Source organism: Methylobacterium hispanicum (assembly GCF_022179285.1).
GTDB classification, from domain to species: domain Bacteria; phylum Pseudomonadota; class Alphaproteobacteria; order Rhizobiales; family Beijerinckiaceae; genus Methylobacterium; species Methylobacterium hispanicum.
In genome coordinates, this window is sequence record NZ_BPQO01000042.1 from 1 (window position 1) to 45,411 (window position 45,411).

The 45,411-nt window shown below is 71.8% G+C and carries 40 protein-coding genes and 1 pseudogene; 34 read left to right on the forward strand and 7 right to left on the reverse strand.

Annotated elements, in window-relative coordinates; translation table 11 throughout:
* Positions 1-115: 115 nt before the first annotated feature.
* Positions 116-610, reverse strand: a complete 495-nt coding sequence (locus tag MFF56_RS29255; RefSeq protein WP_238231958.1) for a pilus assembly protein N-terminal domain-containing protein — start codon at positions 608-610, stop codon at positions 116-118.
* Positions 611-998: 388 nt separating this feature from the next.
* Between MFF56_RS29255 and MFF56_RS29260 the strand changes: the two genes are divergently transcribed.
* The 24 genes from MFF56_RS29260 to MFF56_RS29375 all read left to right on the forward strand — a co-directional run bounded on the left by MFF56_RS29260 (position 999) and on the right by MFF56_RS29375 (position 22,455).
* Positions 999-1,163 (forward strand): Flp family type IVb pilin, encoded by a 165-nt coding sequence (locus tag MFF56_RS29260; RefSeq protein WP_066921433.1) that lies wholly within the window; start codon positions 999-1,001, stop codon positions 1,161-1,163.
* 163 nt (positions 1,164-1,326) lie between these two features.
* On the forward strand, positions 1,327-1,833 hold the full coding sequence (locus tag MFF56_RS29265) for an A24 family peptidase (RefSeq protein ID WP_066921431.1): 507 nt from the start codon (positions 1,327-1,329) through the stop codon (positions 1,831-1,833).
* Between the two features lie 125 nt (positions 1,834-1,958).
* Positions 1,959-2,759, forward strand: a complete 801-nt coding sequence (gene cpaB / locus MFF56_RS29270; protein WP_238231960.1) for a Flp pilus assembly protein CpaB — start codon at positions 1,959-1,961, stop codon at positions 2,757-2,759.
* Between the two features lie 8 nt (positions 2,760-2,767).
* On the forward strand, positions 2,768-4,300 hold the full coding sequence (locus MFF56_RS29275; protein WP_373324229.1) for a type II and III secretion system protein family protein: 1,533 nt from the start codon (positions 2,768-2,770) through the stop codon (positions 4,298-4,300).
* Between the two features lie 69 nt (positions 4,301-4,369).
* Positions 4,370-5,107: a CpaD family pilus assembly protein gene (locus MFF56_RS29280; RefSeq protein ID WP_238231964.1), complete on the forward strand. Its 738-nt coding sequence runs from the start codon at positions 4,370-4,372 to the stop codon at positions 5,105-5,107.
* Between the two features lie 55 nt (positions 5,108-5,162).
* Positions 5,163-6,416, forward strand: a complete 1,254-nt coding sequence (locus MFF56_RS29285) for an AAA family ATPase (RefSeq protein ID WP_238231965.1) — start codon at positions 5,163-5,165, stop codon at positions 6,414-6,416.
* Between the two features lie 30 nt (positions 6,417-6,446).
* Positions 6,447-7,904 (forward strand): TadA family conjugal transfer-associated ATPase, encoded by a 1,458-nt coding sequence (locus tag MFF56_RS29290; RefSeq protein ID WP_238231967.1) that lies wholly within the window; start codon positions 6,447-6,449, stop codon positions 7,902-7,904.
* On the forward strand, positions 7,901-8,878 hold the full coding sequence (locus MFF56_RS29295) for a type II secretion system F family protein (protein WP_066924326.1): 978 nt from the start codon (positions 7,901-7,903) through the stop codon (positions 8,876-8,878). The genes MFF56_RS29290 and MFF56_RS29295 overlap by 4 nt, the downstream gene beginning before the upstream one ends.
* Before the next feature lie 23 nt (positions 8,879-8,901).
* Positions 8,902-9,870 carry a type II secretion system F family protein gene (locus tag MFF56_RS29300; protein ID WP_066924327.1) on the forward strand — a complete coding sequence of 323 codons (969 nt, stop codon included), beginning with the start codon at positions 8,902-8,904 and terminating at the stop codon, positions 9,868-9,870.
* A gap of 182 nt (positions 9,871-10,052) precedes the next feature.
* On the forward strand, positions 10,053-10,367 hold the full coding sequence (gene rplU / locus MFF56_RS29305) for a 50S ribosomal protein L21 (protein ID WP_066924329.1): 315 nt from the start codon (positions 10,053-10,055) through the stop codon (positions 10,365-10,367).
* An 88-nt stretch (positions 10,368-10,455) separates the two neighbouring features.
* Positions 10,456-10,722, forward strand: a complete 267-nt coding sequence (gene rpmA / locus MFF56_RS29310; RefSeq protein ID WP_066924330.1) for a 50S ribosomal protein L27 — start codon at positions 10,456-10,458, stop codon at positions 10,720-10,722.
* Positions 10,723-10,917: 195 nt separating this feature from the next.
* Positions 10,918-11,511, forward strand: a complete 594-nt coding sequence (locus MFF56_RS29315) for a GNAT family N-acetyltransferase (RefSeq protein WP_238231969.1) — start codon at positions 10,918-10,920, stop codon at positions 11,509-11,511.
* Between the two features lie 106 nt (positions 11,512-11,617).
* Positions 11,618-12,649 (forward strand): GTPase ObgE, encoded by a 1,032-nt coding sequence (gene obgE / locus MFF56_RS29320; RefSeq protein WP_066918555.1) that lies wholly within the window; start codon positions 11,618-11,620, stop codon positions 12,647-12,649.
* A gap of 40 nt (positions 12,650-12,689) precedes the next feature.
* Positions 12,690-12,809 (forward strand): type II toxin-antitoxin system VapC family toxin, encoded by a 120-nt coding sequence (locus MFF56_RS29325; protein ID WP_197430419.1) that lies wholly within the window; start codon positions 12,690-12,692, stop codon positions 12,807-12,809.
* Positions 12,806-13,939: a glutamate 5-kinase gene (proB, locus tag MFF56_RS29330; protein ID WP_066918553.1), complete on the forward strand. Its 1,134-nt coding sequence runs from the start codon at positions 12,806-12,808 to the stop codon at positions 13,937-13,939. Before MFF56_RS29325 ends, proB begins: the two co-directional genes overlap by 4 nt.
* A gap of 99 nt (positions 13,940-14,038) precedes the next feature.
* Positions 14,039-15,340: a glutamate-5-semialdehyde dehydrogenase gene (locus tag MFF56_RS29335; RefSeq protein ID WP_066918551.1), complete on the forward strand. Its 1,302-nt coding sequence runs from the start codon at positions 14,039-14,041 to the stop codon at positions 15,338-15,340.
* Positions 15,341-15,347: 7 nt separating this feature from the next.
* Entirely contained in the window at positions 15,348-16,001 is a 654-nt protein-coding gene (locus MFF56_RS29340; RefSeq protein ID WP_082772822.1) for a nicotinate-nucleotide adenylyltransferase, read from the forward strand.
* A 96-nt stretch (positions 16,002-16,097) separates the two neighbouring features.
* Positions 16,098-16,451, forward strand: coding sequence for a ribosome silencing factor (gene rsfS, locus MFF56_RS29345; protein WP_197430420.1), 354 nt, complete (start codon positions 16,098-16,100; stop codon positions 16,449-16,451).
* Between the two features lie 9 nt (positions 16,452-16,460).
* On the forward strand, positions 16,461-16,958 hold the full coding sequence (gene rlmH / locus MFF56_RS29350) for a 23S rRNA (pseudouridine(1915)-N(3))-methyltransferase RlmH (RefSeq protein WP_066918549.1): 498 nt from the start codon (positions 16,461-16,463) through the stop codon (positions 16,956-16,958).
* Positions 16,959-16,973: 15 nt separating this feature from the next.
* Complete coding sequence (locus MFF56_RS29355; RefSeq protein WP_066918547.1) at positions 16,974-18,314, forward strand: murein hydrolase activator EnvC family protein; 1,341 nt, start codon at positions 16,974-16,976, stop codon at positions 18,312-18,314.
* A complete protein-coding gene (locus tag MFF56_RS29360; protein ID WP_066918545.1) occupies positions 18,314-19,636 on the forward strand; it encodes a S41 family peptidase in 1,323 nt (440 codons plus the stop codon). The genes MFF56_RS29355 and MFF56_RS29360 overlap by 1 nt, the downstream gene beginning before the upstream one ends.
* A 314-nt stretch (positions 19,637-19,950) precedes the next feature.
* Positions 19,951-21,186, forward strand: a complete 1,236-nt coding sequence (locus tag MFF56_RS29365) for a divergent polysaccharide deacetylase family protein (RefSeq protein ID WP_066918543.1) — start codon at positions 19,951-19,953, stop codon at positions 21,184-21,186.
* 53 nt (positions 21,187-21,239) lie between these two features.
* Entirely contained in the window at positions 21,240-21,782 is a 543-nt protein-coding gene (locus MFF56_RS29370; protein ID WP_238231971.1) for an RNA pyrophosphohydrolase, read from the forward strand.
* Between the two features lie 28 nt (positions 21,783-21,810).
* Positions 21,811-22,455 (forward strand): DUF2939 domain-containing protein, encoded by a 645-nt coding sequence (locus tag MFF56_RS29375; RefSeq protein ID WP_066928034.1) that lies wholly within the window; start codon positions 21,811-21,813, stop codon positions 22,453-22,455.
* A gap of 19 nt (positions 22,456-22,474) precedes the next feature.
* Here the strand turns inward: MFF56_RS29375 and MFF56_RS29380 are convergent, their stop codons facing one another.
* Both MFF56_RS29380 and MFF56_RS29385 read right to left on the reverse strand, forming a co-directional pair.
* A complete protein-coding gene (locus MFF56_RS29380) occupies positions 22,475-22,849 on the reverse strand; it encodes a photosystem reaction center subunit H (RefSeq protein WP_066928032.1) in 375 nt (124 codons plus the stop codon).
* Positions 22,850-22,871: 22 nt separating this feature from the next.
* Positions 22,872-23,309: a response regulator gene (locus MFF56_RS29385; RefSeq protein WP_066928030.1), complete on the reverse strand. Its 438-nt coding sequence runs from the start codon at positions 23,307-23,309 to the stop codon at positions 22,872-22,874.
* 207 nt (positions 23,310-23,516) lie between these two features.
* Between MFF56_RS29385 and MFF56_RS29390 the strand changes: the two genes are divergently transcribed.
* The 4 genes from MFF56_RS29390 (at position 23,517) to MFF56_RS29405 (ending at position 27,354) form a co-directional block, all read left to right on the forward strand.
* Entirely contained in the window at positions 23,517-24,176 is a 660-nt protein-coding gene (locus tag MFF56_RS29390; RefSeq protein WP_066928028.1) for a YoaK family protein, read from the forward strand.
* An 11-nt stretch (positions 24,177-24,187) separates the two neighbouring features.
* Positions 24,188-25,192 (forward strand): WD40 repeat domain-containing protein, encoded by a 1,005-nt coding sequence (locus MFF56_RS29395; protein WP_066928026.1) that lies wholly within the window; start codon positions 24,188-24,190, stop codon positions 25,190-25,192.
* 246 nt (positions 25,193-25,438) lie between these two features.
* Positions 25,439-25,963, forward strand: a complete 525-nt coding sequence (locus MFF56_RS29400) for a DUF2937 family protein (protein WP_238231973.1) — start codon at positions 25,439-25,441, stop codon at positions 25,961-25,963.
* A gap of 152 nt (positions 25,964-26,115) precedes the next feature.
* Entirely contained in the window at positions 26,116-27,354 is a 1,239-nt protein-coding gene (locus MFF56_RS29405) for a peptide ABC transporter permease (RefSeq protein WP_066921011.1), read from the forward strand.
* Here MFF56_RS29405 and MFF56_RS29410 read toward each other — a convergent pair.
* Genes MFF56_RS29410 through argB form a run of 3 tightly spaced genes read right to left on the reverse strand, consistent with a single transcriptional unit; the run spans position 27,351 to position 29,456 of the window.
* Positions 27,351-27,779: a metallopeptidase family protein gene (locus MFF56_RS29410; RefSeq protein WP_066921013.1), complete on the reverse strand. Its 429-nt coding sequence runs from the start codon at positions 27,777-27,779 to the stop codon at positions 27,351-27,353. The genes MFF56_RS29405 and MFF56_RS29410 overlap by 4 nt on opposite strands.
* The gene (locus MFF56_RS29415; protein WP_066921015.1) at positions 27,776-28,507 is read right to left on the reverse strand and encodes a pyrimidine 5'-nucleotidase; all 732 of its coding nucleotides are present in this window, start codon (positions 28,505-28,507) and stop codon (positions 27,776-27,778) included. Before MFF56_RS29415 ends, MFF56_RS29410 begins: the two co-directional genes overlap by 4 nt.
* Positions 28,508-28,562: 55 nt before the next feature.
* The gene (argB, locus tag MFF56_RS29420; protein ID WP_066921017.1) at positions 28,563-29,456 is read right to left on the reverse strand and encodes an acetylglutamate kinase; all 894 of its coding nucleotides are present in this window, start codon (positions 29,454-29,456) and stop codon (positions 28,563-28,565) included.
* A 263-nt stretch (positions 29,457-29,719) separates the two neighbouring features.
* Here argB and MFF56_RS29425 point away from each other — a divergent pair, with 263 nt between their 5' ends.
* From MFF56_RS29425 to MFF56_RS29450, 6 genes are all read left to right on the forward strand, one after another.
* Positions 29,720-31,039 carry a UDP-glucose dehydrogenase family protein gene (locus tag MFF56_RS29425; protein ID WP_066921019.1) on the forward strand — a complete coding sequence of 440 codons (1,320 nt, stop codon included), beginning with the start codon at positions 29,720-29,722 and terminating at the stop codon, positions 31,037-31,039.
* Between the two features lie 459 nt (positions 31,040-31,498).
* Positions 31,499-38,929 (forward strand): type I polyketide synthase, encoded by a 7,431-nt coding sequence (locus MFF56_RS29430; protein WP_197430526.1) that lies wholly within the window; start codon positions 31,499-31,501, stop codon positions 38,927-38,929.
* Positions 38,926-40,290, forward strand: a complete 1,365-nt coding sequence (locus tag MFF56_RS29435) for an aminotransferase class I/II-fold pyridoxal phosphate-dependent enzyme (protein WP_066921023.1) — start codon at positions 38,926-38,928, stop codon at positions 40,288-40,290. Before MFF56_RS29430 ends, MFF56_RS29435 begins: the two co-directional genes overlap by 4 nt.
* Positions 40,291-41,058: 768 nt before the next feature.
* Positions 41,059-43,203: a sodium-translocating pyrophosphatase gene (locus tag MFF56_RS29440; RefSeq protein WP_066924241.1), complete on the forward strand. Its 2,145-nt coding sequence runs from the start codon at positions 41,059-41,061 to the stop codon at positions 43,201-43,203.
* A gap of 137 nt (positions 43,204-43,340) precedes the next feature.
* Positions 43,341-44,429, forward strand: coding sequence for an alkene reductase (locus MFF56_RS29445; protein WP_066924239.1), 1,089 nt, complete (start codon positions 43,341-43,343; stop codon positions 44,427-44,429).
* 74 nt (positions 44,430-44,503) lie between these two features.
* Complete coding sequence (locus MFF56_RS29450) at positions 44,504-45,181, forward strand: HAD hydrolase-like protein (protein WP_066924237.1); 678 nt, start codon at positions 44,504-44,506, stop codon at positions 45,179-45,181.
* A gap of 64 nt (positions 45,182-45,245) precedes the next feature.
* Here MFF56_RS29450 and MFF56_RS29455 read toward each other — a convergent pair.
* Positions 45,246-45,411, reverse strand: a pseudogene (locus MFF56_RS29455) (polysaccharide biosynthesis/export family protein); the annotation flags it as partial.

Sequence of the window (45,411 nt, forward strand, 5' to 3'; positions counted from 1 at the left end):
GTCGTCGAGAGCCCGGTCTCGGAGGCGCGCCTGCGCGCCATGTTCGAGGCCGTCGACGCCGTCCTGCGCCAGAACCCAGAGGTCGGCGCCTACAACCAGACCATCTAGGGCCCGCTCAGCGCTCCGGACCGCCCGTCGCCATCTTGCGGCGGGCGTCCGCCTGGCCGCTGACCGAGCCGTAATACTCGGCCGCGTCGCCGAGCTGGGCCGAGGGCTGGCAGACCGGCGTGCAGGAATAGGAGTTCCGGTCGAGCGCGCCGCGCTGGACCGTGACGACGGAGGTCTGCGCGGCATCGACGCGGATCGTCGTCTCGGCGATCATCGCGCCGGCGCCGTCGAGGGCGATGAGGTTGGTCGAGCCGAAGCTCTTGCCGGTGAGCACGATCACGCCGTTCTTCTGCAGGGTCACGTCAGCGATGATCGGGTTGCCGACGATGATCGTCTGGGTCCGCTCGGGCAGGCGCATCACCTTGGCGTTGTCGACGAAGACCGTGACGACGGGCGGCGTCTCCGGAGCCGCGAGGGCGGCCGAGGTCGCGATCAGGAGGCCGGCGACCGGGCCGAGGCCGGCGGCAAGACCTTTGGCGAGGCGGGGCAGGAGACGGCGCATGGCTCGCGGCACTCTGGAATTCTCGGCGGCCGCCGGCCGCGCGGGCGGCGGTTCCGCATCTGGCCGCCAGAAGAGCGCGGATTGGTGAAGGAAGGCCTAAGCCCGCCCGCCGGGCGGGAGTGGCCCCGCCGGCGCGGCCGGGCCGTCGCGGCCCCTCCGGCCAAGGGAAGATCCAAGCGAGGATCATGGACCGACGACAGGTTTTTGTCCTGTGCGATCGTGCCGACAACCTTTCCTTCACCAAGATTCCGGCCACGCCCGCGTGCCGGGATGAGGGGGACCGACTTAACCGAATTTCAAGGCGGCTTGAGACATCCTGCACCCGTCGCCGATCGAGACCGCAGAGCTTCGACGGCCCTCGCACGTCGTTGAACCAAGGATCGTTCCCATGAAGTCTGTCTTCAAGCGCTTCGCCTCCGACGAGTCCGGCGCCACCGCGATCGAGTACGGCATGATCGCCGCCCTGATCGCCGTGGTCATCATCGGCACCCTGAAGATCATCGGCACTCAGCTCAACGCGAAGTTCAACGCGATCTCGGCCCAGCTCAACTGATCCGGACGGCGCGCCGGACCGGCGCCCGGCCGGTCCCGGGACGCGCCGGCCAACCCGGCGGCGCGGCCGATTCCGCCCTGGCGCGGGATCGGCCGCGCCGCGTTCGGGGTGCCTGTCGATTCCGCGCCGCACATCCGACCACCCGCGCTGAGCACGAGACGCCATGGCCACGCTCGGAATCCTGGTGATCTTCCCGTTCCTGATGGCCTACGCCGCGGCGAGCGACCTGTTGACCATGCTGATCCCGAACCGGATCTCGCTGGCGCTCGTGGCGGCCTTCGCTGTCCTGGCCTGCACCGGCCTGATGTCGGCGCAGGAGATCGGCCTGCATCTGGGCGCCGCCGCGCTCGTCCTCACCGTCACCTTCGCCCTGTTCGCCTTCGGGGTGATCGGCGGGGGCGACGCCAAGCTGGCCGCCGCGACCGCGCTGTGGCTCGGCTTCGACGGCCTCGTCGATTATCTCCTGGTCGCCTCGCTGCTGGGCGGCGGCCTGACGCTGGCGCTCCTGGCCGCGCGCAGCCATCCCCTGCCCAGGGCCGCCGCGCGCCTGCCGTTCGTCCTGCACCTGCACGATGCCAAGACGGGCGTTCCCTACGGCATCGCGCTCGCCGCCGCGGCACTTCTCGTCTTCCCCGAGACGGTCGTCTGGGCGCGCGCGATCTCGGCCTGATCGTGCCGGGATCGACACGGGCGGAACCCGGCCCGGTGACCTCCCCTTAACCATACCTACACGAATGCCCGGGCAGACTGTCCCGGACGGCGAACCCCACGCCGTCCCGGATGCCGTGGGCCGACATGCAACCAGCACGCCTTGCCGTCCTCGCCATCGCCCTCGTCGCGGGCGGTGGGGCGGCGTTTCTGATGAGCGGGGGTGACCCGCCCCCGCCCCCGCCCGTCGTGCGGGTCGAGGCACCGCCGCCCGCGCCCGTGAGCGAGGTGCTGGTCGCCGCGGCCGAGCTGCCGATGGGCCAGGTTCTCCAGGCGGCGGACCTGCGCTGGCAGAAATGGCCCGACGACGCGCTCGTGTCCGGCTACATCGCCCGCAAGGTCAACCCGAAGGCCCTGGAGGAGACGGTCGGCGCCACGGTGCGCTCCGCCTTCCTGCCGGGCGAGCCCGTGCGCCCGCAGAAGCTCGTGCGGCCCGAGAGCGGCTTCATGGCGGCGATCCTGCCGCCGGGCATGCGCGCGGTCGCCATCGTCACCGACAGCCGCGGCACCAACTCGGCGGGCGGCTTCATCCTGCCGAACGACCGGGTGGACGTGATCCGCACCGCCCGCGACGAGGACGGCTCGCGCGCGGGCGGCGCCGACGTGCAAACCGCGCAGACGATCCTCACGGACGTGCGCGTCCTGGCGGTGGGTCAGCTGATCCAGGAGAAGAACGGCACCAACGTCGTCACCGGCGAGACCGCGACGCTCGCGCTCACCCCCGCCCAGGCCGAGACGATCACGCTGGCCCAGAAGGTCGGTGCTCTCTCGCTCGCGCTGCGCAGCCTCTCCGATTCCGGCCGCACCGCCGAGCCAGAGCCGCTGCAGAACACCAACGCCCTCACGGTCGTGCGCTTCGGCGTCGCCCGTCAGCAATCCACCCGGTGATGGCCGCGATGCCCCGCTCCCCCGCCCGCCCCCGCGCCCGCTCGGGCCGCCGCCTGAGCCTCGGCCTGAGCCTCGGCCTGGCGCTCGCCGCCGGCACCGCCGCGGCGCAGGAGCGCCAGATCCTCGGGCCGCCGCCGGCCATCGCCATCGGCAACGCCGAGGCCAACACCACCCGCAAGGTCGAGATGACGGCCGGGCGCTCGGTGATCATCGACCTGCCGCGCGACGCCAAGGAGGTGTTCGTGGCAAACCCCAAGGTCGCCAACGCCGTGGTGCGCTCGACCCGCAAGGTCTTCGTCATCGGCATGGAGAACGGCACCACCTCGATCTTCATCCTCGACGCGGAGGGACGCCAGATCGCCGCCCTCGACGTCACGGTGGCGCGCGACCTCAACCTCAACGTGCTGCGCCAGATCCTCGGCCAGAGCATCCCGGGCGGGCGCTTCGACGTGCGCTCCAGCGGCGATTCGGTGCTGCTGTCGGGCTCGGTGAACTCTGCGGCGGAGGCCCAGCAGGCCATCGACATCGCCAACGCCTTCGTGGGCTCGTCGGGAGGCGGCGGCGGCGGCGGGGCCAGCAGCGCGGGCATCGCGGGCGGCGCCCGCGGGGCGGTGATCAACAACCTGACGATCCGCGGCAAGGATCAGGTGATGCTGCGCGTCACCGTCGCGGAGGTCTCGCGCACCGTCCTGAAGCAGCTCGGCGTCAACCTGAGCGGCGGCTGGTCGAACCTCAACTTCGTGAACGCCGCACCGCTCGCCGTGTCCGGCGGCCAGTTCCCCAACGGCAACCTGATCTCCGGCACGATCACGGGGGCGGGCGGCGCGAGCCTGACGGCGACGCTGAAGGCCTTCGAGCAGGCGGGCGTCTCGCGCATCCTCGCCGAGCCGACGCTCACCGCGATCTCGGGCGAGTCGGCCAAGTTCACCGCGGGCGGCGAGTTGCCGGTCCCGTCGAGCCAGTCCTGCACGCCGGCCCTCGTCCCCGGGCAGCAGCCGACCTGCGTCGTCGGCATCGCGTTCAAGAAGTACGGCGTCAGCCTGAACTTCACGCCCGTGGTCCAGTCCGAGAACCGGATCTCGATCCGCGTCGGAACCGAGGTCAGCGAGGTCGATCCGCAGAACTCCTACAGCTTCGTCAGCGGCAACGCGACGACCGCCGTGCCGGGCCTGACGGTGCGCAACTCCGAGACGACCGTCGAGCTGCCCTCGGGCAGCACCATGATGACGGCCGGCCTGATCCAGCAGAAGAGCAAGGCGGCGGTCTCCGGCCTGCCGGGCCTCGTCAACCTGCCGATCCTGGGCGCCCTGTTCCGCAGCCGCGACTACCAGCGGCAGGAGACGGAGCTGATGATCATGGTGACCCCCTACATCGCCAAGCCGATGGAGCAGCGCCAGGTCACCCGGCCCGACGAGGGCTTCGTGGACGCCACCGACGGCCAGGGCGTCCTGCTCGGACAGATCAACCGCCTCTACGGCGTGGCGGGCGCCCAGCCCCTCGGCCGCGCCTATCGCGGGCGCGTCGGCTTCATCACCGACTGAGCCCCCGGCAACCGACATCCTCGGGCGGCGACGCCCGGTCCGGCACCCCGACCAGGATCTTCCCGCGCGATGCACCCGCCCCTGCCCCGCCCGACCCCTCTCGCCGCGGCGGCGCTCGCCGCCCTCATCGGCACGGCGCTCGGCGCCTGCCAGGGCGACCGCACGACCACCGGCTCGGTCTACCCCCACGATTACCGCGCCCGCCACCCGATCGTGCTCGCCGACGACGCCCGCACGCTCGACGTCTTCCCGAACGGGACCGGGCATCTCGATCCGCGCCAGGCCGCCGACGTCGATGCGTTCGTGCTGGAGTACCGGCGCTACGGCCGCGGCACGCTGACGGTCGAGGTGCCGCGCGGCGTGGCGCCCGGCGTCGGCGCCGCGACCGAGCGCACCGTCGCGACCGTGCGGCGGCTGGCGGCCTCGGGCGGCGTGGGCGCGGGCGAGCTGGTCCTCTCGGGCTACCCGGTGGCCAATCCGGGCCTCGCGGCGCCGGTACGGCTCGGCTTCCAGCGCCTGCAGGCGCGGGTCGCCGACAAGTGCGGGCTGTTCCCGCAGGATCTCGGCTTCAGCACGCCGATGACGAACCTGCGCAACGAGCCGGCCTGGAACCTCGGCTGCGCCACGCAGGCCAACGTCGCGGCCCAGGTCGCCGACCCGGTGGATCTCGTGCGGGGCCGCACCGAGGGCCGGATCGACACCGCCCGCCGGGTCAAGGACATCGGCCAGATCCGCGACGGCAAGGATCCGTCAACCAACTGGCGGCAGGATGGCCAGACGAACGTGGGCAGCCGCCTGGGCCTCTGAACCAGCCCCTGCCGCGAACCTCCCCGCTCCGGACCCGAGACGGAACACCTGACCCATGCCGGACCCCTCCGAGACACCCGAGCGCATGATCGCACCGGTGCCGCGGATCACCATCCAGGCCTTCTGCGAGACGCCCGAGACCGCCGCGACCGTCGAGGGCGCGGGCGCCGACCGGCGCCTGCAGAAGGCCCATCTCAAGGTGCAGATGGGCGGCGCCGCCGCGGCGGTGGAGGCCTACCGCAGCGCGCCGACGCCCAACGTCATCCTGATCGAGACGCAAGGGGCCCGCACCAAGCCGCTCGAGTACCTCGACCAGCTGGCCGAGGTCTGCGACGAGGGCACGCGGGTCATCGTCATCGGCCACGTCAACGACGTCGGCCTCTACCGGCAGTTCATCCAGCGCGGCGTGAGCGACTACCTGATCGCGCCGGTCGATCCGCTGGACCTGATCGCCTCGATCTCTGACCTGTTCTCGGCGCCGGGCGTGAAGCCGGTCGGGCGCACCGTCGCGGTCTGCGGCGTGCGCGGAGGGGTCGGCGCCTCGACCATCGCCCACAACCTGGCCTGGACGATCGCCCGCAGCCAGAAGCTGCAGACCGTGATCGCCGACCTCGACATCGCCTTCGGCACCGCGAGCCTCAACTTCAACCAGGATCCGCCCCAGGGCATCGCCGAGGCGGTGTTCGCGCCCGAGCGGCTCGACTCGGCGCTGGTGGAGCGCCTCCTCTCGAAGTGCAGCGAGCACCTGAGCCTGCTCTCGGCGCCCGCCACCCTCGACCGGACGATCGATCTCTCCGAGCCCGCCTTCGACGGGCTGATCGAGCACCTGCGCGCGGCCGTGCCCTGCATCGTGCTCGACGTGCCCCATCTCTGGAGCGCGTGGTCGCGCCGCGTGCTGACGGGCGCGGACGAGCTGGTGATCGTGAGCGGGCCCGACCTCGCCTCGCTGCGCAACGCCAAGAACCTGCTGACCGCGCTCCAGCACGGGCGGCCGAACGATCGGGCCCCGCGCATCGTCCTCAACGGCGCGGGCATGCCCAAGCGCCCCGAGATCGGCGCGGCGGAGTTCGCCAAGGCGCTCGACACGACGCTCGCCGCCACGATCCCCTTCGAGCCGGCCCTGTTCGGCACGGCGGCCAACAACGGCCAGATGATCGCCGAGGTGCAGGCGGGATCGAAGGTGGCCGACATGTTCTCCGAGCTCGCCGCCACGATCCTCGGCCGGCCCGAGCCGCGCCGGACCCGCGCGAACCTGCTCGAACCGCTTCAGCCGCTCCTGGCCAAGCTCGCCCGCCGCAAGGCGTCCTGACCCCGGCTCCAGAGCCCGAGGAGGCCCGCCATGTTCGGTCGCAGAAGCGCCGTCGCCCACCCGGCCTCCCCGGCGGGCGCCGCCCTGGCCGCCGCGCCGGTCGCGCAGGCGGCGGTCCCCGTCCTCCAGCAGCCCGACGCGCCCGCCCGGCGCCCCGACCCGATCCCGGTCTCCGCGCCGGTCGTGGTCGAGACGCAGCGCTCGGAGGAATACTATCGCACCAAGAGCATGATCTTCGGCGCGCTGATCGAGGCGATTGACCTCACCCAGCTCGCCCGCCTCGACGGCGAGACGGCGCGCGAGGAGATCCGCGACATCGTCTCGGAGATCATCGGCCTCAAGAACATCGTCCTGTCGATCTCCGAGCAGGAGGAGCTGCTCGACGACATCTGCAACGACGTGCTCGGCTACGGCCCGCTGGAGCCGCTGCTCGCCCGCGACGACATCGCCGACATCATGGTCAACGGCGCGAACCGGACCTTCATCGAGGTCGGCGGCAAGATCCAGCTCACCAGCGTGCGCTTCCGCGACAACCATCAGCTGATGAACATCTGCCAGCGCATCGTCTCCCAGGTGGGCCGGCGCGTCGACGACGCCTCGCCGATCTGCGATGCGCGCCTGCCGGACGGCTCGCGCGTCAACGTGATCGCGCCCCCGCTCTCCATCGACGGGCCGGCGCTCACCATCCGCAAGTTCAAGAAGGACAAGCTCACCCTCGACCAGCTCGTGCGCTTCGGCGCGATCTCGCCGGAGGGCGCCGAGATCCTGAAGATCATCGGGCGCTCGCGCTGCAACGTGGTGATCTCGGGGGGCACGGGCTCGGGCAAGACGACCCTGCTCAACTGCCTCACCGCCTTCATCGAGCACGACGAGCGCATCATCACCTGCGAGGACGCGGCCGAGCTGCAATTGCAGCAGCCCCACGTGGTGCGCCTGGAGACGCGGCCGCCCAACATGGAGGGCCAGGGCCAGGTCACCATGCGCGACCTCGTCAAGAACTGCCTGCGCATGCGGCCCGAGCGCATCATCGTCGGCGAGGTGCGCGGACCGGAGGCCTTCGACCTCCTGCAGGCGATGAACACCGGCCACGACGGCTCGATGGGGACGCTGCACGCCAACTCGCCGCGCGAGTGCCTGTCCCGCATCGAGTCGATGATCTCGATGGGCGGCTTCACCCTGCCCTCGCGGACGCTGCGGGAGATGATCGTCGGCTCGATCGACGTGGTGATCCAGGCGATGCGCCTGCGCGACGGCTCGCGCCGGATCACGCACATCACCGAGGTGATCGGCATGGAGGGCGACGTGATCACCACGCAGGACGTCTTCCTCTACGACATCGTGGGCGAGGACCAGAACGGCCGCCTGATCGGGCGCCACCGCTCGACCGGGATCGGCCGGCCGAAATTCTGGGAGCGCGCCCGCTACTACGGGCTGGAGCAGAAGCTCTCCGCGGCGCTCGACGCCGCCGAGACGGGAGCGGCGGCGTGAGCGGCGCGGTCGATCCGCGGATCGCGATCGGGCTCGGCGCCTTCGCGGCCGCCTGCCTCGTCTACGTCTTCGTGCTGCCGCTGATGGGCGGCGAGCGCCGGGCCGCGCAGCGCCTGAAGACGCTGACGCTTCCGGCCGGCAACGCCCAGGTGCGGGTGGCCGGCGTGAGCCGGCGCGACCAGATCGCCAAGACGCTGAGCGAGATCGACGCCAAGGCGAAGGGTACCACGAAGGTCACGCTGGAGCTGAAGATCGCCCGCGCCGGCCTGCCCTGGAGCGTGAAGACCTTCTGGATGATCTCGGGCGGCATCGGGCTCGTGCTCGCGCTCCTGCTCCTGATGATCACCGAGAACCCGCTGGTGGCGCTCGGCGGCGTGTTCGTCGGCACCGTCGGCGTGCCGCAGTACATCCTGCGCACCCTGCGCGTGCGCCGGATCGCGAAGTTCACGGCCGAGCTGCCCAATGCCGTCGACGTCGTGGTGCGCGGCATCCGCACGGGCATCCCGGTGGGCGACTGCTTCCGCATGGTCTCGCGCGAGGCCGAGGAGCCGGTGCGCGGCGAGTTCCGCACCATCATCGAGACGCAGGCGCTGGGCCTGTCGCTGGCCGAGTCCGTGGCGCGCCTCCACGAGCGGGTGCCGGTGCCGGAGGTGAACTTCTTCGCCATCGTCATCAGCATCCAGCAGCAATCGGGCGGCAACCTCTCGGAGGCCCTGAACAACCTCTCGCGGGTGCTGCGCGAGCGCCGCAAGATGGCCGGCAAGGTCCAGGCGATGAGCATGGAGGCCAAGGCGTCGGCCTCGATCATCGCGGCCCTGCCCTTCGGCGTCGCCGGCATCACGACGCTGACGAGCCCGGACTACATCTCGCTCCTCTGGACGACCGATGCGGGCAAGATCGCCCTGGCCGCCTCCGCCCTGTGGATGGCCGCCGGGATCTTCACCATCAAGAAGATGATCGCCTTCGACATCTGACCGGATCCGTTGAGGCTTCCCGCATGCTCGAACAGATCGCCGCGTGGCTCTTCGATCCCCGCACCCTGGGCACGGTGCTGACCGCGATCGCCGCGGCGGCGACCGCCTTCGCGATCGCCCAGCCGCTGCTCGAAGCCGACAAGCTCGGCAAGCGGATGAAGCTCGTCAGCGACGAGCGCGAGCAGATCCGCCGCCGCGAGCGCGAGAAGGCCTCGACGCGGGCCACGCTCCGGGTCGAGACCAAGACCTACATGAAGGAGGTCGTCGAGCGGTTCGACCTGCGCCGCTGGCTCGGCACCGACACCGCGAAGGTCAAGCTCATGCAGGCGGGCTACCGCGGCCCGCAATCCGAGACGGCCTTCCTGTTCTTCCGCCTCGTCATGCCCGTCGTGATGACGGTGGGGGCGATCTTCTACTTCTTCGTGCTGGAGGTGCTGGACCAGCCGACGCTCGTGCGCGTCGCCCTGGTGATCGTGGCGGCGTATCTGGGCATCAAGGCGCCGGAGCTGTTCCTGCTCAACACCGCCAAGAAGCGGCAGGCCGAGGTGCGCAAGGCCTGGCCCGACGCCCTCGACCTCACGCTGATCTGCGTGGAATCCGGCATGGCGATCGAGCACGCCTTCAAGCGCGTCAGCACCGAGATCGCCACCTCCTCGGTCGTGCTGGCCGAGGAACTGGCCCTGATGACGGCCGAGATGTCCTACCTGCCGGACCGCCGCCAGGCCTACGAGAACCTCGCCATCCGCATCGGGCTCGATCCCGTGAAGGCGGTCGCCACCGCGCTGATCCAGGCCGAGCGCTACGGCACGCCGATCGGGCAGGCGCTGCGCGTGCTCTCCCAGGAGAGCCGCGACCAGCGCATGACGGAGGCCGAGAAGAAGGCCGCGGCGCTCCCCCCGAAGCTCACCGTGCCGATGATCCTGTTCTTCCTGCCGGTGCTGTTCGTGGTGATCATCACGCCGGCGGTGATCCAGATCATGCGCGTGAACTGATCCCGCGCCCGATCCTTGACAAAGCGCCGACCCGCGGCCTATCCACCGGGCACCACGCGCGGCTTCCTCGCAGAAGTCCGCGCGTTTCGCGTTGATGCCGGCCACGCGCCGGGGTCACGACTCAAACAAGAAGCCGGCCCAGGGGATCCGCCCCGGAGGCCGTTCGAGAACACGAGAGAACGATGTTCGCAGTCATCAAGACGGGCGGCAAGCAGTACCGCGTCGCCGCCAACGACACCATCACGATCGCCACCCTCCCGGGCGAGGAAGGCTCCACCGTCGAGTTCGGCGAGATCCTGCTCTTCGCCGACGGCGCGGGCGCCACTCAGGTCGGCGCGCCGACGCTGTCCGGCATCACGGTGACGGGCGAGATCGTCCGCCACGGCCGGGACAAGAAGGTCATCGCCTTCAAGAAGCGCCGCCGCCAGAACTCGCGCCGCAAGCGCGGCCATCGCCAGCACCACACGGTGGTCCGCATCACCGGCATCCAGGCCTGATCCAGGTCTGACAGCGCTGGGCGCGCGAAGGGTCTCCGGACCCGGACCGCGACCGCATCCCCGACCCCAAGAATTCGGAGCATCTCCCATGGCACACAAGAAGGCTGGCGGCTCGTCCCGCAACGGTCGCGACTCGGAAGGCCGGCGCCTCGGCGTCAAGAAGTTCGGCTCGGAGGCCGTCATTCCGGGCAACATCATCGTGCGTCAGCGCGGCACCAAATGGCATCCCGGCAGCAACGTCGGCATGGGCAAGGACCACACCCTGTTCGCCCTCGTACCCGGCAAGGTGCAATTCGAGACGCGCCGCGGGCGCGCCTTCGTGACGGTGGTGCCGGCTCTCGAGGCGGCAGAGTAAGCGGCGGGCGCGCGTAGGCGAAGCGAGCGTCCCGCCGGTGTCCCAGACACCCGGCAGACGGTCCCGAGCCAGCACCGCGCATCGCGCGGGCCAGCACCGGACGGAACCAGCGGGGAGGATGGGGCACCATCCTCCCCTTCGTCGTCTCTGACCGCGGCGCCCTCCCGAGCGAGGCGCCGCCCGCGAGGTGACACGATGTTCCCCGACCTGACCCGCGACGACGTCTTCCGGATCGAGACGGGCCGCCTCTGGCTGCGCTGGCCGATGGCGAAGGACGCGGGCGCGATCCTGCGCCTCGCCGGCGACCCGGCGGTGGCGGAGATGACCGCCCGGATCCCGCACCCGCTGCCCCGGGCCGAGGTGGACGCCTTCCTGCTGCGGGCGCGCACCGAGAACGCCGCCGGCACCGGCCTCACCCTGGCCCTGGCGCGGCGCTCCGCGCCCGCGGAACTCGTCGGGATCGTCGGCATCGTCGCGGGCGAGGCCGAGCCCGAGCTCGGCTACTGGCTCGGCCAGCCCCACTGGGGCGGCGGCCTGATGCGCGAGGCGGTCGCGGCGCTCCTCGATGCCTACTTCGCCTATGCGGGCGGCGCGGTCGTGGCGGCCTCGGCGCGGACCGACAACCCGGCCTCGCGCCGGCTGCTGGAACGGTGCGGCTTCGTCCGGACTGTGGTCGCGACCCGCCCCTGCCCGGCGCGCGGCGGCGTGACGGTGGACCTGTTCCGCCTCGAGCGCGCGCGCTGGCTGGGCTCGGCCACGACCGGCGCCGGGGCCGCCCGCGCGGCGTGAGCGGCGGCGTGGAACCGGACGCGGAACTCGCTTCGCGTCCGGTCGCTGAGTGTATGATGGCAGGCGGAACTGGCCCCGGGGGCCGTTCCCGGAAGGATGTGTCGCCGTGAAGTTCCTCGACGAAGCCAAGGTCTATGTCCGCTCCGGCGACGGCGGGGCCGGCTGCGTGTCGTTCCGCCGGGAGAAGTTCATCGAGTTCGGCGGCCCGAACGGCGGCGACGGCGGGCGCGGCGGCGACGTCTGGATCGAGTGCGTGCAGGGCCTCAACACCCTGATCGACTACCGCTACCAGCAGCACTTCAAGGCGAAGAAGGGCGAGCACGGCATGGGCTCGAACCGCCACGGCGCCAACGGGTCCGACGTGGTGCTGAAGGTGCCCGCCGGCACGCAGGTGCTGGCCGAGGACGGCGAGACCCTGATCGCCGACCTCACCGAGATCGGCCAGCGCATCCGGCTCGCCAAGGGCGGCAACGGCGGCTTCGGCAACGCCTACTTCACCACCTCGACCAACCGGGCGCCGAAGCACGCCAATCCGGGCCTTGAGGGCACCGAGATGTGGATCTGGCTGCGCCTCAAGCTGATCGCGGATGCGGGCCTCGTCGGCCTGCCGAACGCCGGCAAGTCGACCTTCCTGGCCACCGTGACGGCGGCCAAGCCCAAGATCGCGGACTACCCCTTCACCACGCTCCATCCCGGGCTCGGCGTCGTCAGCACGGACGGGCGCGAGTTCGTGCTGGCCGACATCCCGGGCCTGATCGAGGGCGCGCACGAGGGCGTCGGCCTCGGCGACAAGTTCCTGGCCCATGTCGAGCGCTGCCGCGTGCTGCTCCACCTCGTCGAGGGCACCAGCGAGGATGCGGGCGAGGCCTACCGGCTGGTCCGGGGCGAGCTGGAGGCCTACGGCAACGATCTCGCCGACAAGCCGGAGATCGTTGCCCTCTCGAAGGCGGACGTGCTCGACCCCGAGACGCTGGAAGCCCAGGTCGCCCGGCTGACGGAGGCCGCGGGCCGCGCGCCGCTGGTGCTTTCCTCCGCCACCCGCCAGGGCGTGCAGGAGGCCCTGCGCGCGCTCGCCTCCACCATCGCGGCGGCCGCGGCCGAGGAGGCCGATGCGAACGCGCCGGCCTGGCAGCCCTGACAGCGGTGCTGCAGCAGGCGACGGGATCTACCGTTCGATCATGAGTTTCAGCGACGAATCGGTCGACGCGGTCGCATCGGTCATGCGCCTGCCCCTCCTGTTCAAGGGCGACGACTTCGTCCACACGGACATCGTCCCCGCCTACAGCCCCGCACCATGACGCCCGCCTCGACACCCGTCCTCGAAGATTTCCGCCGCATCGTCATCAAGGTCGGCTCGGCCCTGCTGGTCGACCGGGCCCGCGGACGCCTGCGGCACGCCTGGCTCGCCGCGCTCGCCGAGGACATCGCCGAGTTGCACGCCCGCGGCGTCGACGTGCTGGTCGTGTCCTCCGGCAGCATCGCGCTCGGCCGCACGGTGCTCGGGCTGGCGCCGGGCGCGCTGAAGCTGGAGGAGAGCCAGGGCGCGGCCTCGGTCGGGCAGATCGCGCTCGCCCGGCACTGGTCGGAGGCGCTCGGCCATCACGGCATCGTGGCGGGTCAGATCCTCGTCACCCCGCAGGACACCGAGGAGCGCCGCCGCTACCTCAACGCCCGCGCCACCGTGCAGAAGCTCCTCGAACTCCGCGCCGTGCCGGTTGTCAACGAGAACGACACGGTCGCCACCAGCGAGATCCGCTACGGCGACAACGACCGCCTCGCCGCCCGCGTCGCGACGATGATCGGCGCCGACGTGCTGGTGCTGTTCTCCGACATCGACGGGCTCTACACCGCCCCGCCCGGCAGCGACCCGGACGCGCGCCATCTCCCGATCGTCGAGCGCATCACCCCGGAGATCGAGGCCATGGCGGGCGGGCCCGCCTCGGAGCTGTCGCGCGGGGGCATGCGCACGAAGGTCGAGGCGGCCAAGATCGCGGTCGGCGGCGGCACCCACATGATCATCGCGGACGGGCGCGAGAAGAACCCGCTGCGCAGCGTGGCCGAGGGCGGGCGCTGCACGTGGTTCCTCTCGGGCTCGACGCCGAACGCCGCGCGCAAGACCTGGATCGCCGGCTCGCTGGAGCCCCGCGGCTGCCTCGTCATCGACGACGGCGCGGTCCGGGCGCTCCAGGGCGGTGCCAGCCTGCTGCCGGTCGGCGTGCGCACGGTCGAGGGCAGCTTCGCCCGCGGCGACGCCGTGATGATCCGCGACCTCGCCGGCCGCACGCTCGGGCGCGGCCTCGTGGCCTACGACAGCGACGAGGCCATGCGGATCATCGGCCATCCGAGCGCGCGCATCGCCGAGCTGCTCACCCATCCGGGCCGCTCCTGGATGGTCCACAGGGACGACCTCGCCCTGTTCGTGGACTAGCTCCGATGTGCGATCCGTGACTTGTTTCGCCGGATCCGGATATGCGAAGACGCGTTGCAATTGATCGGGACTCGACGTTGCGTCGACGGGGTTAGTCACGTGCCTGCTCTGAATTTGAAGTCGGATCTCGCCAATTCCGACGATCTGACGACCCTGATGGCGGGCATCGGCCGGCGCGCCCGCGCCGCCGCCCGGCAGATGGCGCTGGCCCCGGCCCAGACGAAGGACGTGGCGCTCCGCACCATCGCCGAGCGCCTGCGGGCGAGCCGGGAGGTCATCCTGCGCGAGAACGCCCGCGACGTCGCCGCCGCCAAGGCCGCGGGCCAGACCCAGGCGCTGATCGACCGGCTCACCCTCGACGAGAAGCGGCTGGAAGGCATCGCCGCGGCGGTCGAGAAGATCGGCGCACTGCCCGACCCGGTCGGGCGCCAGCTCGCCGCGATCGAGCGGCCCAACGGGCTTCTGATCGAGCGCGTCGCCGTGCCGCTCGGCGTGATCGGCGTGATCTTCGAGAGCCGCCCCAACGTCACGGCCGACGCGGGCGCGCTCTGCCTCAAGGCCGGCAACGCCGCGATCCTGCGCGCGGGCTCGGACAGCCACCGCAGCGCGGTCGCCATCGCGCAGGCGATGAGCGAGGGACTCGCCGCCGCCGGCCTGCCCGCGGACGCCATCCAGATCGTGCCGACCCGCGACCGCGCGGCGGTCGGCGCCATGCTCGCGGGCCTGAACGGCTGCGTCGACGTGATCGTGCCCCGCGGCGGGCGCGGCCTCGTCGAGCGGGTGCAGAGCGAGGCCCGCGTGCCGGTCTTCGCCCATCTCGACGGCATCTGCCATGTCTACGTGCACGGGCAGGCCGACCTCGACATGGCCCGCACCGTTCTCCTCAACAGCAAGATGCGCCGCACCGGCATATGCGGCGCCGCCGAGACGCTGCTGGTCGATCAGGCCTGCGCCGAGACCCATCTGGCGCCGCTCGTCACCGCGCTGCTCGACGCGGGCTGCGCCGTGCGCGGCGACGCGGCCGTCCAGGCGGTCGACGCGCGGGTGAGCGCGGCCAGCGAGGCCGACTGGCGCACCGAATATCTCGACGCGGTGATCTCGGCCCGGGTGGTCGATGGGCTCGACGCGGCGATCGACCACATCGAGACCAACGGCTCGCACCACACCGACGCGATCATCACGGCCAATGCGGAGGCCGCCGCCCGCTTCCTCGCCGAGGTCGATTCGGCCATCGTCACCCACAACGCCTCGACCCAGTTCGCGGACGGGGGCGAATTCGGTTTCGGCGCCGAGATCGGCATCGCCACGGGCCGCATGCACGCCCGCGGGCCGGTCGGCGTCGAGCAGCTGACCACCTTCAAGTACCGGGTCCACGGGAACGGCCAGACGCGGCCCGTCTGACGGGGCCGTGCGGCTGGTCCTGCCGCCCTCCGCACCGGGGATGCGGATCGGGCTCTACGGCGGCTCGTTCAACCCGGCCCATCTCGGGCACCGGCACGTCACGCTGACCGCGCTGCGGCGACTCGGGCTCGACCGGGTCTGGTGGCTTGCCACGCCCGGCAACCCGCTCAAGGACGCGCGCGTGCTGGCGCCGCTGGAGCGGCGCTGCGCGGAGGCCGAACGCGTCGCCGACCATCCGCGCATCGCGGTCACGGGCTTCGAGGCGAGGATCCGCGCGCGCTACACGCGGCAGACCCTGCGCTATCTCGCACGACGCAGGCCCGGCGTGCACTTCGTCTGGATCATGGGCGCCGATTCGCTGACGAGCTTCCACCGCTGGAAGGGCTTTCGCGAGATCGCCGCGACGATGCCCATCGCCATCGTGGACCGCCCGGGCTTCACGCTCACGGCACCCGCCTCCCGCGCCGCGCGGCTCTTCGCCCGGAACCGTGTCCCCGAAGCCGAGGCCCGGACGCTGCCGCTGCGCGCACCGCCGGCCTGGATCTTCCTGCACGGGCCGCGCTCCACGCTGTCGTCAACGCAGATCCGCGCAGAGATCCGCGGTGGCGCCCGGCGCCCGAACGGCGTATTGCAATCGGCTTCCGAACCCTCCACCTTCTGAAGCCTACCGCTCCGGCGGGACCGAACGTAGTTATCAGGAATCGTGACGCTGTCCGAGACGAGCCACAACGGGGCGCAGCAGCCCGAGACCGCCGCGCTGGAGCGGATCGACGATCTGAGGACGCTCGCGCTCGGGTGCCTCGAGGAGATGAAGGCCGAGGAGACGATCGCCATCGATCTCGCCGGCAAGACCTCCCTTGCCGACACCATGATCATCGCGTCCGGCCGCTCGCAGCGCCATGTCGGCTCGATCGCCGACAAGATCCTGCAGGAGATGAAGGCGAAGGGCTTCGGCAACGCCCGGGTCGAGGGCCTGCCGGCCTGCGACTGGGTGCTGATCGATGCGGGCGACGTGCTGGTGCACATCTTCCGCCCCGAGGTCCGCGGCTTCTACAACCTCGAGAAGATGTGGGGCGCCGACCGCCCGGCGGGCCAGGCGCTCGCCGGCTGACGCCATCCCGTGCGCCTCCTTGTCGCGGCGGTCGGGCGGCTGAAGGCTGGGCCCGAGCGGGATCTGGCCGATCGCTACCGCGAGCGCGCCGCCCAGGTCGGGCGCGGGCTCGGCGTGCCGGCCTGCGACATCTTGGAAATCCCCGAGAGCCGGGCGCGGCGCGCCACCGACCGCTGCGCCGAGGAGGCGCAAGGCCTTCTCGCCCACCTGCCGCCGAGCGGCGTTCTCGTCGCCTACGACGAGCGCGGGCGCTCCGATCTCGCGAGCGAGCGCATCGCCGAGCGGATCGGCTCCTGGCGCGACGCGGGACGGCCGGCGTTGACGATCGTGATCGGCGGCGCGGACGGCCACGATGCCTCAATTCGGACGCGGGCCGAGCTGATCCTCTCCTTCGGGGCCGCCACCCTCCCCCACGGACTCGTGCGCGTGCTCGTCCTCGAACAGATCTACCGCTCCATGACGATCCTCGCCGGGCATCCCTACCATCGCGGCGACGTCGGCGCCTGAGGGCCCCATCGCCGCATGACGCCCGCTCTCCGCGCCCTCTCCCTCACGTTTCTGGTCGTCCTTGCGGCAGCGCCCGAGCGCGCCCGGGCCCAGGAAGCGAAGGGCGAGACCAAGGGCGCCGCCGACCCGGACCGCATCCGCAAGGCCGAGGCGGAGCGCGACGGTCGCGCCGAGAACCTCAAACGGATCGAGGAGGCGCTTGCCGCCAGCGGCAGTGCCCGCGCCCAGGCCGAGGCCGAGATCAGCGAGATCGGGCGCGATCGCGCGAAGTTGAACGCGGCGCTCCTCGATGCCGGACGGCAGGCGCAGGCCACCGAGGACCGGATGAACCGGCTGGAGGAGCGTCTCAGGACGCTCGGCGACAGCGAGGCGGCGATCCGCCGCTCGCTCGACGCGCGGCGCGGCGTCATCGCGGAGATCCTGGCGGCCCTCCAGCGCATGGGCCGGCGCCCGCCGCCGGCCGTGCTGGTCAACCCCGAGGACATGCTCCGGGTGATCCGCACCTCGATGCTGCTCGGCGCCGTGGTGCCGGAGCTGCGCGGCGAGGTCGATACGCTGGCGGGCGACCTCACGGAGCTCGTGCGCCTGCGCGGCCTCATCGCCTCCGACAAGCAGGCCCTGCAGAACGACCTCGCCGGCTGGGCTCGCGAGCGTCTGCGTCTCGACACGCTGGTCGCGGCCCGGCGGACCCGTCAGGCCGAGCTGGAGACCAGCGTCGCCGCGGAGCGCGCGCGCGCGGCCGAACTCGGCAACCAGGCCCGCAGCCTGAAGGACCTGCTCGACCGGGTGGAATCCGAGGTCGCCGCCGCCCGGCGCGCGGCCGACGCGGCCAAGGCCGCCGAGGAGCGCGAGGCGCGCGCCACGCAGGAGCGCTTCGCCGCGGCCGGCTTCCGCGATCCCGCCCGGCTCGCCCCGAAGGTGAAGTTCGTGGATGCCCGCGGCGATATCCCGCGGCCCGTCGTGGGCCGCCTCGTGCGCGGCTTCAACCAGCCCGACGGCAACGGCGGGTTGACGCGCGGCATATCGCTCTCGACCCGCGCGAAGGCTGTCGTCGCCTCTCCGGCGGACGGCTGGGTGGCCTTCGCGGGACCCTTCCGGTCCTACGGGCGTCTCTTGATCATCAACGCGGGCGATGGCTACTATCTCTTGCTCGCGGGGATGGATCAGATCGGCGTCGAGGTCGGCCAGTTCGTGCTCGCAGGAGAGCCGGTGGGCAGCATGGGCGAGGGAAGCGTGGCCCAGGCGGCAACTGACCGGACCGATCCGGTTCTGTACGTCGAGTTCAAGAAGGACGGGGGCTCCATCGACCCGGAGCCCTGGTGGGCGAAGAGCCCAAGCGAGAAGGTTCGCGGCTAATGCGCAAGACTTCCCTCATCATGCTCGGCGCGTTCCTGGGCGCCGGGACATCGATGGTCGCGACCCAGACCGACTTCCTGTCGGGCCCGCGCGCCGTCGCAGCCTCCGCCGAGACCTATCGCCAGCTCAGCCTGTTCGGCGACGTGTTCGAGAAGGTGCGGACCGACTACGTCGAGAAGCCCGAGGAGTCGAAGATGATCGAGGCGGCCGTCAACGGCATGCTGACCTCGCTCGACCCGCACTCGAGCTACATGGACGCCAAGGCGTTCCGCGACATGCAGACCACGACCCGCGGCGAGTTCGGCGGGCTGGGCATCGAGGTCACGATGGAGGACGGCCTGATCAAGGTCGTCACCCCGATCGACGACACCCCGGCCTCGAAGGCGGGTCTGCTGGCCAACGACGTGATCACCCAGATCGACGAGGATCAGGTCCAGGGCCTCACCCTGAACCAGGCCGTCGACAAGATGCGCGGGCCCGTGAACTCCGCCGTCAAGCTGAAGATCAGCCGCAAGGAGGCGAAGGACCCGATCGAGGTCACGCTGACCCGCGACGTGATCAAGATCCGCCCGGTGCGCTCGCGCGTCGAGGGCGGGGACGTCGGCTACGTCCGCCTGACCCAGTTCAACGAGCAGACCTTCGACGGCCTGCGCACCGCCGTGGACAAGCTCTCCGGCGAGATCGGCAACGACAAGCTCAAGGGCTACGTGATCGATCTGCGCAACAACCCGGGCGGCCTGCTCGACCAGGCCGTGCTGGTCTCCGACGCCTTCCTCGACCGCGGCGAGATCGTCTCGACCCGCGGGCGCAACCCGGACGAGACGCAGCGCTTCTCGGCCAAGGCCGGCGACATCACCAAGGGCAAGCCGGTGGTGGTGCTGGTCAACGGCGGCTCGGCCTCGGCCTCCGAGATCGTGGCCGGCGCCCTGCAGGATCACAAGCGCGCGACGATCCTCGGCACGCGCTCCTTCGGCAAGGGCTCGGTGCAGTCGATCATCCCGCTCGGCGGCTCGGGCGCGCTCCGTCTCACCACGGCGCGCTACTACACCCCGTCCGGACGCTCCATCCAGGCGAAGGGCATCGAGCCCGACACCGAGGTGCTGCAGGACGTGCCGGACGAGCTGAAGGGCAAGGACGAGACCAAGGGCGAGGCCGGCCTGAAGGGCCACCTCAAGCAGAAGGATACCGAGGAGCGCGGCGGATCCTCCGCCTATGTCCCGCCGGACCCGGCCAAGGACAAGCAGCTCACCGCGGCGATCGATTTCCTGCACGGCATCCAGAAGGGCGCGTCGAACACCCAGAAGCCGAGCCTGCCGAACTGATCGGCGGGATCGGGTAAGACGAGGAGCCCCGTCCGGCGCGAGCCGGGCGGGGTTTTTTCGTCGTCGCGCGCTCTCCCTCCCCCGCAGAGGGGGGAGGGAGAGCGCGGAGGGTACCGGAACGCGTTGTGTGACTCCGGTAACCTCCGCGGGGGCGGGAGATGCGGCGCGCTTCGGGCCGACGCCCCGCGGTGCCCCCTCGATCGACACGCATGCTCGGGTCGACGCGTTGAGAGAAAATTAACCCTGCGGGCCGGCAATACGGGGGTAGCCCGCCCGCGCCTCGCGGAGTCGGCGCGGCCCCTGTCGAGACGCCGGTGAGCGAGACCTCCGACGATATCCTGACGCGTCCCCTCGGGATGGCCGAGCCGAAGAGCCGGGCCGAGCGGATCCGCGCCCGGCTGCGCGGGCCGCTCAGGGCGCGCACGGTCCTCGGCGGCGGCGCGGCGGTATTGGCGCTCGGCGCGGGCGCGCTCGTCGCCTTCGGCGACCCGCAGGGGGGTGAGCCGAGGGTCACCGTGGCGATCACCCTGCGCGAGCCGGCTCCCGCCCCGCAGGTGGCGCAAGCTCCGGCCGCTGCGCTCGCACCGGAGCCGGACACCCCACCGCCGCGGGCGCAGCGGAGCGCCGAGGAGGTCGAATCGGCCTCGGGCGTCACCGTGGTTCGGCCGAGCGGCACGGGGGCGCCGAGCGAGGCGGTGGTGATCCGCGTGCCCGCGCCCGTCGCCCAGCTCGCGCCCGCGCCCGATCCGCGCCTCACCGACCGCGGGCGGCACGGCGCCTTGCCGAAGCTCGGCGAGGGGCGGCTTCGCGCCCTCGACGTCTACGCGCGGCCCGAGGAGCCGGGCCAGGGGCCCCGCATCGCGATCCTCGTCACGGGTCTCGGCATCGGCCAGGCGGCGACGGCCGCCGCCATCACCAAGCTGCCGCCCGCCGTCAGCCTCGCCTTCGCGCCCTACGGCGGCGAGGTCGAGCGCGCCGCCGCCCGCGCCCGTGCGGCCGGGCACGAGGTGCTGCTGCAGGCCCCGATGGAGCCCTTCGACTATCCCGACAGCGATCCCGGCCCCCAGACCCTGCTCACCGCCCTCAAGGGCGCCGAGAACGCCGACCGCCTCGCCTGGGCGATGAGCCGGTTCGCCGGCTATGTCGGCGTGGTGAACTTCATGGGCGCCAAGCTGATGGGCGACGCCGCCGCCTTCGAGCCGGTGCTGCGCGAGATCGGCGCCCGCGGCCTCGGCTTCGTGGACGACGGCACCGGCGCCCGCCCGGTCGCGCCGGGACTCGCCCAGAAGGCGCGGGCGCCGCTCGCGCGGGCCGACATCGTCCTCGACGCGGTAGCGCGGCCCGATGCGATCGACCGCGAGCTGGCCCGGCTCGAGGCGCAGGCCCGCGCCAAGGGCTTCGTGCTGGCCTCGGCCAGCGCCCTGCCCGTCACGATCGAGCGCATCGCCCGCTGGACACGCGACCTCGAGGCCCGCGGCCTGCGCCTCGTGCCGGTGAGCGCGGCCCTGCGGAACCAGTCGGCGGACAGCCGCGTCTCGAAGGCGGAGTAGCGCGGCCTCCCGGCCGTTGCGGCCGGTGCCCGCCCTCCCTATGGTCCCGCGCGATGACGAGCGCCCCCCTCCTCGGCCAAGAGGCCCCCCTGCCCTACCGCCCCTGCGTCGGCGTCGCGCTGATTAACCGGGCGGGCGGCGTCTTCGTGGGCCGCCGCAAGGACGCCGACCGGCTCGGGGCCGGCGCCCACGCCTGGCAGATGCCGCAGGGCGGGATCGACGCGGGCGAGGCCGCCGCGGCGGCGGCCGTGCGCGAGCTGCACGAGGAGACGAACGTCTCCCCCGCGCTGATCCGTCCCCTCGGCGAGGTGCCGGACTGGCTCGCCTACGACCTGCCGGCGGACGCCATGAAGCAGGCCTGGCGCGGGCGCTACCGCGGCCAGACCCAGAAGTGGTTCGCCTTCGCGTTCCTCGGCACCGACGAGGCCATCGACGTGGACCATCCGGGCGGCGGCGCGCACAAGGCCGAGTTCGATGCCTGGCGCTGGGCCGCGTTCGAGGAGCTGCCCGGCCTCGTCGTACCCTTCAAGCGCCCGGTCTACGAATCGGTCGTCGCCGCCTTCGCGCCGCTCGCGACCTGGGCGCGGTCGGCTTGAGCGCGGCCAGGCCCGGCTGAGCCGCCCGATGCGCTGGCTCGCCGTCCCCCTCGCGATCGCGCTCGGCTGGATCCTGTTCACGCTGAGCCCGCTCTGGGCGCTCTACGACCTCGCCCAAGCGGTGCGGGCGCGGGACGTCGGCTATGTCGAGAGCCACGTGAACTTCCGGACGCTGCGGCTCTCGCTCGTGCGCCAGACCACCGCCGCCGTGAAGGCCGCCACCGACCAGAACCCGGATCTCGGCCCCCGCGAGCGCCAGCAGCTCGGCGAGGCGGCGACCGGCCTCGCGCTGGCGCTGGCCGAGACGATGGTGACGCCCGCCACCGTGATCGACCTCCTCGACGACGGCTGGCTCGACAAGGTCGAGCAGGGGCGGCCGGCCGCGCCGGCCCGGGCGGGCCTGCGCATCGACCGGGTCGGCGGCCTGGTGCCCTATTACCTCGCCTCGGAGATGCGCGGCTTCCGCACGGTCGTGATCGCGATCCCGCCGGGTCGCCCGCGCCAGGACCAGACCCGCATCCGCATGCGCCTGCGCGGCTGGGCGTGGCGGCTCACCGACATCGAGGTCACGGAGACCCTGCGCCAGCAGATGGCGGCGGGTCTCGCCCGCACGCTCGCCAAGGCCAACCTGCGCGGCCGGGGCGAGCAGCGCGAGGCGCCGGCGCAGCCGTGAGAGCGCGCTGATCCGGCGGTCAGCGCGGCTTCGGGTTCGGCTCGCTCCCGCCGGCGGGGATGCGCGGCTTGCGGGCCTGGACGAGGCTCTCCGCCTTGTCCTCGTCGGTGTCGCCGCCCTGCTCGATCGCGCGCTCGGGATCGGCGGCGAGTTCCGAGACGATCGCCAGCAGGCGCTCGCACTCGGCACTGTACTTGAAGGCGTCGAGCACGATCGCGGCGTCGCGCAGGGTGCGCAGATCCCGCACCGTCTGCTGGTTGGCGTCCTGCTGCAGGTCTCTCTTCCCGGCGAGCTTCTCCTCGATCCGCGCGCCCGTCACGTCGCAGGCGGCCCGTGCCGTGCCGGCCGTGAGGCCGAGCGCGAGGGAGGCGATGAGGAGGCGCGTGCGGATCATGGGTCGTCTCGGGGGTGGCGGGTCAGGCGTGGTGGGGATGGGCGCGGCGCAGGAGGTCGTTGGTCAGCGCCACGAGCTGGCTCGGCCGGTAGGGCTTCGGCACGAAGACGGATTCGGAGACCTGCTCGCTGGCGGGCAGGCCCGCGCGGCCGCCCGAGGTGTAGACCACCGGCAGGTCCGGGCACTGGCATCGCGCGTGCTGGGCGAGTGCGAGGCCGTTCGTGTTGCGGGCGAGGTCGATATCGGTGAAGAGCAGGTCCACGGTCTCGCGGGCAAGAATTTCTTCCGCCTCCCAGGCGTCGGCGGCGGTCAGCACGCGATAGCCCTCGTCGGCCAGCGCCTCGGCGGCGAGTTCGCAGACGAAGGGTTCGTCCTCGACCACGAGCACGGTCGAGGACGCGTGGTCGATCCGGTCGAGGAAGGCGGGCCGTGCGAGCGCGGTGCAGGCGAAGGGGATCATGACGCAACTCCAACTCACCTGGCGCGGGGCTGACGCCCCGGCACCGGATCGTCGGACCAACGGGGCCCTCAGCTCCGGTGTTCGCCGTGATTGGATCGAATTGCTCGGGTTTGGTGAGCGAAGGCTTAACCCTGCCCACCCGCACCTGAACGGAGCGCCCGAACTGGTTAACGAAGTCTTATTGCGAAGCTTTCGGGGACGCGATTCGTGAACAGATCCTGGCAGCTGGGGACCGGCCTCGCGCTCACGGCGCTCGCCGGCTACGTCGACGCGATCGGCTTCGTGCGGCTGGGCGGCCTCTACACCTCGTTCATGAGCGGGAACACGACGCAGCTCTCGGTCTCGCTGGCCAACGGCGCCTTCCGGCACGCGGGCCTTCCCGCGATGCTGGTCTCGGGCTTCCTGTTCGGCGCGACGCTCGGCAGCGGGCTCGCGATCGTGGTGCCGCGGCGCTGGGCCACCGCGGTGGTTCTCGCCTACGAGACGCTGCTGATCCTGGCGGCCCTCTCGCTCGGCCTCGCGACGCCCGAACTCGGCCTCGCCTCGTTCTTCATGGCCATGGCGATGGGCGCGCAGAACGCGGTGCTGTCCCAGGTGAAGGGGTTTCGCGCCGGCACCACCTTCGTGACGGGGGCCCTGTTCGCGCTCGCGCAGAAGATCGCCGAGGCGCTGACCCGCACCGGGCCGCCTCTGGGCTGGATCGGCGACGCGACGGTCTGGGGGGCGCTGCTCGTGGGCGCGCTGGTCGGCACGCTGGCCTACGGCACCTACGAGCTCTACGCCTTGCTGGTGCCCGCCCTGGTCGGGGGGACTTTCGCGGTGATCGCCGCCGTCCTATCCGCTCGATCGGTCACCGCCGTACCCTGAAGGACCCGCGCATGAGTACTTCCGCCTCCCTGACGAGCCACGTCGCCCCGGTCGAGGCCGGCGCGCACGTGACGGCGGCGCACTGGCTCGGCGATACGCTGGCGCTGGCGCTCGGCGACGGCACGGTGGTGCTGGCCTCAGGGAGCGAGGCGGTGCGGGCGGCGGCCCACCCGGACGGATCCATCCTCGTGGCGGCCGGCGACGGAGCCCGCCTCCTCACCGGCGGCGACGACGGGCGCGTGGTGGCGGTGGCCAAGGACGGCACGCTCACCGAGGCGGCGGTCGCCAGGGGCAATGCCTGGATCGACGCCTTGGCGCTGCATCCGGACGGCGGGCTGGCCTTCTCGGCCGGCCGGCGCGTGGTGGCGCGCGATGCCAAGGGCCGCGAGCGGACCCTGGAGGCGCCCTCGACGGCGCGGGGCCTCGCCTTCGCGCCGAAGGGATACCGGCTGGCGGTGGCGCACTACAACGGTGCCAGCCTCTGGTACCCGAACCTAGAGACCCCGCCGGAGGTGGTCTCGTGGAAGGGCTCGCACATCGACGTGACGTGGTCGCCCGACGGGCGCTTCGTTGTCACGACGATGCAGGAGAACGCCCTGCACGGCTGGCGCCTCCAGCCCGATCCCGGCCACATGCGGATGTCGGGCTACCCCGGCAAGGTGCGCTCGCTCGGCTGGTCGTCGGACGGCAAGTGGCTCGCCACCGGCGGAGCCGAGGCAGCGATCATCTGGCCGTTCGACTCGAAGGAGGGCCCGACCGGCAAGGCCCCGCGCGAGTGCGGCGTGCGCCCGGCCCGGGTCTCGCGGGTGGCCTTCCACCCGAAGGCACCGGTGCTGGCGATCGGCTACGAGGACGGCTGCATCCTGCTCGTGCGCTTCGGCGATGCCGCCGAGCTCCTGGTCCGCCCGGCCGTGAAGGCGAGCGCGATCTCGGCGCTCGCCTGGGACCGCCGCGGCAACCGCCTCGCCTTCGGCTGCGCGGACGGGCAGGCCGGCCTACTGACGCTCCCCGCCTGAGTCCCGGGGATCCCCAAGGGCCTCAGGCCCTTTCGGCGCCTGAAGGCGCTGCAGGCGGGGTCCGGGGCGCGCAGCCCCGGGATTGGCTCTTCGGTCCCGGCTTTGCCGGGGCCGAAGAGCCAAATGCAGGGTTCCACCCTGCACCCGCCAAAGGTCTCGACCTTTGGGATCCAGGACTGGGTGCAGGCCCCTGGTCCCCGGCGGCCCGGCATGCTCTTGTCCCGCGCGCATCATCGGAGGTCGCCCGTGTTCGCCGTGTTCCGCACCCTCGGCCTCGCCCTCGGGCTCCTGGGCGGCGGCGTCGCCGCGCAGGCGCCGGAATTCGCCCAGCAATACGCCCAGCGCCTCGGCGGCGCGGTGGACGAGTTGCGCCGCGAGGTCGCGAGCCTCGATGCGGACGCGCGGGCCACCGGCAACACCCGCGACGGGGCGGTCGATCGCATGCGCGGCAACCCGGACGAACTCGTTGCCCGCCGCGGCGCCGCGGCAGGCGCCACCGTCGCGCGCCTCGCCGCCCTGAGCGCCCAGCAGCAGGCGCTGGCCGAGGCGACGAGCCCCCTCGGGCGCACCTTCGCCATCCTGCGCCAGCCGGATGTCGGGCTGGTGCGGGCCACGCTGACGGACTACCAGCCGGCGGTCCCCACCACCGCCGACGGGCTCGTGGCCGGGCTGCTCGGCTTCCTGGCGGCCTGGGGCGGCTGGCGGGTGATGTCGGATCTCGGCCGCCGCGCGGTACGGCGCCGGCCGCGGGCCGAGACGACGACCGCCTGACGGCAGCGTATCCCGGGCCGCATCCTGGGGCGCATCCCGGGCACGGTGTGTCCGGGCATCTACAGCCGCTTGCCCGCGCGGTGCACTAGGGAGAAGGCACGAAACCGTGCGGGCCTCCGCCCGCGCCGGATCCGTGCTCAGAGTCGCAACCCATGGCGCGTTCACCGACCCCGACCATCGATCCGGCCCTCGATGCCGCGGCCCTGCTCCGGCGCGTCGGCTTCTTCGGACTGTTCGTCGTGGTGCCGGTGGTGTCGCAGGTGGCGCGCCGCGCCTCCGTGATCCTGGCGCCGATCGCCGTCGTGCTCCTCGTCATCGCCAGCGCCATCGACGGGCGCCAGCGCCGCCTCGGACCGCTCGGGCTGCGCCTGCTCGGCTCGCCGGCCTTCCTGGCCGGCATGCTGGTGGTGCTCTGGTCCGCCCTGTCGCTCGCCTGGACGCCGTTCCTGGGCGCCGCCGCCGAGCGGCTGGCCAACCTCGTCGCGGTGATCCTGCTGACGCTGATGGGCTATCTCTCGCTGCCCGACCGGATGCGCTCGGCCAACCTCTACCTGCTGCCGCTCGGCGTCACCGTCGCGGCCCTGGTGGCGGTGCTGCTCGGCCTGTTCGGCGAGCAGCTGATGCGCGGCAGCGCGGAGGACGACGGCGCCCTCAGCCGCGGCCTGACGCTGCTCGCCCTGCTGGTCTGGCCGGCCGTGGCGTGGCTGCGCTCGCGCCGCCGCGACCGCGAGGCGTTGGCGATCGCGCTCGCCGTGGCCGCCGCGCTGGCGATCTCGCCGAACCTCACGCAGATCGTGGCCCTCGTGGTCGGCGCGCTGGCCTTCGCGGTGACGAGCTGGCGGCCGCGCCTCGGCGTGCTGCTGACGGCGGGCATCAGCGCGGGCCTCCTCGCGGCGGCCCCGCTGCTGCCCTTCCTCGCCCGGCCGGTCGGCGCGGCCCTGTTCGGGCCGCTGGCGCCCGGCGTGCTGTCGCTGAAGAGCTGGCAGAAGGTCGTCACCTCGGAGCCGCTCCGCCTCATCACCGGCCACGGCTTCGAGACGGCGCTGCGCGGCCGCTTCGCCGGGCTGGTGCCGATGAACGCGCCGACGACGGCGCTGTTCGAGTTCTGGTACGAACTCGGCGTGGTCGGCTCGCTCGCCGCCGCCTTCGCCCTCTACGCCTCGATCCGGCGGGCGGGGCGCGACAACCCGCTCCTGGTGCCGGGCGCGATGGCGGCCTTCGCCAGCGCCTTCACCATCGCGTGCATCGGCGTCGGCCTCACCGTAGTCTGGTGGCTCACCGCGATCGCGCTGACCATCCTCGTCTTCGTGGCGATCGAGCGCGGCCAGTTCCGCACCAGCCGCCCGAAGATCAGCCGCCTGCGGCGCATCCGGGACGGGGACGCGGGCTAGGCGATCTCCGCCGCCGCCTCGATCCGGGCCATGTCGTCGTCCGAGAGGCCGAAATGGTGGCCGATCTCGTGAATCAGCACGTGGGCGACGAGGTGGCCCAGCGTCTCGTCGTGCTCGGCCCAGTAGTCGAGCAGCGGTCGGCGGTAGAGCCAGACCGCGTTCGGCATCTGACCGGTGACCATCTCGCCCGCCTGCGCCAGCCCGACGCCGCGGAACAGGCCGAGCAGGTCGAACTCGCTCTCGCACGCCATCTCGGCCAGCGTCTCTTCGTCGGGGAAATCGTCCACGACGATGCGCACGCCCGCACACAGCGCGCGGAACGCCTCCGGCAGGCCCGCGAAGGCGGCGTCGGCCAGCGCCTCGATCTGGGCGAGGCTCGGCGCCTTGGCGGCGGCGAGCGCGGCGGTGTCGGGCTGGCCGCTCACGGGGTTGTCGCCGGGATCACGCAGCCCTCCAGGAAACCCGCGAGGTCGTCGGTGATGTGGTCGATATGCGGCTCCTGCACCGCCGCCTGCTCGAAGGCCTCGCGATAGGGATCGGCGATCTTGGGCACCACCAGCACCGTCGCCATGCCGAGATCGTGCGGCACCACGAGGTTGCGGGCGATGTCCTCGAAGAGCGCCGCGCGCGTCGGGTCGATGCCGTGCCGGTCGAGGAAGCGCTCGTAGGTCGAGCGCTCGGGCTTGGGCACGAAATCGGCCGCCGCGATGTCGAACACGTCCTCGAAATGCTCGAGGATGCCGAGCTTCTCGGCCACCCGCTCGGCGTGGCGGCGCGAGCCGTTGGTGAGGATGAGCTTGCGGCCCGGCAGCCGCTCGATCGCGTCGCCGAGCGCGGCGTCGAGCCGGATCGTCGAGTGGTCGATGTCGTGGGCGAAGTCGAGGAAGTCGTGCGGATCGACGCCCTCCTCGACCATCAGCGCCTTCAGGGTGGTGCCGTAGCGGTGGTAGAAGTGCTTCTGCAGGGCACGCGCCGAGAGGCCGTCGAGCCCATAGAGGCGCATCACGTAGAGCGTGATGCGCTCGTCCACCTGCGGCCACACCATCGCGTCGCTGGGGTAGAGCGTGTTGTCGAGGTCGAACACCCAGGTATCGACGCGGTCGAAACCGCGGGCATCGGGTGTCGTGAGGCGACAGGCTTCGGGCAGGTACACGAGGCTCTCGACGGCGCAAGGGGGCGACCGGGCGTGCCCGGCCGCGGGAGCAGGATCAGGCCCTGCGGATCAGGGTGCCGGCACCGTAATCGGTGAACAGCTCCAGCAGCACCGCATGGTTGACCTTGCCGTTGAGGATGACCACCGCCTCGACGCCCTGATCGATCGCGTAGATGCAGGTCTCGATCTTCGGGATCATGCCGCCCGTGATCGTGCCGTCCGCGATCAGCCGCCGGCAATCCTCGACGGTGAGTTCCGGGATCAGGTTCTTGTCCTTGTCGAGCACCCCCGGCACGTCGGTGAGCAGCAGGAGGCGCTTGGCGCGCAGCGCCCCCGCGATGGCGCCCGCGAAGGTGTCGGCGTTGACGTTGTAGGTCTGCCCGTCCGCCCCGTAGGCGACGGGGGCGAGCACCGGGATCAGCTCGGCCTTCAGCACCGCGTCGAGCACGCCGCGCTCGACGTGCTCCGGCTCGCCGACGAGGCCGAGATCGACCACCTGCTCGACCATGCTGTCGGGGTCGCGCACGGTCTTGGTCGCGCGCTTGGCCCGGACCATGTTGCCGTCCTTGCCGCACAGGCCGATCGCCCGGCCGCCCTCGGCCGAGATCCAGCCGACGATCTGCTTGTTGATCGAGCCGGCGAGCACCATCTCGACCACCTCGACGGTCGGCTCGTCGGTGACGCGCAGGCCGCCGCGGAACTCCGACTGGATGCCGAGCCGGTCGAGCATCCGGCCGATCTGCGGACCGCCGCCGTGGACCACGATCGGCTTGAGGCCGGACTGCTCCAGCAGCACCACGTCCTCGGCGAAATCCTCCGCCGCCGCCCGGTCGCCCATGGCGTGGCCGCCGTACTTGATCACCACGATCTCCTGATCGTAGCGCTGCATGTGGGGCAGCGCCTGGGCCAGGACCTCGGCACGGACGTGCACGTTGGGCAGTTCGGTCATCGCATTCCCTCGCGCCCGGTCGGCACCCCGAGCGGGCGGACTTCTAGCGGAAGTGTCGGCGCCTGCGAAGCCGCGGGCGCCCGCCCGTCATAGGCGCGCTCCTTGATCACTTCATGATGGTCCATCCGGCCGGGGCTGGCACCCGGACGGAACATCCGGCAAAAGCTGGGCCATTCGGGGCCGTCGCCTCAATCTCACCGCGAATCCGGGCGAGGGGCGGGGCCGGGCCGCCGGGGCTCCCCGGAACACAGGAAAAGGCGTCCATGCGCATCGCGATGATCGGGTCCGGCTATGTGGGCCTCGTCTCGGGCACCTGCTTCGCGGATTTCGGCCATCAGGTCGTCTGCGTGGACAAGGATCCGGCCAAGATCGCGGCGCTCAACGCCGGGCGCATGCCGATCTACGAGCCCGGCCTCGACGCGCTGGTGGCCGAGAACGTCGAGCAGGGCCGCCTCAGCTTCACCACCGAGCTGAAGCCCGCGGTCGCCGAGGCCGACGCCGTGTTCATCGCGGTCGGCACGCCGTCGCGCCGCGGCGACGGCTTCGCCGACCTCTCCTTCGTGTTCGCGGCAGCCCGCGAGATCGCCGAGGCGGTGAACGGGTTCACGGTCGTCGTCACCAAGTCCACCGTGCCGGTCGGCACCGGCGACGAGGTCGAGCGCATCATCCGGGAGATCCGCCCCGACGCCGAGGTCGCGGTCGCCTCCAATCCCGAGTTCCTGCGCGAGGGCGCGGCGATCGGCGACTTCAAGCGGCCCGACCGCATCGTGGTCGGCGCCGAGGACCCGCGCGCCGAGGAGGTGCTCCGGGAGATCTACCGCCCGCTCTTCCTCAACCAGGCGCCGATCCTCGTCACCGGCCGGCGCACGGCGGAGCTGACCAAGTACGCCGCCAACGCGTTCCTGGCCACCAAGATCACCTTCATCAACGAGATCGCCGACCTCTGCGAGCAGGTCGGCGCCGACGTGCAGCAGGTCGCCCGCGGCATCGGGCTCGACAACCGCATCGGCGCGAAGTTCCTGCACGCGGGCCCCGGCTACGGCGGCTCCTGCTTCCCGAAGGACACGCTGGCGCTGGTCAAGACCGCGCAGGACGCGGGCACCCCGGTGCGGCTCGTCGAGACGGTGGTCGCCGTCAACGACAGCCGCAAGCGCGCCATGGCCCGCAAGGTGGTGCAGGCCTGCGGCGGCTCGGTGCGCGGCAAGACGGTGGCGGTGCTCGGCCTGACCTTCAAACCGAACACCGACGACATGCGCGACGCGCCCTCGCTCTCGATCATCACCGGCCTGCAGGACGCGGGCGCCCGGGTGCGCGCCTACGATCCGGAGGGCATGGAGGCCGCCAAGCCCCTGCTCGGCGAGGTCGCGTATGCCCGCGACGCCTACGACTGCGCCGAGGGCGCCGACGCCCTGGTGATCGTGACCGAGTGGAACGCCTTCCGGGCGCTCGATCTCGCCCGCCTCGGACAGGCCATGGCGGGCCGCGTCCTCGTCGATCTGCGCAACGTGTACGATCAGGCGAGTGTGCAGCGGCACGGCTTTCGCTACGTCAGCGTCGGCCGTCCAGGCGACGCGGAGGCCTGAGCCGCGCGCCCATGCCGTGGCGGCATGGCGACAATACCGGAGCGGGACTGTTCCGGAACGCGATTGCTTCCACCACCGGGGTCGGTGGTCGATGCAGCGTGAGCGCAGCGAGACCGTCTGTCCCGCCGCGGATGTCGTCGGATTCGCGCAAGTCGTGCCCCGGCCGCGAACGAACATCCATTCGACGGACGGCGGGCAAAGCGGCCGAATTAAGGCAACGATCCTGCGGCACCGCAACAAACGGAATCGTCGGACTGCACTTTGTCAATGCGGCAGGTCCAGCAGGCCTGAATCGACGTTGATGAATACATGCCACAGCCCGATGCATTCGGGCAACAGCCCACATCGTCCCAGCTCTCGCCGGTTTGCCTCCGCATTGGAGCCATACTAAGGGATCAAGGGAATGCCCCGTGGCCGGCGGACGAATCGGCTCCCGTAACGAGCGTGTGCGAACCGAACGTGACTCAACGTACAGATATCGCCATCGTCGGTCGTGCCTGCCGCCTGCCCGGCGCTTCGAGCGTCGATGGCCTCTGGCAGCTTCTGACCGAGCCGCGCTGCGCGGTGAGCCGCGTCCCCGATGATCGCTGGTCGCTGGACCGCTTCGGCCACCCGCGCGCGCAGGAGCGCGGCAAGAGCTACACCTGGGCGGCGGGCGTGCTGGACGACGTCTGGTCGTTCGACCCGGCGGTGTTCGGCATCTCGCCGCGCGAGGCCGAGCAGATGGACCCGCAGCAGCGCCTGCTGCTGGAGCTGACCTGGGAAGCCCTGGAGGATGCGGGGCTTCGTCCCTCCGCGGTCGCCGGCTCGCAGATCGGCGTGTTCGTCGGCGCCTCCTCGCTCGATTACGGCAACCTGCGCATCCTCGACGCCTCGTCGGGCGACGCCTACGCGGCCACCGGCAACACGCTCTCGATCCTCTCCAACCGCATCTCCTACATCTTCGACCTGAAGGGTCCGAGCTTCACGGTCGACACCGCCTGCTCGTCCTCGCTGGTCGCGCTCGACAACGCCGTGCAGGCGATCCAGTCCGGCCGCATCGACACGGCGGTGGTCGCGGGCGTGAACGTGCTCGCGAGCCCGTTCAACTTCATCTGCTTCTCGAACGCGCAGATGCTCTCGCGCACCGGCCTGTGCCAGGCCTTCTCGGCCAACGCCGACGGCTACGTGCGCTCGGAGGGCGGCGTCGTCCTCGTGCTGCAATCGGCCGAGGCCGCCATGCGGGCGGACGCCACCGTGCGCGGCCGCATCGTCGCCTCGGGCGTCAACTCGGACGGGCGCACCACCGGCATCTCGCTGCCCTCCGGCTACGCGCAGGGCGCGCTGCTCGAGAAGGTCTACCGCGAGGCCGAGATCGACCTCGACCGGATCGCCTTCGTGGAGGCGCACGGCACCGGCACCCCGGTCGGCGACCCGATCGAGGCCTCGGCCATCGGGACGAAGCTCGGCCGCCTGCGCAAGGCGCCGCTGCCGATCGGCTCGATCAAGACCAATATCGGCCACACCGAGCCGACCTCGGGCCTCGCCGGCCTGCTCAAGGCCAGCCTCGCGCTCGAGCACGACCTCGTCCCGGCCTCGCTCCACTCCGCCGAGCTCAACCCCGACATCCCGTTCGGCGAGCTGAACCTCGACGTGGTGCGGCAGGCCCGCCCGATCGCGCGGGGCACGGCGGAGCGCTTCGCGGGCGTCAACTCCTTCGGCTTCGGCGGCACCAACGCCCACGTCGTCCTCAGCGACGCGGAGCCGACCGCCCGCGTCGCGATGGCGGGTCCAGCGAGCGAGGGGCCCGAAGTGCTGCTGCTCTCGGCCCAGAGCCGCGCGGCGCTCAACGACCTCGCGCTCGACTACGCCGAGCGCTTCGAGCGGGCCGACGCCGCCGAGGCCAAGCGGATCGCGGCCGGCGCCGCCCACCGCCGCGAGCGCCTGAACGCGCGCCTCGCGATCCCGCTCGACGGTAAGACCGATGTGGCTGCGACCCTGCGCGCGGTCGGCGAGGGCGAGGACAATGCGGATGCCGTGACCGGCACGGCGATCGACCGCGCCGCCGAGGTCGCCTTCATCTATTCCGGCAACGGCAGCCAGTGGGCCGGCATGGGCCGCGAGGCCTACGCCGAGAACGCCGTGTTCCGCGCCGCTTTCGACCGTATCGACGCGCTGTTCCAGCCCTACGCCAAGTGGTCGCTGAAGGAGGCGCTCGAGGCCGAGGACCTCGACAAGCGCCTCGCGCTCACCAGCGTCTCGCAGCCGCTGATCTTCGCGATCCAGAGCGCCTCGACCACGGCGCTGCGCGCCCGCGGCCTGAACCCGGCCTACGTGCTCGGCCACAGCGTCGGCGAGATCGCGGCCGCCGAGGCCGCCGGCATCCTCAGCCTCGAACAGGCCGTGCGGGTGATCTTCTACCGCAGCCACCACCAGGAGACGACGCGCGGCCAGGGCACCATGGCGGTGCTCCTGATGCCCGTCGAGGAGGTGCCGGGCGCGCTCAAGGAGTTCCCCACCCTCGACATCGCCGCCTACAACAGCCCGAAGGCCGTGACCGTCGCGGGGCCCGTGGCCGATATCGACGCGGCGCTGAAGGCGCTCTCGCGCAAGCGCCGCCGCGGGCGCAAGCTCGACCTCGACTACCCCTTCCACGGCCGGATCATGGATCCGACCGAGAAGCCGCTGCTGCGTGACCTCGCCGGCCTGAAGCCCTCGGCCGGCACCACCCGCATGGTCTCGACCGTCACCGGCAAGATCCTCTCGGGCGAGGAATTCGGCGCGACCTACTGGTGGCGCAACATCCGCGAGCCGGTCCGCTTCTGCGACGCGGTGCAGGAGGCGACCCGCCAGGGCGCCCGCATCTTCGTCGAGGTGGGCCCGCGCGCGACCCTGATGTCCCACGTCGGCGACGCGATCGAGCCGCTCGGCATCGACAACGCCGTCGTCGGCGTGATGCACCGCAAGGAAGCCGGCGGCGATCCGATCGCCAAGGCGGTCAGCGCCGCCCTGGTCCAGGGCGCGGCCGTGGACGAGGCCCTGCTGTTCGGCGCGGCGCCCAAGGGCGCGATCGGCCTGCCGACCTATCCCTGGCAGCGCCGCTCCTTCCGGCTGGCCGAGACCACCGAGAGCGTCGGCGCGACCTCGGCGCGGCACTACCACCCGCTGATCGGCTCGCGCACCACGCCCGACGGACTTGAGTGGAACGGCTTCGTGGACACCGTCACGGTGCCCGAACTCGACGACCACCGCATCGAGGGCCAGGCGATCATGCCGGGCGCCGGCTTCGTCGAGATGGCGCTCGCCTGCGCCCGCGAGGCCCTGCGCAGCGACGAGATCGTCCTCGCCGACTTCGAGATCCACGCGCCGATGGTCTTCAACGAGGAGGCCCTGCGCGAGGTCGCGGTGCGCCTCTCCGGCTCGGGCAACGGCATCCAGGTGCTGAGCCGCCCGCGCCTCGCCCAGACGCCCTGGCAGCTCCACGCCTCCGCCAAGGTGGTCGAGGGCAACTTCTCGCCGGCCGTCGCTCCCGACGTCGAGATGCCCGAGGACCGCGCGGTCACGGGCGAGGCCCTCTACGCCCAGGCGCTCGCCGCCGGCCTCGGCTTCGGCCCGAGCTTCCGGCAGGTCGCCCTCTCGGCGCGGCTCGACGACGAGACCATCGTCTCCGACCTCGTGCCGGCGGAGGCGGACGCGCGCTACGGCCTCGTGCCGGCCCGCCTCGATGCCTGCTTCCACGGCCTGATCCTGCTCTTCGCGGATCTCCTCGGCGAGAACGCCGGCAAGGCCTACATCCCGGTCCGCTTCGGCGAGATCCGGCTGGTGAAGCCCGGCGCGTCGATCGCCCGCGCGGTGATCCGCACCCGCCGCTGCAACGAGCGCAGCATCCTGGCCGACTTCACCGTGCTCGACGCCGACGGCGCGGTCGTCGCCACCATCCGCGAGGGCCGCTTCCAGGCGCTGCGCGCCAAGGGCGGCGACGATCTGGCCGCCTACGCCATCACCCAGACCACCGAGCTCGCTACCGAGCCGACCGCCGTGCCGATGGACCGGCGCCCGACCATCGCGGCGCGCCTGAAGCCCGCCGTCGATGCCGCGAAGGCCGACGCCGATGCCGGCCTGTCACCGGGCCACCTCCTGCTGGAGGGCTGGGCGACCTCGCTGGCCTACAGGCTGGCGTCAGGTCTCGCCGAGGGTGGCAAGGTCGCGGTGGACGCGCGACGCGTGCCGGCCGAGCTGCGCCCGTGGCTCGTCAACGCGCTGCTGGCGCTCGAGAGCAGCGGGCTCGCCGAGCAGGCGGGTGCTGCCTGGACGCTCAACGACGGCTCGGCGCTGCCCGCCCCCGACGAGATCGTGCGCTGGATCGCGGCCGACCATCCGGAGCTGTCGGCCGAGCTGGTGCTGGTCGCCGATGTCGGCGCGCTGGTCGAGCGGCTGCTCGCGGGCGATCTCACCGACGCCCCGGCCCTGCCGCAGAACGCGCTCGACGCCTTCACCCTGCGCAGCGCCACCGCGCGCCACGCGGCTGACGTGGTCGCCCGCATCGCGGAGGCGGCGCGCGAGCGCCTGCCGAAGGACCGGGCGCTGCGCATCCTGCAGGCCGGCTTCGGCCCGCTCTCGGCCCAGGTCGCGACCTTCGCGGACGAGGTCGAGGCGCGGCTCACCGTGTTCGACACCGACCGGCGTCTGGCCGAGCGCGCCCGCCTCGCCCTGCCGCGCGGCGTCACCGTGATCGAGGCCGCCGAGGAGTTGCCGGCTTCGGGCTTCGACCTCGTCCTGACGAGCGGGGCGCTCCACCGCGGCGCCCGCGAGTTGCCCCGACAGCTCGCCGACGCGCTCGCCACCGGCGGCCTCATGGTCGCGGTGGAGCCGGGAGCGTCGCTGTTCCGCGACCTCGTCTTCGGCCTCACCCCGGGCTGGTTCGAGGCGGGCGTGGGCGATCTCCCCGTCGGCCGCCTCGACGACATCGCGGGCTGGCAGCGGACGCTCAGCGCCACCGGCCTCGTCAGCGTCCAGGCCGAGCGCGCGGCTTCGGCCAACGGCGACGACCTGCTCCTCGTCGCCGAGGCGCCGGCCCGCCCGGCGCCTGCGCCGGCCCAGACCTTCGCCTTCGTGATCGGCTCGGACGACGAGTTCGCTGCCGAGACCGCGTCCTCGCTGGCCACCCTGCTCGTCGCCAGCGGCGTGCACGTCTCGATCATCCTCGATTCCGACGCCTCCCTGATGGAGCTGGAGCGGGAGACCCCCGACACGGTGGTGTTCCTGGCCGGCGCCTTCACCCGCGGCGGCGAGGCGGCCGAGCGCCTGCGCGACCGCTGCCTCAGCCTCAAGCGCTGCATCGAGCATCTGGGCGCCCGCCAGACCCGGCTCTGGGTCGTGGCGCCCGGCGCCACGCGCGAGCGCGGCGGTCAGGCCACCAACGTCGAGGCCGGCGTCTGGGCCTTCTCGCGCACGCTGGCCAACGAGGTGCAGAACCTCGACGTGCGCCGCATCGACCTCGCGCCCGAGATGTCCTCGAAGCGCGCCTCCGAGCGCCTGCGCGACCTCATCCTCTCGGGGACTCCCGAGACCGAGATCGTGCTGGACGAGGACCGCACGCAGGTCGTGCGCTTCCATCCCGGCGCCGCGCGCCGCCGCGCCGCGGATGCCGTGCCGGCCGAGGCCGCGCGCCTCGAGCGCAGCAACACCGGCGGTCTCAACGAGATGGTCTGGGGCCCGGCCGAGCGCCGCAAGCCCGGCCCCGGCGAGGTCGAGATCGCCGTCGAGGCAACCGGCCTCAACTTCCGCGACGTGCTCTGGGCGCTCTCGATGCTCCCGGAGGAGATCCTGGAGGACGGCTTCGCCGGCCCCCGCCTCGGCCTCGAATGCGCCGGCCGCGTCGCGGCTGTCGGTCCGGGCGTCTCGACCTTCAAGGTCGGCGATCCGGTCGTGGCCTTCGCCCAGTCGGGCTTCGCCACGCACATCGTCGTGCCCGACCTCGTGGTGGCGCCCGCCCCCGAGGGGCTCGACCCGATGGCGGCGGCGACCGTGCCGGTGGCCTTCCTCACCGCCTATTACGGCCTCGTCTCGCTGGCCCGCCTGCGCCGCGGCGAGTGGGTGCTGGTCCATGGCGGCGCGGGCGGCGTCGGCCTCGCCGCGCTCCAGATCGCCAAGCTGAAGGGCGCGCGCGTCATCGCGACGGCGGGCTCGCGCGAGAAGCGGGCGCTGGTGAAGGCGCTCGGCGCCGAGCACGTGCTCGATTCGCGCTCGCTCGCCTTCGTGGACGAGATCCGGGCGATCACCGGGTCGGGCGTCGACGTGGTGCTGAACAGCCTGTTCGGCGAGGCGATGGAGCGCTCGCTCAACGCCCTCAAACCCTTCGGCCGCTTCGTGGAGCTGGGCAAGCGCGACTACGTCGCCAACACCCATATCGGCCTGCGCCCGTTCCGCCGGAACCTCTCCTATTTCGGCGTCGATCTCGATCAGGTGCTGCAGCACCAGGGCGAGGACGGGGCGCGCCTCTTCCGCGAGGTGATGGCGCTGTTCGGCGAGGGCGGCCTGAAGCCCCTGCCCTTCCAGCCCTTCACGGCGGAGGAGACGTCGGACGCTTTCCGGCTGATGCAGCAATCCGGCCATATCGGGAAGATCGTCATCAGCCCGCCGAAGCCCGGCCGCGTTCCGGCCGCGCAGCGCTCGAGCTTCGCGATCTCCGAGACGGGCGCACACCTCGTCACCGGCGGCCTCGGCGGCTTCGGCCTGGAGGCGGCGCGCTGGCTCGCGGACCGGGGCGCCAAGCACATCGTGCTCTGCGGCCGCAAGGGTGCTTCGAGCGAGGAGGCGAAGGCGGCGGTCACTGAGCTCGCCGCGCGCGGCATTACGGTCGAGGCGCCTGCGGTGGACATCACCAGCCGCGCCGCGGTCGATCGCCTGATCGCGGGCATCGAGGCCAAGGGCGGCCGGCTCGCGGGCGTGATCCACGCCGCGGCCGTGCTGCAGGACGGCCTGATCGCCAACATCGACGCGGCCAACCTCGACGCGGTGATCGGCCCGAAGGTGATCGGCGCCCAGCACCTCGACGCGGCGACCCGCGACCGTCAGCTCGACTACTTCGTGGTGTTCTCCTCGGCGACCACCTTCATCGGCAACCCGGGCCAGGGCGCGTATGTCGCCGCCAACGGCTTCATGGAGGGGCTCGCCCGCCAGCGCCGCCGCCGGGGGCTGCCGGCGCTCGCGGTCGCCTGGGGCGCCATCGGCGATGTCGGCATGCTCGCCCGCAACAAGGCGGTGATGGAGACGCTGGCTTCCCGCGTCGGCGTCACGCCGATGGAGGCGCGCCGCTGCCTCGACCTGATGGAGGAGGCGCTGCAGGCCCAGGGCCAGAGCCCGGACGAGGCGGTCGTCGCCATCGCGGCGATGCACTGGGGCAAGGCGCGCGAGCGCCTCGCCACCCTCAAGTCGCCGAGCTACAGCGACCTCGGCTCCGACCAGCAGGCGGAGGCCGGCGCGGTCGCGACGATCAACATCGCGGCGCTTCTCAAGGGCGGCGACCTCGACACGGCCCGCAAGACCGTGGCCGACGCGATCGTCGAGGACATCGCCCGCATCCTGCGCCTGCCGAAGGACGACATCAGCCGCGTGCGCCAGCTCTCGGAGATCGGCCTCGACTCGCTGATGGGCGTGGAGCTCGGCGCCAGCCTGCAGGAGCGCTTCGGCCTCGATTCGCCGCCGGCCGGGCTCTCGTCGGGCCTCACCGTCAATGAGCTGTCCGAGACCTTAATTCAGGCGGTTTCGGCGCCCATGGATGAGGCCGCCGGCGTCGCGCTCAGCCTCGCCTCGAAGCATGTCGGCAGCGAGGTCGACGCGACCGCGATCGCGCCCTTCCAGGACCTCGTCGAGCAGAACAGTCGCGAGATCAAAGAGATCCTTCCATGACGAATCCGAAGCCGGACGGGGGGCGCGCCGCTCTGGCAGGTTTTGTGACGAACCGGCTGGGGCGCACGCCGCCCCGGCCGCAGCCGGCCCGGGCCTCCGGGCCCTCTCAGGATCCTGCGATCCTCAGCTTCGAATCGCTGCCGGGCTACCGTGAGCTGAAGCTTCAGCGCTCGGCCGCCGACCTGATCGGGCTCGGCAACCCGTTCTTCCACGTCCACGAGACGAAAGCCGGCGCCACCACGCGCATCGCGGGCCGGCCCTTCGTCAACTTCTCGTCCTACGATTATCTCGGGCTGAACGGACACCCGCGGGTGAGCGCGGCCGCCAAGGCCGCGATCGACGCCTTCGGCACCTCGTCCTCGGCGAGCCGCGTGGTCGCGGGTGAGCGGCCCGGCCACATCAGCCTGGAGAAGGCCCTGGCGGCGCATTACCGGACGGATGCCTGCGTCGCGATGGTGAGCGGGCACGCCACCAACGTCACGACGATCGGTGCGCTCCTCGATGGCGGCGACGTGATCTACCACGACGCGCTCAGCCACAACTCGATCGTCACGGGCGCGCAGCTCTCCGGCGCGCAGCGTCGCAGCTTCGCCCACAACGACCTCGACGCGCTCGAGACCTTGCTGCAGGCCACCCGCCACGAGCACCGCCGGGCGCTCATCGTGGTCGAGGGCCTCTACAGCATGGACGGCGACGCGCCGGACATCGCCGGCCTGATCGCCCTGAAGCAGCGCTACAACGCGTGGCTGATGGTGGACGAGGCCCACGGCCTCGGCGTCCTCGGGCGTACCGGAGCCGGGCTGTTCGAGCATGCCGGGATCGACCCGACCAGCGTCGATATCTGGATGGGCACCTTCTCGAAGACGCTCTCCGGCTGCGGCGGCTACATCTGCGGCCCGGCGGCGCTGATCGAGTACCTGAAGTGCACGGCCGGCGGCTTCGTCTACAGCGTCGGCATGTCGCCCCCGCTCGCGGCGGCGGCGGAGGCCGCGCTCGCCGTGATGCAGGCCGAGCCCGAGCGGGTCGAGCGCCTGCGCCGGAACGGCCGCCTCTTCCTCGACTGCGCCAGGAAGCACGGGCTCGACACCGGCTTCAGCCTGGGGCTCGCGGTGATCCCGGTGATCGTGGGCGATTCGCTGAAATCCGTGACGCTCTCGGACCGTCTCTACAAGCGCGGCATCAACGTGCAGCCGATCATCCACCCGGCCGTGCCGGAGCGGGCCTCGCGGCTGCGCTTCTTCATGACCTCGGAGCACACGGCCGAGCAGATCCGCGACACGGTCGCGGCGGTGGCCGAGGAACTCGCCGCCATCGAGCAGGGCGGCTCGCTGATCGAGCAGCTGCTGGCCAAGCGCGCCTGAACGCAGACCGTCGGCGCGGCCGCGCCGTGGCCGCGCGGTCGTCAGGCGGAGCCGGCTGATCGCCCCGGGATCGCCGACTGCGCTCGGGGTGTCATACCGTTTCCGGTCGATGGGTTCGGTTCGACGCATCGTCCCGGAACTGAGCGCGGGTCCCCTCTCCCAAAGGGAGAGGTCTGCTTTCGCAGAAAGCCGGGTGAGGGGTATGACGCTGCCATACGAGGCGGCGCCCTGAACGCGCGTCGACCGCGTGCTCGGTCCTGACCCGTCATACCCCTCACCCCAACCCTCTCCCTATGGGAGAGGGGGCATGGCGCGGTTCACCTTACAGCGCCGAACCGCTCAACCAAAATCCGTGTCCCCCGAGCGCCGGCCGGTCGTCCGGCCGGGCTCGATCGGCTGCCGCCGAGACCAGACCGGAACCGCGCCGTCCGACGATTCCGGGCCCGACGCGATCGATCTCGCTCACCCGGCAGAGGCCGGCCAGCCCGGCGCTAGTCCGGCCCAGTTCTCGATGAACTCAAGTCATCGCACCGCAAAATCCTGCCCGGCTCTTTACTGCGCCGCAGCAAGATCAGATGTTGCTTGCCCGAAGTCCTGTTTGCTCTGTGCCGCGAAGTTTGGCAAGCATGGCGGGGACGTCTTGGGAAGGAATGCCCGTACTGCAGCGAACGTCACCGAATCACGTCCAGAGCACACGTCCCATGGCCGGATCCGGCCAAGCTCCACGATCACAAGCCCACGCCAGGCATCGAATTCAAGGACGGTAGAATGACACCATTGCTGCTGATCATCCTGGGCGGGCTCTGCGCCGTCGCCTACGGGATCGTCACGATCACCGACGTGTTGAAGCGCGACCCCGGCACCCAGCGGATGCAGGAGATCGCGGGCGCCATCGCGGAGGGCGCCCAGGCCTATCTGCGGCGGCAATACGCGACGATCGGCATCGTCGGCGTCGTCCTCTTCGTGGTGCTGGCCGTCTTTCTCGGGATCAAGGTGGCGGTGGGCTTCCTGATCGGCGCGGTGCTTTCCGGGGTCGCCGGCTTCATCGGCATGAACGTCTCGGTGCGCGCCAACGTCCGCACGGCGCAAGCCGCCTCCACCTCGCTCGGCGGGGGCCTGGAGGTCGCGTTCAAGTCCGGCGCCGTCACCGGCATGCTGGTGGCCGGCCTCGCGCTGCTGGGCGTCGCCCTCTACTACCTCTACCTCACCCGCGGCGCCGGGCTCGCGCCGTCGAGCCGCGAGGTGATCGACGCGCTGGTGGCCCTCGGCTTCGGCGCCTCGCTGATCTCGATCTTCGCGCGGCTGGGCGGCGGCATCTTCACCAAGGGCGCGGATGTCGGCGGCGACCTCGTCGGCAAGGTCGAGGCCGGTATCCCGGAGGACGATCCGCGCAACCCCGCCACCATCGCCGACAACGTGGGCGACAATGTCGGCGACTGCGCCGGCATGGCCGCCGACCTGTTCGAGACCTACGCGGTCACGGTCGTGGCCACCATGGTGCTCGCCGCGATCTTCTTCTCCGGCCCCACGGGGAGCGGGGGCGCGGTGCTCGAATCGATGATGCTCTACCCGCTGGCCATCGGGGCGGCCTGCATCGTCACCTCCATCGCCGGCACCTACGCGGTGCGGCTCGGCGCCAACCAGTCGATCATGGGCGCGCTCTACAAGGGCCTGATCACGGCCGGCGTGCTCTCGGTCGCGGCGATCGCCCTCGTCAACCTCACCCTGCTCGGCGGGTTCTCCACGAGCTTCACCACCTCGACCGGGCAGAGCTTCACCTCGGCCGGCCTGTTCGGCTGCGCGGTGATCGGGCTGGCGATCACCGCGCTGATCGTGGTGATCACCGAGTACTACACCGGCACGAACTTCCGGCCCGTGAAGTCGATCGCCGACGCCTCGGTTACCGGCCACGGCACCAACGTGATCCAGGGTCTGGCGATCTCGCTCGAATCGACGGCGCTGCCGGCGATCGTGATCGTGGCCGGCATCATCGCGACCTACGCGCTCGCCGGCCTCTTCGGCATCGCCATCGCGGTGACCGCGATGCTGGCGCTCGCCGGCTTCGTCGTGGCGCTGGACGCCTTCGGCCCCGTCACCGACAACGCGGGCGGCATCGCCGAGATGGCCGGCCTGCCGCCGGACGTGCGGAAGTCCACGGACGCCCTCGACGCGGTCGGCAACACCACCAAGGCGGTGACCAAGGGCTACGCCATCGGCTCTGCGGGCCTCGGAGCGCTGGTGCTGTTCGCCGCCTACACCTCCGACCTGAACTACTTCATCGCCAACGCCAGCGACACGCAGTACCGCTTCTTCAAGGGCGTCGTCGTCGATTTCTCGCTGTCGAACCCCTACGTCGTGGTCGGCCTGCTGCTCGGCGGCCTGATTCCGTTCCTCTTCGCCGGCATCGCCATGACGGCGGTGGGTCGCGCCGCCGGCGCCGTGGTGGAGGAGGTGCGGCGCCAGTTCCGCGAGAAGCCCGGCATCATGCAGGGGACCGACCGGCCCGATTACGGCCGCGCCGTCGACATGCTGACGCGCGCCGCGATCCGCGAGATGATCGTGCCCTCGCTCCTGCCGGTCCTGACGCCGATCGTTCTGTTCTTCGTGATCCAGCTGATCGCGGGCAAGAGCCAGGCCTTCGCCACGGTGGGCGCCTCGCTGCTCGGCGTGATCATCACCGGCCTCTACGTCGCGGTCTCGATGACGTCCGGCGGCGGCGCCTGGGACAACGCGAAGAAGTACATCGAGGACGGGCACCACGGCGGCAAGGGCTCCGACGCCCACAAGGCGGCGGTGACCGGCGACACGGTCGGCGACCCCTACAAGGACACGGCGGGCCCGGCCGTGAACCCGGCGATCAAGATCACCAACATCATCGCCCTGCTGCTGCTGGCCGTGCTGGCGCACAGCTGAGCCCCGCGACGGACCCGAGAGGCGGGCCGGCCTATCCTTGGCCGGCCCGTCGTGTGTGCGGTGCCGCACTGGCCGGACCGGATCGGCTGCCCATGTGAGCGTGCATCTGCCGATTGCAGCACACACACGGGATTAGAATGCCCTCACTGCTCGACCCGATCCGCATCGGCGCCATCGAGGCGCCGAACCGCATCTTCATGGCCCCGCTCACCCGCGGGCGCGCCGACCGCGCGCATGTCCCCACGCCGATCATGGCCGAGTACTACGCCCAGCGGGCGAGCGCCGGCCTCATCATCTCGGAGGCGACCGGGATCAGCCAGGAGGGCCTCGGCTGGCCCTTCGCGCCGGGCATCTGGTCGGACGCGCAGGCGGAGGCCTGGGAGCCGGTGGTGAAGGCGGTGCACGACCGGGGCGGCCGAATCGTCTGCCAGCTCTGGCACATGGGCCGCCTCGTCCATCCGGACTTCCTCGGCGGCGAGCGGCCCGTCTCGTCCTCCGCCTCCACGGCGCCGGACCAGGCCCACACCTACGCGGGCAAGAAGCCCTACGCGGAGGCGCGGGCGCTGGAGACCGACGAGATCCCGCGCCTGCTCGCCGACTACGAGCGCGCCACCCGCAACGCGCTGGCGGCCGGCTTCGACGGCGTGCAGATCCACGCGGCGAACGGTTACCTCATCGACGAGTTCCTGCGGGACGGGCCGAACCGCCGCACGGACGCCTACGGCGGCCCGATCGAGAACCGGATCCGCCTGTTGCGCGAGGTGACGGAGCGGGTCGCCAAGGTCGCGGGCGCCGACCGCACCGGCGTGCGCCTCTCGCCCAACGGCGAGATCCAGGGCGTCAACGACTCCGAGCCCCACGCCCTGTTCGGCGCGGCCGCCGCCGCGCTCGACGAGATCGGCATCGCCTTCCTGGAGATGCGCGAGCCGGGGCCGAACGGCACCTTCGGCAAGGCCGACGTACCGCCCGTGGCGCCGGTGATCCGCGAGCGCTTCCGCAACCCGCTGATCCTGAACTCCGACTACGACGGACGCAGCGGGCAGGCCACGCTCGATTCGGGCGTGTGCGACGCGATCGCCTTCGGCCGCACCTTCATCGCCAACCCGGACCTGCCCGCGCGTATCGCCGCGGACGCACCGCTCCAGAAGGACGATGCCAAGACCTGGTACAGCCAGGGTCCGGAGGGCTACGTCGACTATCCGACGCTGGCCCAGAAGGCGGCCTGAGGCACGGGTCCAGCTTGGCCGGAGGGGCGGCGCGTGCTTGATGGCGCGCGCCGCTCCCATTCCGGGTCCTCGCCGTGCCACCAAGCCCCGTGCCGCCGCGGGCGCCCCTGCCGGGCCGCTACCGCCTCGTCGTCCTCGATTTCGACGGCACGCTCGCCGACAGCTTCGGCTGGTTCTGCGGCGTCCTCGACGGGGTCGCGGACCGCTACGGCTTCCGGCGGGTCGCGCCCGAGGAGGCCGAGACGCTGCGGGGGATGAGCGCGGCCGCCGTCATGCGCCGTCTCGAGGTGCCGCTCTGGAAGCTGCCGCTGATCAGCCGGCACATGCACGCCCTGATGGCGCGGGACATCGCGGCGATCCGCCCGTTTCCGGGCATCGCGGAGGTTCTGGCCGGGCTCGCCGCCGCCGGTCCGACCCTCGCCCTGCTCAGCTCGAACAGCCGGGCGAACGTCGAGCGGGTGCTGGGCCCGGAGAGCGCGGGCCACGTCGCGCACTGGGCCTGCGGCGCCTCGGTGTTCGGCAAGGCCGCCCGGCTGCGCAGGCTCCTGCGGAGCGCGGGCCTGCCTGCTGCGGATACGCTCTGCATCGGCGACGAGTTGCGGGACCTGGAGGCGGCCCGTGCGGTCGGCTGCGCCTTCGGGGCGGTCGGCTGGGGCTATACCAGACCGGAGGCGCTGCGCGCGGCGGGGCCGGACTTCCTGTTCGAGCGGCCGGACGACATCCGAGCGCTGGAGGCGCCGAGGACCGGCTGAGCGCCGCGTCCCGGCACGGGCGCGAGGGGAACCGTGCCGGAACGCGGACGGGCGTCCACCGCCCCTACTTCGAGTAGGCGTAGACGGCCGCCGCGGATGCGACGGGTCCCGTGACGCTGGAGAAGACGCCGAGGACCTTCTGGAGCTCGGTGTAGGGTGCGTTGGAGACGTAGATCAGGTCGCGGTTGCGCATCCGGAAGGCCTGGGTGGTGAACAGGCTGTTGGGGTCG

What these genes read in the sequence shown, in the direction of transcription:
- MFF56_RS29285 (WP_238231965.1), top strand. Translation starts at nt 5,163, where the DNA reads ATGCCGGACCCCTCCGAGACACCCGAGCGCATGATCGCACCGGTGCCG.
- cpaB (WP_238231960.1), top strand. Translation starts at nt 1,959, where the DNA reads ATGCAACCAGCACGCCTTGCCGTCCTCGCCATCGCCCTCGTCGCGGGC.
- MFF56_RS29290 (WP_238231967.1), top strand. Translation starts at nt 6,447, where the DNA reads ATGTTCGGTCGCAGAAGCGCCGTCGCCCACCCGGCCTCCCCGGCGGGC.
- MFF56_RS29255 (WP_238231958.1), bottom strand. Translation starts at nt 610, where the DNA reads ATGCGCCGTCTCCTGCCCCGCCTCGCCAAAGGTCTTGCCGCCGGCCTC.
- MFF56_RS29380 (WP_066928032.1), bottom strand. Translation starts at nt 22,849, where the DNA reads ATGATCCGCACGCGCCTCCTCATCGCCTCCCTCGCGCTCGGCCTCACG.
- MFF56_RS29370 (WP_238231971.1), top strand. Translation starts at nt 21,240, where the DNA reads ATGACGAGCGCCCCCCTCCTCGGCCAAGAGGCCCCCCTGCCCTACCGC.
- MFF56_RS29425 (WP_066921019.1), top strand. Translation starts at nt 29,720, where the DNA reads ATGCGCATCGCGATGATCGGGTCCGGCTATGTGGGCCTCGTCTCGGGC.
- MFF56_RS29325 (WP_197430419.1), top strand. Translation starts at nt 12,690, where the DNA reads ATGAGTTTCAGCGACGAATCGGTCGACGCGGTCGCATCGGTCATGCGC.
- MFF56_RS29440 (WP_066924241.1), top strand. Translation starts at nt 41,059, where the DNA reads ATGACACCATTGCTGCTGATCATCCTGGGCGGGCTCTGCGCCGTCGCC.
- MFF56_RS29445 (WP_066924239.1), top strand. Translation starts at nt 43,341, where the DNA reads ATGCCCTCACTGCTCGACCCGATCCGCATCGGCGCCATCGAGGCGCCG.
- rpmA (WP_066924330.1), top strand. Translation starts at nt 10,456, where the DNA reads ATGGCACACAAGAAGGCTGGCGGCTCGTCCCGCAACGGTCGCGACTCG.
- MFF56_RS29395 (WP_066928026.1), top strand. Translation starts at nt 24,188, where the DNA reads ATGAGTACTTCCGCCTCCCTGACGAGCCACGTCGCCCCGGTCGAGGCC.
- argB (WP_066921017.1), bottom strand. Translation starts at nt 29,456, where the DNA reads ATGACCGAACTGCCCAACGTGCACGTCCGTGCCGAGGTCCTGGCCCAG.
- MFF56_RS29280 (WP_238231964.1), top strand. Translation starts at nt 4,370, where the DNA reads ATGCACCCGCCCCTGCCCCGCCCGACCCCTCTCGCCGCGGCGGCGCTC.
- MFF56_RS29360 (WP_066918545.1), top strand. Translation starts at nt 18,314, where the DNA reads ATGCGCAAGACTTCCCTCATCATGCTCGGCGCGTTCCTGGGCGCCGGG.
- MFF56_RS29265 (WP_066921431.1), top strand. Translation starts at nt 1,327, where the DNA reads ATGGCCACGCTCGGAATCCTGGTGATCTTCCCGTTCCTGATGGCCTAC.
- MFF56_RS29385 (WP_066928030.1), bottom strand. Translation starts at nt 23,309, where the DNA reads ATGATCCCCTTCGCCTGCACCGCGCTCGCACGGCCCGCCTTCCTCGAC.
- MFF56_RS29405 (WP_066921011.1), top strand. Translation starts at nt 26,116, where the DNA reads ATGGCGCGTTCACCGACCCCGACCATCGATCCGGCCCTCGATGCCGCG.
- proB (WP_066918553.1), top strand. Translation starts at nt 12,806, where the DNA reads ATGACGCCCGCCTCGACACCCGTCCTCGAAGATTTCCGCCGCATCGTC.
- rplU (WP_066924329.1), top strand. Translation starts at nt 10,053, where the DNA reads ATGTTCGCAGTCATCAAGACGGGCGGCAAGCAGTACCGCGTCGCCGCC.
- MFF56_RS29275 (WP_373324229.1), top strand. Translation starts at nt 2,768, where the DNA reads ATGCCCCGCTCCCCCGCCCGCCCCCGCGCCCGCTCGGGCCGCCGCCTG.
- MFF56_RS29315 (WP_238231969.1), top strand. Translation starts at nt 10,918, where the DNA reads ATGTTCCCCGACCTGACCCGCGACGACGTCTTCCGGATCGAGACGGGC.
- MFF56_RS29375 (WP_066928034.1), top strand. Translation starts at nt 21,811, where the DNA reads ATGCGCTGGCTCGCCGTCCCCCTCGCGATCGCGCTCGGCTGGATCCTG.
- MFF56_RS29300 (WP_066924327.1), top strand. Translation starts at nt 8,902, where the DNA reads ATGCTCGAACAGATCGCCGCGTGGCTCTTCGATCCCCGCACCCTGGGC.
- MFF56_RS29260 (WP_066921433.1), top strand. Translation starts at nt 999, where the DNA reads ATGAAGTCTGTCTTCAAGCGCTTCGCCTCCGACGAGTCCGGCGCCACC.
- MFF56_RS29355 (WP_066918547.1), top strand. Translation starts at nt 16,974, where the DNA reads ATGACGCCCGCTCTCCGCGCCCTCTCCCTCACGTTTCTGGTCGTCCTT.
- MFF56_RS29435 (WP_066921023.1), top strand. Translation starts at nt 38,926, where the DNA reads ATGACGAATCCGAAGCCGGACGGGGGGCGCGCCGCTCTGGCAGGTTTT.